General features: G+C 67.2%; 52 protein-coding genes, 3 tRNA genes and 1 pseudogene (2 of these 56 only partly in view). 22 read left to right on the top strand and 34 right to left on the bottom strand.

Features of this window, described 5'->3' with window-relative positions; translation table 11 throughout:
* From urtC to ppk2, 4 genes are all read left to right on the top strand, one after another.
* On the top strand, positions 1 to 1018 hold the 3' portion of the coding sequence (urtC, locus tag SJY11_RS16660; protein ID WP_376987876.1) for an urea ABC transporter permease subunit UrtC. Its footprint begins 122 nt before the window's first position; the window shows 1018 of its 1140 coding nt (coding positions 123-1140); its start codon lies beyond the left edge, outside the window; it ends in the stop codon at positions 1016 to 1018.
* 5 nt (positions 1019 to 1023) lie between these two features.
* Positions 1024 to 1788 (top strand): urea ABC transporter ATP-binding protein UrtD, encoded by a 765-nt coding sequence (urtD, locus tag SJY11_RS16655; RefSeq protein ID WP_376987874.1) that lies wholly within the window; start codon positions 1024 to 1026, stop codon positions 1786 to 1788.
* 127 nt (positions 1789 to 1915) lie between these two features.
* A complete protein-coding gene (urtE, locus tag SJY11_RS16650; protein ID WP_376987872.1) occupies positions 1916 to 2611 on the top strand; it encodes an urea ABC transporter ATP-binding subunit UrtE in 696 nt (231 codons plus the stop codon).
* Positions 2612 to 2694: 83 nt separating this feature from the next.
* Complete coding sequence (ppk2, locus tag SJY11_RS16645) at positions 2695 to 3825, top strand: polyphosphate kinase 2 (RefSeq protein ID WP_465247440.1); 1131 nt, start codon at positions 2695 to 2697, stop codon at positions 3823 to 3825.
* Positions 3826 to 3870: 45 nt separating this feature from the next.
* On the opposite strand, the gene SJY11_RS16640 is transcribed toward ppk2, so the two are convergent.
* A complete protein-coding gene (locus SJY11_RS16640; protein WP_376987868.1) occupies positions 3871 to 4335 on the bottom strand; it encodes an Lrp/AsnC family transcriptional regulator in 465 nt (154 codons plus the stop codon).
* A gap of 158 nt (positions 4336 to 4493) precedes the next feature.
* Between SJY11_RS16640 and SJY11_RS16635 the strand changes: the two genes are divergently transcribed.
* From SJY11_RS16635 to SJY11_RS16615, 5 genes are all read left to right on the top strand, one after another.
* Entirely contained in the window at positions 4494 to 5504 is a 1011-nt protein-coding gene (locus SJY11_RS16635) for a 1-aminocyclopropane-1-carboxylate deaminase (RefSeq protein ID WP_376987866.1), read from the top strand.
* 5 nt (positions 5505 to 5509) lie between these two features.
* The gene (locus SJY11_RS16630; RefSeq protein ID WP_376987864.1) at positions 5510 to 5812 is read left to right on the top strand and encodes a hypothetical protein; all 303 of its coding nucleotides are present in this window, start codon (positions 5510 to 5512) and stop codon (positions 5810 to 5812) included.
* 86 nt (positions 5813 to 5898) lie between these two features.
* Entirely contained in the window at positions 5899 to 6453 is a 555-nt protein-coding gene (locus SJY11_RS16625; RefSeq protein ID WP_376987862.1) for a hypothetical protein, read from the top strand.
* Positions 6454 to 6545: 92 nt separating this feature from the next.
* The gene (gnd, locus tag SJY11_RS16620; protein ID WP_376987860.1) at positions 6546 to 7532 is read left to right on the top strand and encodes a phosphogluconate dehydrogenase (NAD(+)-dependent, decarboxylating); all 987 of its coding nucleotides are present in this window, start codon (positions 6546 to 6548) and stop codon (positions 7530 to 7532) included.
* 6 nt (positions 7533 to 7538) lie between these two features.
* Positions 7539 to 8066 carry a gluconokinase gene (locus tag SJY11_RS16615; protein WP_376987858.1) on the top strand — a complete coding sequence of 176 codons (528 nt, stop codon included), beginning with the start codon at positions 7539 to 7541 and terminating at the stop codon, positions 8064 to 8066.
* Between the two features lie 95 nt (positions 8067 to 8161).
* Here the strand turns inward: SJY11_RS16615 and SJY11_RS16610 are convergent, their stop codons facing one another.
* Both SJY11_RS16610 and SJY11_RS16605 read right to left on the bottom strand, forming a co-directional pair.
* Positions 8162 to 8563, bottom strand: a complete 402-nt coding sequence (locus SJY11_RS16610) for a DoxX family protein (RefSeq protein WP_376987856.1) — start codon at positions 8561 to 8563, stop codon at positions 8162 to 8164.
* On the bottom strand, positions 8563 to 9987 hold the full coding sequence (locus SJY11_RS16605) for a multicopper oxidase family protein (RefSeq protein WP_376987854.1): 1425 nt from the start codon (positions 9985 to 9987) through the stop codon (positions 8563 to 8565). The genes SJY11_RS16610 and SJY11_RS16605 overlap by 1 nt, the downstream gene beginning before the upstream one ends.
* A 190-nt stretch (positions 9988 to 10177) precedes the next feature.
* Here SJY11_RS16605 and SJY11_RS16600 point away from each other — a divergent pair.
* The 6 genes from SJY11_RS16600 to SJY11_RS16575 all read left to right on the top strand — a co-directional run bounded on the left by SJY11_RS16600 (position 10178) and on the right by SJY11_RS16575 (position 18918).
* Positions 10178 to 10262: transfer RNA gene (locus SJY11_RS16600), tRNA-Leu, on the top strand.
* Positions 10263 to 10348: 86 nt separating this feature from the next.
* Positions 10349 to 11791 carry a trigger factor gene (gene tig / locus SJY11_RS16595; protein ID WP_376987852.1) on the top strand — a complete coding sequence of 481 codons (1443 nt, stop codon included), beginning with the start codon at positions 10349 to 10351 and terminating at the stop codon, positions 11789 to 11791.
* Between the two features lie 172 nt (positions 11792 to 11963).
* On the top strand, positions 11964 to 12587 hold the full coding sequence (locus SJY11_RS16590; RefSeq protein WP_371126650.1) for an ATP-dependent Clp protease proteolytic subunit: 624 nt from the start codon (positions 11964 to 11966) through the stop codon (positions 12585 to 12587).
* 286 nt (positions 12588 to 12873) lie between these two features.
* The gene (clpX, locus tag SJY11_RS16585) at positions 12874 to 14142 is read left to right on the top strand and encodes an ATP-dependent Clp protease ATP-binding subunit ClpX (RefSeq protein WP_326911949.1); all 1269 of its coding nucleotides are present in this window, start codon (positions 12874 to 12876) and stop codon (positions 14140 to 14142) included.
* 432 nt (positions 14143 to 14574) lie between these two features.
* Positions 14575 to 16998 carry an endopeptidase La gene (gene lon / locus SJY11_RS16580; protein ID WP_326911950.1) on the top strand — a complete coding sequence of 808 codons (2424 nt, stop codon included), beginning with the start codon at positions 14575 to 14577 and terminating at the stop codon, positions 16996 to 16998.
* A gap of 114 nt (positions 16999 to 17112) precedes the next feature.
* The gene (locus SJY11_RS16575; RefSeq protein ID WP_376987849.1) at positions 17113 to 18918 is read left to right on the top strand and encodes a methyl-accepting chemotaxis protein; all 1806 of its coding nucleotides are present in this window, start codon (positions 17113 to 17115) and stop codon (positions 18916 to 18918) included.
* Positions 18919 to 18928: 10 nt separating this feature from the next.
* Here SJY11_RS16575 and SJY11_RS16570 read toward each other — a convergent pair.
* Positions 18929 to 19004: transfer RNA gene (locus SJY11_RS16570), tRNA-Val, on the bottom strand.
* A 190-nt stretch (positions 19005 to 19194) separates the two neighbouring features.
* On the opposite strand from SJY11_RS16570, the gene SJY11_RS16565 reads away from it, so the two are divergent.
* Positions 19195 to 19271, top strand: a tRNA-Asp gene (locus tag SJY11_RS16565).
* Positions 19272 to 20079: 808 nt separating this feature from the next.
* Here SJY11_RS16565 and SJY11_RS16560 read toward each other — a convergent pair.
* The 11 genes from SJY11_RS16560 to SJY11_RS16510 all read right to left on the bottom strand — a co-directional run bounded on the left by SJY11_RS16560 (position 20080) and on the right by SJY11_RS16510 (position 31106).
* On the bottom strand, positions 20080 to 20883 hold the full coding sequence (locus SJY11_RS16560; RefSeq protein ID WP_376989354.1) for an ABC transporter permease: 804 nt from the start codon (positions 20881 to 20883) through the stop codon (positions 20080 to 20082).
* Positions 20884 to 20951: 68 nt separating this feature from the next.
* On the bottom strand, positions 20952 to 21884 hold the full coding sequence (locus SJY11_RS16555) for an ABC transporter permease (protein ID WP_267522750.1): 933 nt from the start codon (positions 21882 to 21884) through the stop codon (positions 20952 to 20954).
* Positions 21884 to 22885, bottom strand: a complete 1002-nt coding sequence (locus SJY11_RS16550; protein ID WP_376987846.1) for an ABC transporter ATP-binding protein — start codon at positions 22883 to 22885, stop codon at positions 21884 to 21886. The genes SJY11_RS16555 and SJY11_RS16550 overlap by 1 nt, the downstream gene beginning before the upstream one ends.
* Entirely contained in the window at positions 22882 to 23874 is a 993-nt protein-coding gene (locus SJY11_RS16545) for an ABC transporter ATP-binding protein (protein WP_376987844.1), read from the bottom strand. The genes SJY11_RS16550 and SJY11_RS16545 overlap by 4 nt, the downstream gene beginning before the upstream one ends.
* Positions 23875 to 23887: 13 nt before the next feature.
* The gene (locus SJY11_RS16540) at positions 23888 to 25522 is read right to left on the bottom strand and encodes an ABC transporter substrate-binding protein (protein ID WP_376987842.1); all 1635 of its coding nucleotides are present in this window, start codon (positions 25520 to 25522) and stop codon (positions 23888 to 23890) included.
* 138 nt (positions 25523 to 25660) lie between these two features.
* The gene (locus SJY11_RS16535; RefSeq protein ID WP_376987840.1) at positions 25661 to 26488 is read right to left on the bottom strand and encodes a sugar phosphate isomerase/epimerase family protein; all 828 of its coding nucleotides are present in this window, start codon (positions 26486 to 26488) and stop codon (positions 25661 to 25663) included.
* A 247-nt stretch (positions 26489 to 26735) separates the two neighbouring features.
* A complete protein-coding gene (locus tag SJY11_RS16530) occupies positions 26736 to 27374 on the bottom strand; it encodes a metallophosphoesterase family protein (RefSeq protein ID WP_376989353.1) in 639 nt (212 codons plus the stop codon).
* Positions 27265 to 27633, bottom strand: a complete 369-nt coding sequence (locus SJY11_RS16525) for a metallophosphoesterase family protein (protein ID WP_376987838.1) — start codon at positions 27631 to 27633, stop codon at positions 27265 to 27267. The genes SJY11_RS16530 and SJY11_RS16525 overlap by 110 nt, the downstream gene beginning before the upstream one ends.
* A 1-nt stretch (position 27634) precedes the next feature.
* A complete protein-coding gene (locus SJY11_RS16520; RefSeq protein WP_376987836.1) occupies positions 27635 to 29194 on the bottom strand; it encodes an ABC transporter substrate-binding protein in 1560 nt (519 codons plus the stop codon).
* Positions 29195 to 29277: 83 nt separating this feature from the next.
* Positions 29278 to 30102, bottom strand: coding sequence for an ABC transporter permease (locus SJY11_RS16515; protein ID WP_376989351.1), 825 nt, complete (start codon positions 30100 to 30102; stop codon positions 29278 to 29280).
* Positions 30103 to 30167: 65 nt separating this feature from the next.
* Positions 30168 to 31106, bottom strand: a complete 939-nt coding sequence (locus SJY11_RS16510) for an ABC transporter permease (protein WP_376987834.1) — start codon at positions 31104 to 31106, stop codon at positions 30168 to 30170.
* A gap of 208 nt (positions 31107 to 31314) precedes the next feature.
* Between SJY11_RS16510 and SJY11_RS16505 the strand changes: the two genes are divergently transcribed.
* From SJY11_RS16505 to SJY11_RS16485, 5 genes are all read left to right on the top strand, one after another.
* The gene (locus SJY11_RS16505; RefSeq protein ID WP_376987833.1) at positions 31315 to 31569 is read left to right on the top strand and encodes a LysR substrate-binding domain-containing protein; all 255 of its coding nucleotides are present in this window, start codon (positions 31315 to 31317) and stop codon (positions 31567 to 31569) included.
* Positions 31570 to 31785: 216 nt separating this feature from the next.
* Positions 31786 to 32991, top strand: coding sequence for an ABC transporter substrate-binding protein (locus SJY11_RS16500; RefSeq protein WP_376987831.1), 1206 nt, complete (start codon positions 31786 to 31788; stop codon positions 32989 to 32991).
* 43 nt (positions 32992 to 33034) lie between these two features.
* Positions 33035 to 33925 (top strand): carbohydrate ABC transporter permease, encoded by an 891-nt coding sequence (locus SJY11_RS16495; protein ID WP_376987829.1) that lies wholly within the window; start codon positions 33035 to 33037, stop codon positions 33923 to 33925.
* Positions 33922 to 34782, top strand: coding sequence for a carbohydrate ABC transporter permease (locus SJY11_RS16490; protein ID WP_376987827.1), 861 nt, complete (start codon positions 33922 to 33924; stop codon positions 34780 to 34782). The genes SJY11_RS16495 and SJY11_RS16490 overlap by 4 nt, the downstream gene beginning before the upstream one ends.
* An 18-nt stretch (positions 34783 to 34800) precedes the next feature.
* Positions 34801 to 35634 carry a metallophosphoesterase gene (locus tag SJY11_RS16485; RefSeq protein ID WP_376987826.1) on the top strand — a complete coding sequence of 278 codons (834 nt, stop codon included), beginning with the start codon at positions 34801 to 34803 and terminating at the stop codon, positions 35632 to 35634.
* 120 nt (positions 35635 to 35754) lie between these two features.
* Here SJY11_RS16485 and SJY11_RS16480 read toward each other — a convergent pair whose 3' ends face one another.
* The 3 genes from SJY11_RS16480 to SJY11_RS16470 all read right to left on the bottom strand — a co-directional run bounded on the left by SJY11_RS16480 (position 35755) and on the right by SJY11_RS16470 (position 38579).
* On the bottom strand, positions 35755 to 36021 hold the full coding sequence (locus SJY11_RS16480; protein WP_376987825.1) for a hypothetical protein: 267 nt from the start codon (positions 36019 to 36021) through the stop codon (positions 35755 to 35757).
* 206 nt (positions 36022 to 36227) lie between these two features.
* Entirely contained in the window at positions 36228 to 37088 is an 861-nt protein-coding gene (locus SJY11_RS16475) for an isocitrate/isopropylmalate family dehydrogenase (RefSeq protein WP_376987823.1), read from the bottom strand.
* A gap of 139 nt (positions 37089 to 37227) precedes the next feature.
* A protein-coding gene (locus SJY11_RS16470) for an IS3-like element ISMex37 family transposase (RefSeq protein ID WP_376984341.1) occupies positions 37228 to 38579 on the bottom strand; the annotation gives its coding sequence in 2 pieces (ribosomal slippage) (positions 37228 to 38243 and positions 38243 to 38579; 1353 coding nt in all).
* Positions 38580 to 38666: 87 nt separating this feature from the next.
* Here SJY11_RS16470 and SJY11_RS16465 point away from each other — a divergent pair.
* A pseudogene (locus SJY11_RS16465) lies at positions 38667 to 40277 on the top strand (AMP-binding protein); the annotation flags it as partial.
* Between the two features lie 88 nt (positions 40278 to 40365).
* Here the strand turns inward: SJY11_RS16465 and SJY11_RS16460 are convergent.
* The 16 genes from SJY11_RS16460 to SJY11_RS16385 all read right to left on the bottom strand — a co-directional run.
* Entirely contained in the window at positions 40366 to 40911 is a 546-nt protein-coding gene (locus SJY11_RS16460) for a lipocalin family protein (protein WP_376987822.1), read from the bottom strand.
* A gap of 186 nt (positions 40912 to 41097) precedes the next feature.
* Complete coding sequence (gene yghU / locus SJY11_RS16455; protein ID WP_376987821.1) at positions 41098 to 41973, bottom strand: glutathione-dependent disulfide-bond oxidoreductase; 876 nt, start codon at positions 41971 to 41973, stop codon at positions 41098 to 41100.
* Between the two features lie 22 nt (positions 41974 to 41995).
* Positions 41996 to 42700 carry a glutathione S-transferase family protein gene (locus SJY11_RS16450; protein ID WP_376987820.1) on the bottom strand — a complete coding sequence of 235 codons (705 nt, stop codon included), beginning with the start codon at positions 42698 to 42700 and terminating at the stop codon, positions 41996 to 41998.
* A 336-nt stretch (positions 42701 to 43036) separates the two neighbouring features.
* The gene (locus SJY11_RS16445) at positions 43037 to 43900 is read right to left on the bottom strand and encodes an isochorismatase family protein (RefSeq protein WP_376987819.1); all 864 of its coding nucleotides are present in this window, start codon (positions 43898 to 43900) and stop codon (positions 43037 to 43039) included.
* Positions 43897 to 45291: an amidase gene (locus SJY11_RS16440; protein ID WP_376987818.1), complete on the bottom strand. Its 1395-nt coding sequence runs from the start codon at positions 45289 to 45291 to the stop codon at positions 43897 to 43899. The genes SJY11_RS16445 and SJY11_RS16440 overlap by 4 nt, the downstream gene beginning before the upstream one ends.
* A complete protein-coding gene (locus SJY11_RS16435; protein ID WP_069054948.1) occupies positions 45284 to 45958 on the bottom strand; it encodes an isochorismatase family protein in 675 nt (224 codons plus the stop codon). The genes SJY11_RS16440 and SJY11_RS16435 overlap by 8 nt, the downstream gene beginning before the upstream one ends.
* Before the next feature lie 27 nt (positions 45959 to 45985).
* Entirely contained in the window at positions 45986 to 47296 is a 1311-nt protein-coding gene (locus tag SJY11_RS16430) for an amidase (RefSeq protein WP_376987817.1), read from the bottom strand.
* A gap of 15 nt (positions 47297 to 47311) precedes the next feature.
* A complete protein-coding gene (locus SJY11_RS16425; protein WP_376987816.1) occupies positions 47312 to 48640 on the bottom strand; it encodes an amidase in 1329 nt (442 codons plus the stop codon).
* On the bottom strand, positions 48637 to 48846 hold the full coding sequence (locus SJY11_RS16420; RefSeq protein ID WP_376987815.1) for a hypothetical protein: 210 nt from the start codon (positions 48844 to 48846) through the stop codon (positions 48637 to 48639). Before SJY11_RS16420 ends, SJY11_RS16425 begins: the two co-directional genes overlap by 4 nt.
* Before the next feature lie 17 nt (positions 48847 to 48863).
* On the bottom strand, positions 48864 to 50303 hold the full coding sequence (locus tag SJY11_RS16415) for an amidase (protein ID WP_376987814.1): 1440 nt from the start codon (positions 50301 to 50303) through the stop codon (positions 48864 to 48866).
* An 11-nt stretch (positions 50304 to 50314) separates the two neighbouring features.
* Entirely contained in the window at positions 50315 to 51400 is a 1086-nt protein-coding gene (locus SJY11_RS16410) for an AbrB family transcriptional regulator (protein WP_376987813.1), read from the bottom strand.
* Between the two features lie 11 nt (positions 51401 to 51411).
* Positions 51412 to 52479, bottom strand: coding sequence for an ABC transporter ATP-binding protein (locus SJY11_RS16405; RefSeq protein WP_376987812.1), 1068 nt, complete (start codon positions 52477 to 52479; stop codon positions 51412 to 51414).
* Positions 52476 to 53540: an ABC transporter ATP-binding protein gene (locus SJY11_RS16400; RefSeq protein WP_376989350.1), complete on the bottom strand. Its 1065-nt coding sequence runs from the start codon at positions 53538 to 53540 to the stop codon at positions 52476 to 52478. Before SJY11_RS16400 ends, SJY11_RS16405 begins: the two co-directional genes overlap by 4 nt.
* A 46-nt stretch (positions 53541 to 53586) precedes the next feature.
* Entirely contained in the window at positions 53587 to 54486 is a 900-nt protein-coding gene (locus tag SJY11_RS16395) for an ABC transporter permease (protein WP_376987811.1), read from the bottom strand.
* A 10-nt stretch (positions 54487 to 54496) separates the two neighbouring features.
* On the bottom strand, positions 54497 to 55450 hold the full coding sequence (locus tag SJY11_RS16390) for an ABC transporter permease (protein ID WP_376987810.1): 954 nt from the start codon (positions 55448 to 55450) through the stop codon (positions 54497 to 54499).
* Between the two features lie 61 nt (positions 55451 to 55511).
* Positions 55512 to 56355: the 3' portion of an ABC transporter substrate-binding protein gene (locus SJY11_RS16385; RefSeq protein ID WP_376987809.1), read on the bottom strand. It continues 782 nt past the right edge of the window; only the last 844 of its 1626 coding nucleotides appear in the window; the start codon falls outside the window, past its right edge — the gene reads right to left on this strand; the stop codon is at positions 55512 to 55514.

Here is a 56355-nt window from a genome sequence, read left to right as displayed (position 1 = left end):
CCATGTCCCGACCTCGACCATGTCGCTCTGGGGCAAATATCTCTGCTACGCGCTGCTGGCGATCTCGCTCGACCTCGTCTGGGGCTATTGCGGCATCCTCTCGCTCGGCCACGGCGCCTTCTTCGCGCTCGGCGGCTATGCGATGGGCATGTATCTGATGCGCCAGATCGGCTCGCGCGGCACCTATGGCAACCCGATCCTGCCGGACTTCATGGTCTTCCTGAACTGGAAGGAGCTGCCCTGGTACTGGTACGGCTTCGACTCCTTCCCCTTCGCCATGCTGATGGTGCTGCTCGCGCCCGGGCTGCTCGCCTTCGTCTTCGGCTGGTTCGCCTTCCGCAGCAGAGTCACCGGCGTCTATCTCTCGATCATCACCCAGGCGCTGACCTACGCCCTGCTGCTCGCCTTTTTTCGCAACGACATGGGCTTCGGCGGCAACAACGGCCTGACCGATTTCAAGGACATCCTCGGCTTTAACGTCCAGGCGCAAGCGACTCGCGCGGCTCTGTTTTCCATGACCTGCGTCATGCTGATCGCGGGCTTCCTGATCGCGCGCGGCATCGTCGTCTCGAAGCTCGGCAAGGTCGTCATCGCGATCCGCGACGCGGAGTCGCGCACGCGCTTCCTCGGTTACCGGGTCGACCGCTTCAAGCTCTTCGTCTTCACGGTCTCGGCCTGCATGGCGGGCGTCGCGGGGGCGCTCTACGTGCCCCAGGTCGGCATCATCAACCCCAGCGAATTCGCCCCCGCCAACTCGATCGAGACCGTGATCTGGGTCGCCGTCGGCGGGCGCGGCACGCTGGTCGGCGCGGCGCTGGGCGGCGGCGTCGTCAACTACGCCAAGACGATCTTCACCTCCGGCTTCATGGCGCCCTACTGGCTGTTTGCGCTCGGTGCGCTCTTCGTCTTCGTCACCCTCTTCATGCCCAAGGGCATCCTCGGCACGGCGCAGGACTGGTGGGAGAAAAGGCGCCGGCCGCCTCCCGCGACAGCGCCCGAACCGGCCCCGGCGGAGTGACGCGCATGAACGCATCCAACCCCGGCGCCCTGACCTCCTCGCTGCTCTATCTCGACGGCGTCAGCGTCTCCTTCGACGGCTTCAAGGCGATCCGCGGCCTCTCGCTGACGATCGAGCCCGGCGAGATGCGCGCCATCATCGGCCCCAACGGCGCCGGCAAGACGACGATGATGGACATCATCACCGGCAAGACCAAGCCCGATGTCGGCACGGTGATGTTCGGCGGGTCGATCGACCTGACACGGCTCGACGAGGCGGCGATCGCCAATCTCGGCATCGGCCGCAAGTTCCAGAAACCGACGGTCTTCGACTTCCACACCATCGAGGACAACATCCTTCTGGCGCTGAAGGCGCCGCGCACGGTGGCGCGGACCCTGTTCTGGAAGACGGCCGCAGCGCAGCAGAAGCGGATCGACGACATCCTCGGCATCATCAAGCTCGCAGACGTCCGCGACCGGCTCGCCGGCTCGCTCTCGCATGGCCAGAAGCAGTGGCTCGAGATCGGCATGCTGCTGGCGCAGGACCCAAAGCTCCTGCTCGTCGACGAGCCCGCCGCCGGCATGACCGACGGCGAGACCGCCGAGACGGCTGTCCTGCTCAAGGAGATCGCTAGGGACCATTCGGTCATCGTCGTCGAGCACGACATGGGCTTCATCCGCGAACTCGGCGTGAAGGTCACCGTGCTGCACGAGGGCTCGGTGCTGGCCGAGGGCCCGCTCGACCAGGTCAGCGCCAACGAGCGCGTCGTCGAAGTCTATCTGGGACGATGAGCATGATCCGCCGCATCCTCACCGTCATTGCGAGCGAAGCGAAGCAATCCAGGAGGGCTCGCTCGACGGCCTCTGGATTGCTTCGTCGCTTTGCTCCTCGCAATGACGCAAAGCTCAAGGCCGCATCATGCTGACCGTCGACGCCATCGACCTGCATTACGGCGCCGCCCAGGCGCTGCGGCGGGTCTCGATCACCGCTGAAGCCGGCAAGGTCACCTGCGTGATGGGCCGCAACGGCGTCGGCAAGACCACGCTGATGCGCGCCATCGTCGGCCAGCAGGCGATCAGCGCGGGCAAGATCTCCTTCGGCGGCGAGGACATCTCAACCTTGCGCACCGAGGACCGGGCGCGGGCCGGCATCGGCTTCGTGCCGCAGGGCCGCGAGGTCTTTCCGCTGCTCAGCGTCAAGGAAAACCTCGAGACGGGCTTCGCGCCGCTGCCGCGCCGGGAACGCTATGTCCCCGACGAACTCTTCGACCTGTTCCCCGTGCTCAAATCCATGCTGAGCCGACGCGGCGGAGACCTCTCGGGAGGCCAGCAGCAGCAACTCGCCATCGCGCGGGCGCTGGTGACCCGACCCAAACTGCTGGTGCTGGACGAGCCGACCGAGGGCATCCAGCCCTCGATCATCAAGGATATCGGCCGCGCGATCGACTATCTGCGCTCCAGGGGCGACATGGCGATCGTGCTGGTCGAGCAGTATTTCGACTTCGCCCGCGACCTCGCCGACACGATGTTCGTGATGGACCGCGGCGAGGTCGTGCTCTCGGGCGCGATGAAGGACCTCGACGCCAATCAGGTCCAGCGGTTGATCCAAGTCTGAGCGCCGGCCGCGGCGGATTGATCCAGATCATGGCGACGCTGCGTCAATTGCAGGGACACTCCTCGAAATCGGGCCGGCGGCCCATGCGAGGGAGATTGATCGTGGCGACCCGTCGACAGCCCTCAACCGGTGCAGCGTCTCGGCAGCCCCGCCCGGTCCCCACTCAAGTCGAGCCCGCCGTGAACGCCGAGGGCATCGAGGCCGGCTTGGCGGCGGAACGGACGGAAGCGGTTCAGGAAGCGCAGATCGCCGCCCTCTCGTCGGTGGCTGGCGAGGCCGATGCGGCGGGGGGTGTCGAGGCGATCCTCGCAGGCGCCTCGCCCGACGACGCCCGCCGGATGCGCAGCGCGCTCGGCCTGCCGAAGGCGCCCGGAAAACCGCGCGAAACCAGCGACGAATTATCGGGCGACTGGCGCCAGGGCGCCTATCCCTATCGTTACAAGATGCTGCGCAAGGACTATGAGCGCGACAAGTTCAGGCTGCAGTCCGAGCTCCTCAAGCTGCAGACCTGGGTGAAGGAGTCGCGTCAGCGCGTCGTCATCCTGTTCGAGGGCCGCGACGCGGCCGGCAAGGGCGGCGCCATCAAGCGCTTCATGGAGCATCTCAATCCGCGCGGCGCCCGGGTGGTGGCGCTGGAGAAGCCCAGCGAGGTCGAGCGCGGCCAGTGGTATTTCCAGCGCTATGTCCAGCATCTCCCGACGACCGGAGAGATCGTCCTGTTCGACCGTTCCTGGTACAACCGGGCCGGCGTCGAGCGCGTCATGGGCTTCTGCTCCGACACCGAATACCGGGAGTTCCTGCGCCAGGCGCCGGAGTTCGAGCGCAATCTGGTGCGCAGCGGCATCCATCTGATCAAGTTCTGGTTCTCGGTCAGCCGCGACGAGCAGCATCGCCGCTTCAGGGAGCGCGAGGCGCATCCCTTGAAGCAGTGGAAGCTCTCGCCCGTCGATCTCGCCAGCCTCGACAAATGGGACGACTACACGGCGGCCAAGGAGGCGATGTTCTTCGCCACCGACACGGCCGATTCGCCCTGGACGGTGGTGAAGTCCGACGACAAGAAGCGGGCGCGCCTCAATGCGTTTCGCTATGTGCTGCGTTCGCTGCCCTATGCCGGCAAGGACGTCGACCGCATCGGCGCCGTCGATACGCTGCTCGTCGGCCGCGCCAATTTCGTCTACGAGCGCGACGAGCAGGTGCCGGGTCAGCCGGTCTGACGACACCGCTCGCCCCGCCGCCTCGGGCGGCGGCGGATGCGGCGCTCAGAACGCCAGCGGCGCGTTGTCGACGACCTCCTTCATCACGAAGAAGGTGCGGGTCTGGCGTACGCCGGGCAGCGCGATCAGCTTGTCCCCGTGGAGCTTGTTGAAATCCGCCATGTCGCGGACGCGGATCTTCAGGATGTAGTCGAAATCACCCGCGACGATGTGGCAGTCGAGCACGACTGGCATCGCGCGAATCGCCGCCTCGAAATCGCCGAAGCTCTCGGGCGTCGAGCGGTCCAGCACCACACCGACGAAGGCGAGCGTGCCCATCTCAACCATTTGCGGCGAGACCTGCGCCCGCACACCCGTGACGTAACCCTCCGCGAACAGGCGCTGGATCCGCCTGTGGCAGGTGGCGGCGCTGGTGTTCACGCGCTTGGCGATCTCGGCATTGCCCATCCGCCCGTCGCTCTGCAGCAGCCGCAGAATCTTGAGGTCGGTCCGATCGAGTTTGGGCTCCATGAAAGGATCTTCCGAAAAAGGGGATCAATCTGAGAGGCGCAACAGAGGATGGGATCGATCGCGACGTCAAGACGCCAATCCATGCCTCAACTTCGAAAGCACCTTTCAGATGATTTTCGCTAGCTTTTCCGGAGTTCAATCCGGAGCAGGCAAGAACCATGCTGTCGAAATTCGAGCGTTACCCGCTGACCTTCGGCCCCACGCCGATCGAGCCGCTGCCGCGTCTGTCCGCCCATCTCGGCGGCCAGGTCGAGCTCTTCGCCAAGCGCGAGGACTGCAATTCCGGCCTCGCCTTCGGCGGCAACAAGCTGCGCAAGCTCGAATATATCGTGCCGGATGCGATCGCGTCGGGTGCCGACACGCTGGTCTCGATCGGCGGCGTCCAGTCGAACCACACCCGCATGGTCGCCGCGACCGCCGCCAAGATCGGTATGAAGTGCCGTCTCGTGCAGGAGAGCTGGGTGCCGCATGAGGATGCCGTCTACGACCGCGTCGGCAACATCCTGATGTCGCGGGTGATGGGCGCCGACGTCCAGCTCGTCGACGAGGGCTTCGACATCGGCATCCGCCAGAGCTGGGAGAATGCGCTGGCGGATGTGAAGGCCAAGGGCGGCAAGCCCTATCCGATCCCCGCCGGCGCCTCCGTCCACAAGTTCGGCGGCCTCGGCTATGTCGGCTTTGCCGAGGAGGTGAGGGCGCAGGAGGCGCAGCTCGGCCTCCGGTTCGACTACATCGTCGTCTGCACCGTGACGGGCTCGACCCATGCCGGCATGGTCGTCGGTTTCGCGAAGGATGGCCGCCAGCGCAACGTCATCGGCATCGACGCCTCCTTCACCCCGGCCCAGACCAGGGCGCAGGTGCTCGACATCGCGCAGAAGACTTCGGCCCTGATCGGCGGCAAGGACATCGTCGAAGACGACATCGTCCTGAACGAGGACTACGCCTACCCGGTCTACGGCGTCCCCTCGCAGGAGACCATCGAAGCGATCCGCCTCTCCGCCCGGCTCGAGGGCATGATGACCGACCCCGTCTATGAGGGGAAATCCATGCAGGGCATGATCGACCTGGTGAAGAAGGGCTTCTTCCCGGCCGGATCGAAGGTGCTCTACGCCCATCTCGGCGGCGTGCCGGCGATCAACGGCTACAGCTACACCTTCCGCAACGGCTGACGGCGATGGAGGTCGTCCTCCTCATCGAGTTCGAGGCCGCCGCGCCCGGCCGCGCCGCCCTGCTGGAGCGGGTCGGCGCGCTCGCTCTCTCGGGGCGGGGCCGGCTCAGCTTCCTCGGCACTGCTCCCGGCGAGGCGGGCGGGCCGGGCCACGAGGTCCTGGCGGTCGGGCTGGCGCGGGCGGCCGAGGCGACGGCCCTCGTCGCGCGCTGGCGCGAGGAGGGGGCCCTGCCGGCCGGCGCCTGCGTGCGCCATCTCGCCGTCCAGCCACTCTGGTCGATGGAGCCGCTGGCGCTGATGTTCCCCTGACGCCACCGAACCTCCCCGGTACGGCAACGCTTGTGGACGCTCAGCGGTCGCGGTTTACTAGCACTCCGGTGACAAGGAGCGCGTGCGTGGCGATTGTCAGGAAGGGCGACATCGCGACGATCTCGCGAACCTTTCCGGACCTGCTGGGAGGCTACCGGGACAGGGCGAAGAAGGCCCTCGACAGCGTCCTGACCTTCGGGATTGGCCAGGCACTCAAGCGCATGGGCGAGATGGACCCGCTGCGCCGGCGCGAAAACAGCGCCTATCTCGCCTTTGCCATCAAACATCAGTTCCAGCAGTGGGCCCCCGAGCTCCATGAGGCCGGCGAAGACCTGATCGAACGCGCGGCGGATCGCTTCGCCGAGTCGACCGCGGAGTCGCGCGACCTGTTCGCCTTCTGCCACGCCTTCGGTCTCCACCCGGTTGGCTCGGGCGCTCGGCTGATCGATCCCAAGATCACCTATGCGCATGCTGCGCTGTATTACACCTTCAAGGGTGGGCTCTATGAGTGCTATCAGGGCAACCTGTTCACGGAGTTGAATAAACGACGCGAATTCGTCGTCTACCTCCCTCATCCGCCGACGAAGAATCCGGATTCGGTTTACTCCTTCACCATCCGCCAGCACGAGCGCCGCGGCTGACGGTTCCCGCATCGGGGAACGGCTTGTCGCGGCGGCGGCCCGGTGCCAGAAGCTCCCTGGCGGGACGATGCCCGCTGCCGAGGAGGGACTTCATGCAGCTTGGAATGGTCGGCCTCGGCCGGATGGGTGGCAACATCGTGCGCCGGCTGATGCGCGCCGGCCATGACTGCGTCGTCTATGACCGCGATCCCAAGCCCGGCGCGGCTCTGGCGACCGATGGCGCGGTCGTCGCGGCCGATCTCGCCGACATGGTCGCCAGGCTCCAGGCGCCGCGCGCGATCTGGGTGATGCTGCCGGCCGGCAAGATCACCGAGGCGACGCTGGCCGAACTCGCCGGCCTGCTCTCGCCGGGCGACACGCTGATCGACGGCGGCAACGCCTTCTGGAAGGACGACGTGCGCCGCGGGCGCGAGCTGGCGGCCAGGGGCCTGCACTACATGGACGTCGGCACGTCGGGCGGCGTGCATGGCCTCGACCGCGGCTACTGCCTGATGATCGGCGGCGACAAGGCGGCCTTCGAGCGGCTGGAGCCGATCTTCGCGACGCTCGCGCCCGGCAAGGGCGAGATCGAGCCGACGAAGCACCGCGAGGGCCGCAACCCGACGAGCGAGGAGGGCTATCTCCATTGCGGCCCGGTCGGCGCCGGCCATTTCGTCAAGATGGTCCATAACGGCATCGAATACGGCATGATGCAGGCCTTCGCCGAGGGCTTCGACCTGCTGCGCAATGCGTCGGCCAAGGAAGACCTGCCGCCTGAATACGGCTTTGCCTTCGACACCGCCGAGATCGCCGAGGTCTGGCGCCGCGGCTCGGTCGTGACCTCCTGGCTGCTCAACCTGACGGCCGAAGCGCTGGCCGCCGACGAGGACCTCTCCGCCTATTCCGGCAATGTCTCGGATTCGGGCGAGGGGCGCTGGACCGTCGATGCCGCGGTCGAGACCGCGACGCCGGCGGAGGTGCTGACCTCGGCGCTGTTCGCGCGCTTCCGCTCGCGTGTCGACCACACCTTCGGCGAGAAGGTGCTCTCGGCGATGCGCGCTGGCTTCGGCGGCCATGTCGAACCCAAAAAGCAGGGCTGACTCCGGATGGTTGCCTCGCACAGGACGGTCAAGCCTGCCGTCATCGTCGTCATGGGCGTCGCCAGCTCGGGCAAGACCTCGCTCGGCGAGCGCCTCGCCGCCCAACTCGGCTGGCCCTTCCGCGACGCCGACTCGTTCCACCCGCCGGAGAACGTCGCCAAGATGGCCGGCGGAACACCGCTGACCGACGAGGACCGCAAGCCCTGGCTCGCCGCCATCGCCGCCTGGATCGATGATCTGCGGGCCTCGGGCCGGAACGGCATCGTCACCTGCTCGGCGCTGAAGCGGGCCTATCGCCGCGTCATCGTCGGCGATCGGGCGGATGTCGCGCTGGTCTATCTCAGGGGCTCGCGCGAACTGATCGGGCAACGCATGGCGCAGAGGCAGCATCACTTCATGCCGACGGCGCTGCTCGACAGCCAGTTCGCCACGCTCGAGGAGCCGGGCGAGGACGAGCGACCGCTCGTCGTTTCGGTCGAATCCTCGAAGGACGCGATCGTCGCCGACGTGCTGACGCGGCTCGGACTGGCGTGAAGGGCTGACGTCATTGCGAGCGTAGCGAAGCAATCCAAACTCTTAGAGCGCGCGGCCCTGGATTGCTTCGCTACGCTCGCAATGACGTTAAGCAGTCATCGGCGGGGCCATGGCCAGCGGATCACGCCGCCGGCCTGGAGCGCCCACCAGACCAGCACGGGCTGCAGCGCCAGCCGCGGTGCATGATACCACCAGCTCGACGGAAGGCCTGTGACCGCAATGCCTTCCAGCGCATGCTTGATGTTGGCCGGGAAGACGCAGGCCGCGTAGAGCGCGAGCCCGATTCCTGCGGCCGGGCGCAGGCGCGGGATCATCAGGCCGACGGCGCCGGCGATCTCCGCAACGCCGGTGGCGATCACGACCGCCAGAGGCGCCGGAACCCAGTCCGGCACGATCGGCAGGAAGCCCTCCGGGCGGGAGAGATGCAGCAGGCCGGCCGCGAGATAGAACGCCGCCAGCAGCCAACGCATCGAGCGCCGCAGGCGGCTCTCGGCCATCAGGTCACCTCGAACCAGGTCCACAGGCCGCGGTCGAAGCGCTCCAGCACCGTCGAGGAGATCAGCCAGCGTCCCGGATTTTCGGCGATGAAGGCGATATGCAGGCGCTTGCCGTCGGGAATCTGCACCGTGTCGAGGAAATAGGGCTCCCAGCCATCATCGAGCGGGTGGAGCAGGCGGAAGCAGTGGCCGTGGACATGCAGCGGCTGGAGGAAGGCGGTCCGGTTGTCGATGGCGAGCACGATCGGCGTGCCGCGCTTGACGCTGAACAGGGGCTTGCCTGCTGCGTCTCCCGTCCCGCCATTGAGGCGCCAGGGGCGGGCGGGATCCAGCCCCGCCATGTCGAGCTTCAAATCCGCGCCGAGTTTCGCGCCGCCCTCGATCACGATCTGCGGCCGCACCGCATCCTGCAGGCGAACCGCCGCCGGCAGCGTCGGGTTGGCCTTGAGCGCCATCGGCGCGGTCGAGGCCGGCCGGGCGGCGCCCTCGGTGACGAGCCGGACCAGCGGCACGCCCGAGCCGACCAGCGCCGTGACGATCGCGGTCGCACCCGCCTCTGTGGGCATGTCGACCAGGAGGTCGTAGCGGGTTCCCGGCGCGAAGGGCAGTTGCGAGCGCACCGGCTCGAAGGATTCGGTGGGTTGCCCATCGACCGCGATGACCACCGCCGTGATGCCGTCGAAGCGCAGCCGCATGATCCGGGCATTGCAGGCATTGGCGAGCCGCAGGCGCACCCGCGCGCCCGGCGCGACCGGCACGCGCTGCGGCGGCGCAACACCGTTGACGGTGATCCAGCTTCCCAGCCGGCCCGCGGCGGCGGCTGCGGGGCTGTCTGCAGGGAAGGGCTGAAGCGCATTGTCGTCGCCCAGCAGCCAGTCGGTGACCAGCACGGGCAGGTCGAGATCCACCGGCGGCGGGTCCTTTTCCTCCACCACCAGAAGCCCGCTCAGGCCACGGCCGGCGGGCTCGGCCGCGCCGCCCAGGACCAGCGGCCGATACAGGATCGTTCCCGAATCGGGCGGCGTCAGCCGGTACTCGAAGCTCTCGCCCGGCGCGATCGGCTCCTGGCTGAACCCGCCGACGCCATCCATCGCCGCCTCGCCGCGCAGGCCGTGCCAGTGCAGCGCCAGCGGCGCGGTGGTCTTGTTGGCGAGGCGCAGATGCAGCGTCCGGCCCTGCTGGATTCGCAGCGCCGGTCCCGGGGTCGCGCCGTCGAAGGCCCAGAGCTCGGTGTCCACGGCCGGCGCCGGGCGCAGCCTCTGCCGCGCCGGCCCGGCCGACAGGGTCCGGGTGACGGGGGCGGCGCCGGAGGTCGTCTGCGCCCCGGCCCGCATGGAAAGGCCGGGCAGGGCGGCGAGGGCTCCCAGCGACGCGAGCGCGGTGCGGCGGGTCGGCGGGGCGGGACTGTCTGTCGCGTCGGTCATGATCACCGGCATAATCGGCGGCGGGACCGAAGGCGAGAGGCCGCATCCTTGCGATCGCGTGAGGACGGCCGCCCGGCGTCTTTTGCAGAACCGTCATTTTTTTGCTGCATGGGCCGCCTGAAATGCGTATAGCACCGGCGCCCAATGATGGCCGCGCTGCGCTTTCCCGCGTGCTGGCGCCATCGGGCCGGCGGGCGTGGCGGAACTGGTAGACGCACTGGTTTTAGGTACCAGCGGCGAAAGTCGTGGGGGTTCGAGTCCCTCCGCCCGCACCATCGGATGGTTTTCGTGAGCGCGGCGGCGGTCTCCCGGCGTCGCGCTTTGGACATTGAAATAACGAGCTGTTGGCGGATCGAAAACGATGAACGTGACCGAAACCCTCTCGCAGGGCCTCAAGCGCGAATTTCAGGTGGTGCTGAACGCCGCCGACCTCAAGACGCGGCTCGATGACGGCCTCCAGGGTCTGCAGGGCAAGGCCAAGATCAACGGCTTCCGTCCCGGCAAGGTTCCGGTCGGCCATCTGCGCCGGCTGTATGGCCGCTCGGTCATGGCCGATGTCGTGCAGAACGCGGTCAACGAGGCCAACCAGAAGATCGTCGCCGATCACGGCCTGAAGCTCGCCTTCGAGCCGCAGATCAAGTTCCCCGAGAACAAGGACGAGATCGAGGCCGCGATGGAGGCCAAGGGCGATCTCGCCTTCACCGTCGCCCTCGAGGTCCTGCCGAAGATCGAGCTCGCCGACCTGTCGGACGTTGCGCTCACCAAGCCGGTCGCCGAGGTTCCCGACGCCGATGTCGACGCCGCCCTGGAGCGGATGGCCGGCTCGAACCGCAGCTTCTCCAACAAGGGCGAGGGTGCCGTGGCCGCCAGCGGCGACCGCCTGATGATCTCCTTCGTCGGCACGCTCGAGGGCAAGCCCTTCGACGGCGGCACGGGCGAGGGCATTCCGCTCGATCTCGGCGCCGGCCAGTTCATCCCCGGCTTCGAGGAGCAGCTCGAAGGCGCCAAGGCCGGCGAGACCCGCACGGTCAAGGTCACCTTCCCCGAGAACTACACCGCCGAGCATCTCGCCGGTAAGCCGGCCGAGTTCGAGGTCACCGTGACCGAGGTGCAGGCGCCCGAGCCGATCATGATCGACGACGAGCTGGCGAAGGCCTTCGGGCTTGAGTCGCTCGATGCGCTCAAGACGGCGATCCGCGAGCAGATCGGTCGCGACTTCGCCACCCAGTCGCGCCGCAAGCTCAAGAAGAGCCTGCTCGACGCCCTCGACGGCAAGTACACCTTCGAACTGCCGCCGACCCTGGTCGAGCAGGAGTTCGCCAGCGTCTGGAGCCAGGTCGAGGCGGACATGAAGGACGCCAAGAAGTCCTTCGAGGACGAGGGCACGACCGAGGACGCCGCCCGGGGCGACTACCGCAAGATCGCCGAGCGCCGTGTGCGCCTCGGCCTCGTGCTTGCCGAGATCGGCGAGCAGGCCAAGGTCCAGATCTCCGATGACGAGGTCACCCAGGCGCTCGTCGAGCGCGCCCGCCAGTTCCCCGGCCAGGAGAAGCAGGTCTGGGAGTTTTATCGCAAGAACCCGCAGGCCCTCGCCGAGATCCGCGCCCCGATCTTCGAGGAGAAGGTCGTCGACCACCTGCTCGGCCAGATCAAGGTCGAGGATCAGACCGTCTCCCGCGAGGCGCTCTACGCCGACGAGGACGCCGAGGGATCGGCGGAGGCCAAGCCCAAGAAGGCCGCGGCCAAGAAGGCGAAGAAGGCCGACAAGGCCGAGGATGCCGCGGGCGAAGACGCGTCCGCCTGAACACGCCGGAAACCTTAACCAGAGACAGTGGCGCCGCTCGGCTCATGCCGGGCGGCGCTTCTCTTTTCAGCCGCGTTTGCCGTGCTTATGTGGATAGCCTCTCAGGACATCCGATTCGAACGACCGCCGGTTTCCGGCTCCCGCCCCCGGCTCTGCACCCAAGGACAGTTTCATGCTGCGCGATCCGATCGAGACCTACAACAATCTCGTCCCGATGGTGGTCGAGCAATCGAGCCGCGGCGAGCGCGCCTTCGACATCTATTCGCGCCTGCTGCGTGAACGCATCATCTTCCTGACCGGTCCGGTCGAGGATTATTCGGCCTCGCTGATCGTGGCGCAGCTGCTGTTCCTCGAGGCCGAGAACCCCAAGAAGGAGATCTCCTTCTACATCAACTCGCCCGGCGGCGTGGTGACCTCGGGCCTGTCGATCTACGACACGATGCAGTTCATCCGCTGCCCGGTGACGACGCTCTGCGTCGGCCAGGCCGCCTCGATGGGCTCGCTGCTGCTGACCGCCGGCGCCAAGGACATGCGCTTCGCCCTGCCGAACGCCCGCATCATGGTGCACCAGCCCTCCGGCGGCTATCAGGGCCAGGTCACGGATATCCTGATCCATGCCCGCGAGGTCGAGAGCCTGAAGCGCCGGCTGAACGAGATCTACGTCACCCACACCGGTCGCAGCTATGCCGAGATCGAGGCGGCGCTGGAGCGCGACAACTTCATGACCGCTGAGGCCGCCCGCGAGTTCGGGCTGATCGACAAGGTCATCGACAAGCGGCCCGAGGACGCGGCCTGAGGCGGCTGCGACGAGCGGGCGCGCCGCCTGTGGGTTGGCTCGCCCGCCATCCGGCCCCATATTGCAAGGTGGCCGGCCCCGTGTTTGCATGGGGAATCGAACGGACGCGGGATGATCCCGCAGGTGTTTCAGCCTGATCCGCTTGTGGATCAGCCGCGAATTCAGGCGTTTCGGAACGAGCCGTTAACCTGATGATCGTGAACTGAACGCCTATGATGACGAAGAGACGACGGTTGCATCCGCTTTGGGCTGATGTGGTCTCCGGCTCCGAGAATGGAGATGGACGATGAGTAAGGTCAGCGGCGGCGATTCCAAGAGCACGCTCTACTGCTCCTTCTGCGGCAAGAGCCAGCACGAGGTTCGCAAGCTCATTGCGGGACCGACCGTGTTCATCTGCGACGAATGCGTCGAACTCTGCATGGACATCATCCGCGAGGAATCGAAATCCGCGCTGGTCAAGTCCAAGGACGGGGTGCCGACGCCCAAGGAGATTCGCAAGGTCCTGGACGACTACGTCATCGGCCAGGAGCATGCCAAGAAGGTGCTCTCGGTCGCAGTCCACAACCATTACAAGCGGCTCTCGCACGCGACGAAGCACAACGACGTCGAGCTCGCGAAGTCCAACATCCTGCTGATCGGGCCGACGGGCTCGGGCAAGACGCTGCTCGCGCAGACGCTGGCCCGCATCCTCGACGTGCCCTTCACCATGGCCGACGCGACGACGCTGACCGAAGCCGGCTATGTCGGCGAGGACGTCGAAAACATTATCCTGAAGCTACTCCAGGCCTCCGACTACAATGTCGAGCGGGCGCAGCGCGGCATCGTCTACATCGACGAGATCGACAAGATCAGCCGCAAGTCCGACAACCCGTCGATCACCCGTGACGTCTCGGGCGAGGGCGTGCAGCAGGCCCTGCTCAAGATCATGGAAGGCACCGTCGCCTCCGTGCCGCCGCAGGGCGGGCGCAAGCATCCGCAGCAGGAGTTCCTGCAGGTCGACACCACCAACATCCTCTTCATTTGCGGTGGCGCCTTCGCCGGTCTCGACAAGATCATTGCCGGGCGCGGCAAGGGCACCTCGATCGGCTTCGGCGCGTCGGTGAAGGGCCCCGACGAGCGCCGCACCGGCGCGATCTTCCGCGAGGTCGAGCCCGAGGATCTGCTGAAGTTCGGCCTCATCCCGGAATTCGTCGGCCGTCTGCCGGTCCTGGCGACGCTGGAGGATCTCGACGAGGCGGCGCTGAAGACCATCCTGACCGAGCCGAAGAACGCGCTGGTCAAGCAGTATCAGCGCCTGTTCGAGATGGAGGACACCGAGCTGACCTTCACCGACGAGGCGGTCAGCCTGATCGCCCGCAAGGCGATCGAGCGCAAGACCGGCGCGCGCGGCCTGCGCTCGATCATGGAGGGCATTCTGCTCGAGACTATGTACGAACTGCCGGGCCTGGAAGGTGTCGAGCAGGTCGTGATCGGCCCGGAGGCGGTGGAATCCAAGTCACGGCCGCTGTTCATCTACTCGGAGCGCGAGGACGAGGCGAAGTCCGCCTCTGCCTGACGTGGCGGCGGATGGCCGCGGGCAGGTATTGCCCCGGCCGCCGACGAAGCTTCGAACGCGCTTCGCTAGCTGTGCTGACGTGGAACGCGTGCCGTGTGGCGCGCGTTTTGCGTATCGGAGCAGGGATCTGCTTTCGCCGTCCGAGCGTATGCTTGGTGCTGCGCCGGCGACGGCCCGGCTCGGGCCTGCGAAAACAGGTCTGCGTCTGGTCGCCGGCCCATTGACGCAGTGCAAACTTCTGGGGCCAACTGTCGCCGGATCGCTTGAAAGCTGGCGCGGAAGTCTCCACTTTAATCCCACTCGCGAGAGTCGCATGCCTGTCGAGGGTGCGATGCGCGGGGGCGGACGCGGTGAATGGTCGCCACGCCCGCTTACGTCCGGCGCCTACGCCCATTGCGGGGGGACGTCGGGCGCAACCACAAAGGAAAAGTCATGACTGGCTCGGCGCCCCGCGCTCCTTTCGTGCCCGGCGAGACCGGCACCTATCCGGTTCTTCCCCTGCGCGACATCGTCGTGTTCCCCCATATGATCGTGCCGCTCTTCGTCGGCCGCGAGAAGTCGATCCGTGCGCTCGAGGAGGTCGTCAAGACCGACGGGCTGATCCTGCTCGCCACCCAGAAGAACGCCGGCGACGATGATCCGGAGACCAAGGACATCTACGAGATCGGCACGCTCGCCCGCGTGCTGCAGCTGCTCAAGCTGCCCGACTCCACCGTCAAGGTGCTGGTCGAGGGCGTCGGCCGCGCCAAAGCGACGGCCTATGTCGCCGACGAGGCCTTCTACCAGGCCGAGGCCGTCAGCCTCGCCGAGGAGGAGGGCAAGAAGGTCGAGGTCGAGGCGCTGGGCCGTTCGGTCATCAGCGAGTTCGAGAGCTATGTGAAGCTCAACAAGAAGATCTCGCCCGAGATCGTCGCGGCCGTCTCCCAGATCGAGGAGCCCTCGAAGCTCGCCGATACCGTGGCCTCGCATCTGGCGGTGAAGATCGCCGACCGTCAGGCCGTGCTGGAAATCACCCAGGTCGCGCACCGGCTCGAGAAGGTGCTCTCGCTGATGGAAAGCGAGATGTCGGTTCTCCAAGTCGAGAAGCGCATCCGCTCGCGCGTCAAGCGCCAGATGGAGAAGACCCAGCGCGAGTACTATCTCAACGAGCAGATGAAGGCGATCCAGAAGGAGCTCGGCGACGGCGAGGAAGGCCGCGACGAGCTGGCCGAGCTGGAGGAGCGCATCGCGCGCACCAAGCTCTCCAAGGAGGCCCGCGACAAGGCCATCGCGGAGATGAAGAAGCTGCGCCAGATGTCGCCGATGTCGGCCGAGGCGACGGTGGTGCGCAACTATCTCGACTGGATGCTCGGCATCCCCTGGGGCAAGAAGTCGAAGATCAAGAAAGACCTTCCGGCCGCCCAGGCGGTGCTGGACGACGATCACTTCGGGCTCGACAAGGTCAAGGACCGCATCGTCGAATATCTCGCCGTGCAGCAGCGCGCCAACCGGCTCGCCGGCCCGATCCTGTGCTTGGTCGGCCCTCCGGGCGTCGGCAAGACCTCGCTCGGCAAGTCGATCGCCAAGGCGACGGGGCGCGAATTCGTGCGCATGTCGCTCGGCGGCGTGCGTGACGAGGCCGAGATCCGCGGCCACCGGCGCACCTATATCGGGTCGATGCCCGGCAAGATCATCCAGTCGATGAAGAAGGCCAAGACGGCCAACCCGCTGATCCTGCTCGACGAAATCGACAAGATGGGCCAGGACTTCCGCGGCGATCCGTCGGCGGCCCTGCTCGAAGTGCTCGATCCCGAGCAGAACGGCACCTTCAACGACCACTATCTCGAGGTCGACTACGATCTCTCGAACGTCATGTTCGTGACGACGGCGAACACGCTGAACATCCCGCCGGCCCTTCTGGACCGCATGGAGGTGATCCGTATCGCCGGTTACACCGAGGACGAGAAGACCGAGATCGCCCGTCGTCACCTGATCCCCAATGCGATCAAGAAGCATGGGCTGGAATCGAAGGAGTGGTCGATCGAGGACGACGCGCTGCAGACCCTGGTGCGCCGCTATACGCGCGAAGCCGGCGTCCGCAATCTCGAGCGCGAGCTCTCCAACACCGTCCGCAAAGCGGTGAAGGACATCGTGCTGACCAAGAAGAAGAAGGTCACCGTCACCGGCGAACTGCTTGAGGAGTATCTCGGCCCGCCGCGCTACCGCTACGGGATGGCCGAGACGGAGGATCAGGTCGGCGTCGTCACCGGTCTGGCCTGGACCGAGGTCGGCGGCGAGTTGCTGACGATCGAAGGCGTCATGATGCCCGGCAAGGGCAAGATGACCGTCACCGGCAACCTCAAGGAGGTGATGAAGGAATCGATTTCGGCGGCGGCATCTTATGTCCGCTCGCGCGCGGTCGATTTCGGCATCGAGCCGCCGCTCTTCGACCGTCGCGACATCCACGTCCACGTTCCCGAGGGCGCGACCCCCAAGGACGGTCCCTCGGCCGGTATCGCGATGGCGACCTCGATCGTCTCGATCCTGACCGGCATCCCGACCAATCGCGACGTCGCCATGACCGGCGAGGTCACGCTGCGGGGCAGGGTGCTGCCGATCGGCGGGCTGAAGGAGAAGCTCCTGGCGGCGCTGCGGGGCGGCATCAAGAAGGTGCTGATCCCCGAGGACAACGCCAAGGATCTGGTCGATCTGCCGAAGTCCGTGAAGGAGGGGATGGAGATCGTCCCCGTCTCGCGGATGGAGCAGGTCCTCCAGCACGCCCTGACGCGGCAGCCCGTGCCGATCGTCTGGGAGGAGGACCTGAAGGCGATCCCGAAGGTCACGGACGACGACGCCGCCGGCGTGGTTGCTCACTGAGCCCGACCATCGAACAGTGACATGAGGCCGCCGGGAAACCGGCGGTCTGCCCTACGGTAAAGCCTTAACGAGCTGCGTGCATGCTCCACCTGTTGCAGGTGGTCATGACCGTTCATGCTTGATTCGACTTTGAGGCCGGGCGAGCCCATCGCCAATGGCGCTCCACGCTCCGGCCTGTTCGGACGCCGGTCCCTGATCTGGTCACTCGTCCTGCCGGGCGTGGCCACCATCGTTCTGCTGATGGCTGCGCTGGCCGTCTACCTGCCCGGATCCATCGTCGGGATTGAAGTCCGCGCTGCCCGCGAGCGGGCCGTCGCCGGCGCCATGCGGCTGGTCGCTCTCAGGGCCTTTTACTCGGAAGTCGTGGTCTCGCGTTTGTCGAGCGGCGGCGATGTGACCGCCAAGGCGAGCTATGCCTCCGATCCGCACGCAATCCCGGTCCCCACGACTTTTATCCTCGACTACGCGGCGCGGCTGACGGCCGGCGGTGACCAGATCAAGCTGGTCAGCCCTTATCCCTGGCCGCAGCGGACGAGGAGCGAGAACCTCGATGCCTTTCAGGCGGCTGCCTGGAAAACGCTGACCGAAGAAAAAACGCCCTCCTTCAGCGCTGTCGAGGGCAGCGGGCCGGACGCCGTGCTGCGTGTCGCGGTCGCCGACCGCATGGCGCAGAGCTGTGTCGACTGCCACAACAGCCACCCGGATTCACCGCTCCGCAGCTGGAAGGTCGGCGATGTGCGCGGGCTCATCGAGATCCGGCAGTCTCTCGCCAGCATCACCAAGGAGGCCCGCGAGATCGGCTGGCGGCTGACACAGGGCGGGCTGATCGCGGCTGCGATCCTCCTGCTGACCTTCATCCTCGTGGCGCTGCGCGTCGTCCGCCCCTTGAGGGACCTGACCGCGACCATCGGTCAACTCGCCCATGACCGTTGCGATGTCCCGGTCCCCTATATCGAGCGGCGCGACGAGCTGGGCGTCGTCGCGCGTGCCCTGCAGATGCTGAAGCGGGAACGGCAGGGGGCTCTCGCCGCGCAGGAGGCCGCGGATGACGAGGCCCGTCAACGGCTCGAACGCGCCGGCCGGCTGCACCGCTTCAGTGCCGGGCTGGGGCAGGACCTGCACCGCCTGAGGGCTGAGGCAACGGCATCCTCCGAGGCAATCCGGGGCGCGGTGGGCGAGGTCGCGACGCTGTCGGCCGTCAGCTCCGAGCTGGTGCGTCAGGCACAGACCCATGCCACGCGCCTGGACGAGGCGGGGCAGTCCGTGATTGCGCTGAGCGAGGCCATCGGCACGGCCGTTCACGCCGTGGAGGCGCATCTCGATCTCGTCGGACATCATGCCGAGCAGACCGTTCGGCGTTCGCGCGATGCGGAAGAGAGGACGCGTCGTCTCGCCACGGAAGCTACCCGCGTGGGGGATGTGATCGGCGTCATCCGCGACATCGCGGAACAGGTCAACCTGCTCGCCCTCAACGCCACGATCGAGGCCGCCCGCGCCGGCCCCGCCGGTCGCGGCTTCGCCGTCGTCGCCGCCGAGGTCAAGGCGCTGGCGGAGCGTACGGCCGTGGCGACCCAGGACATCGCCGACCGGATTTGCCAGATCCAGCTGGCTTCTGGCGAGGTCGCGGCTCAGATCACCGACATGACCGGCGGGCTCGTCGGCGACGGGGCCACCGCGCGAGACCTTGCCCAGCGGCTGCGCGACGACGTTGCCGTCTCGACCGATATCGAGCGCCATATGCGCACGGTGTTCGATGAAGCTCGCGCGATGGTCGCAGCCCTGGACCTGATCCGCAGCGAAACCGCCGAGGCCGGCGGTAGTGTCCAGGCGCTCGATGCCGCTTCGTCGCGGGTGGCGGCTGCAGTCCAGCAACTCGACCAGCACGCCGATTCGCTGTCGCGCGAGATCGCTGCCGCTTGAGGAGGCTGCATGGTGGGCGGTGACGGGCTCGAACCGCCGACCCTCTCGGTGTAAACGAGATGCTCTACCGACTGAGCTAACCGCCCGCGTCGCCGGATGTAAGCCCTGCCGCCCTCGCCATCAAGCGCTCAGTGCCTGTGTCATGCGGTTCGGGAGCAGGCCATTCCGCCATGCGTCCGGGACATCTTCATTTTGCCGGGCACCTGCGCTTGACACTTCGGGCCCATCGCCATAATCCACACCTCGTCGACGGCCTCAGCGCCTCGGCCGCCCTGCGCGGGCGTAGCTCAGTTGGTTAGAGTGCCGGCCTGTCACGCCGGAGGTCGCGGGTTCGAGCCCCGTCGCCCGCGCCATATATCTTAAGGGCTTAGCCCGAATGCCCCGCTGGCCATTACACTTTTGCGGGCACCCTCATTACACTTTCCGGCCCGGTTTGTTCTTTCGCAGCTTGGCGCGGCCCTCGCGTCGGCTGGCATCGACGTCTCGGACGGTGGCGATGTTGACGGGGTTATAGGTCTGCTGAAGCCTGGTCGAAGCCGCCCGCGTATTGGCCATCTTCGATGGCCTCGGCACTCGAACCCCCTGCCGTCGCCTCTACCGTTCCGGACCTGCGCATGTCGGCGAGCTGCCACGATTCGCCCGGTCCAAACTCCGCGGTACGAACGACACGGAAATCGAACCCGAGCTTGTTCCTTGAATACGGCGACGGCTGGTGCGGTTTGCCGCCCTTTGCCGTCGTTCCGCTTCCCCGCGTGCGGAAGATCGGCGCGTTGGGTAGCCGCTCGAAGCCCAACGCCCCGATGTAAGCATCCAGACCCCGCGTTGCTCGTCTACCAAGTGATCCGGCAGCAGGCCGGTTGGTTTTGGCGCGAGCGAGAGCGAAAATGGCACCGTGGAGGTCGTCCGCCTGCTGCCCTGTCGTCAGCGACGGGAGATCGACCGGGGGACAGCTGACTATCCCATGATGCGGCCATCAGCGTGGCTAGGCCGAAGTAGCCCATTCGCAACGCACGCTTGACCAAGCGAACGCCCTCGCCCTCAAGCCAGAATGCCTGACGGGGCGGAGCTGCCGAGTTGTCACCAACGTTCTCGAATAGGGAGCCGATGCGAACGCGGTGCGCCGTGAGTTCGCGGACAGCGACCTCCTGTTCGCGGAGAAACTCATCTTAAGGTTGGATCGAGCTTGTCGCGCAGCCAGTCTCCGAGCATCGAGACGGCTAGCGTGGTGAAGACGATGGTCAGCGCCGGCGCGAGCATGATCCACGGCGCGCGCGTGATGTATTCGCGGCCATAGCCGACCATGTTGCCGAGGCTCGTCATCGGCGGCTGCACGCCGAGCCCGAGGAAGGACAGGCCGCTTTCCAGCAGGATGACTTCGGGGAAGACCAGCGTCATCGAGACGATCAGGGTCGAGGCGATATTGGGCAGGATGTGGCGCAGATAGACCCGGAGCGGCGAGGCGCCGAGCTGCCGGCAGGCCGAGGCATAGCCCTGCGCACTGGCGGAAATGGCCAGCCCGCGAGAGATGCGGGCATAGCGCTCCCAGCCGAACAGACCCATCAGGCCGATCAGCAGCGCCAGCGAATTGCCGAAGAAGGCCAGCACCGACAGGGCCAGGATCAGGAAGGGCATCGAGGCCTGGAAATCGGCCAGCATCAGCACGATTTGCTCGACGAGGCCCCGGAAATACGCCGCGAGGAAGCCCAGCGTCGTCCCCAGCACCGCGGAGATGATCGAGGCGCCGAAGGCGATCAGCAGCGAGATGCGGATCGAGATCAGCAGCCGCGAGAGCACGTCCCGGCCGAGTTCGTCGGTGCCCAGGATATGGGGCAGCGTCCCCGGCGGCACGAGCCGGTTGCGCAGGTTCGGCGCGGTGTAGACGAAGGGGCTGATCAGCGGCGCGACGATGGCGATGACGATCATCGCGACCAGCCAGACGAGCGCGATCTTGGCCGCGAGCGGCATGTCCTGGCCCGGCCAGCGCCGGCCGCGCGCCGGCAAGCCCGCAGCCGCGGGAGAGAGCGCCTGGTCACTCATGCCGCTTGTCCCACTGTCTGCCGCAGGCGCGGATCGAGGAAGCCGTAGAGAAAATCGACGATGAGGTTGGACGTCACCATCGTGGCCGCGACCAGCAAGAGGATGCACTGCACCACCGCCAGATCGCGGTTCGCTACCGCCACGACCAGCAGCCGGCCCACACCCGGCCAGGAGAACACGCTCTCCACCACCACCGCCCCGGCGATCAGCGTGCCGATCATGAAGCCGATGATGGTCACGGTCGGGATCGCCGCGTTGGGCAGGGCATGGCCGATGATGACGTCGCGCCACGGCACGCCCTTGGCGCTGGCCGTGCGGATGAAGGGCTGGCCGAGCACTTCGAGCATGGCGCTGCGGGTGAAGCGCGCGAGCACCGCGCCCCCACCGATGCCGAGCGTAAGCACGGGCAGGATCGCATGGCGCCAGCTGTCCTGCCCGCCCGAGGGCAGCCAGCCGAGCTTGACCGCGAAGACCAGAACCAGCGTCAGGCCGAGCACGAAACTGGGGATGGTGAAGCCCGCCACCGAGAGCATCATGACCACGCGGTCGGCCAGGCTGCCGCGATGCAGCGCGGCATAGATGCCGGCGGGAACCCCGACGCACAGCTTGATGGCGAGCGCCGGCAGCGTCAGCGCGAGCGTGACCGGAATGCGCTCCACCACCAGTTCGATCGCGGAGCGCCCGTCGCGCATCGAGCGGCCGAGCTCGCCTTGGGCGATCGCCCCGAAATAGTGGAAATACTGCAGCCAGAGCGGGTCATCGAGCCCCCAGGCCGCCCGGAAGGCCGCGATCGCCTCCGGCGGCGCCTCGGGCCCGAGGATGATCTGCGCGGGATCGCCCGACAGGCGCAGCACGATGAAGGCGAAGGTCACCACCAGCGCGATGGTGATGGCCGCGCGCCCGAGCCGGATGGCGAAATAGCGCAGCATCACGCGGCCTTGCCGATTGCCGTGCTGGACGGCTCGACCAGATGGCAGGCGACACGGCGGCCAGCGCCCTGTTCGACGGATCGCAGCACGGGGGCTTCCCGCTTGCAGCGGTCGATGGCCAGCGGACAGCGGGGATGGAAGCTGCAGCCGCCGGGTCGGTCGGCGGGGTTCGGCGGCTCGCCGGTCAGCACGATCCGCGCCTGCCCGCCGGCGCGCCGGGTGACCGGTGCCGCCGAAACCAGGGCGCGCGTATAGGGGTGCAGCGGCGCGGCGAAGAGGTCGTCGGCATCGCCCTCCTCGACGAAATCGCCGAGATACATCACCGCCACGCGGTTGGAGACCTGCCGCACCACGCGCAGATCATGGCTGATGAACAGCATGGCCAGGCCGAACTCGGCCTGCAGATCGGTGAGAAGATTGACCACCTGCGCCTGGATTGACACGTCGAGCGCCGAGACGGGCTCATCGCAGACCAGAAAATCCGGCCTGGTCATCAGGGCGCGCGCCAGGACGACGCGCTGGCGCTGGCCGCCGGACAACTCATGCGGATAGCGGGTCATCTGTTCGGCCGACAGACCGACGCGGGCGAGCATCTCCTGCGCCAGCGGAAGGCGCCGGGTCGGCTCGCCGATCCGGTGGATGTCCAGCGGCTCCTGCACCTGCACGATGACCGGCAGGCGACGGTCGAGCGCGCCGAGCGGGTCCTGATAGATCATCTGCATGCGCGCGCGCTGCGCCCGCCATTCGGGCGAGCCCGAAGCCGGCATTGGCTGGCCGGCGAAGCGCACCTCCCCTTCGTCCGGGGCCTCGAGGCCGAGCGCCATGCGGCCCATGGTGGACTTGCCGGAGCCGGACTCGCCGACGATGCCGAGCGTCTCGCCGGCAGCGAGGCTGAAGCTGACGCGGTTGACCGCGCGAACCTGGGTGATCGCGCCGAACAGGCCCCGCCGCGAACCATAGGTCCGCGACAGATCCGTGGCGGTGAGAAGGGCTTCGCTCATGCCAGCTCGAGCTCGCGCCCGGCGACGGGAGCGCGAACCTCCGGCTCGAAGACGCAGGCCACGCGCCTGCCGGTCGCCGCGTTGCGCAGCGCGGGCACCACCTCGCGGCAGATCTCGGCCGCCTGCGTGCAACGCGGTGCGAAGGCGCAGCCCTTGGGCAGCGCACGGGGATCGGGCACCACGCCCGGGATCGAGACGAGCTTGCGGCGCGGCCCTCCGAGCGGCGGCAGGGAATTCAGCAGGCCCTGGGCGTAGGGATGCCGGGGCGCGTCGAACAGCTCGGCGGCCGGCGCTTCCTCGACGATGCGGCCGGCATACATCACCGCGACCCGGTCACAGGTCTCGGCGATGACGCCGAGGTCGTGGCTGATCAGCACCAGCGCCATGCCCATCTCGCGCCGCACCGTGTTGATCAGGTCGAGGATCTGCGCCTGGATGGTCACGTCGAGCGCCGTGGTCGGCTCGTCGGCGACCAGGATGTCGGGCTCGCCGGCCAGCGCCATGGCGATCATGACGCGCTGGTTCTGCCCGCCGGAGAACTCGTGCGGATAGGCCGAGAGGCGCCGTTCCGCGTCGGGAATCCCGACGAGATCGAACAGCCTCTTGGCCTCGGCCCTGATCGCCCGGCCGGACAGCCCGCGATGCAGTGACAAGGCCTCGCCGATCTGCGTGCCGACCTTGAGCACCGGGTTGAGCGCACTGGTCGGGTCCTGGAAGATCATCGCGACGCGGCCGCCGCGCACCTTGTCGAGCGCAGCGGGGCTGGCGCCCACCAGTTCGAGATCATCGAGCCTGGCGCTGCCGGAGACCCGCGCCTTGCCGGGCAACAGGCCCAGTGCCGCGAGCCAGGTCACTGACTTGCCCGATCCCGACTCGCCGACGAGGCCGAGCGCCTCGCCCTTGCCGATCGACAGATCGATGCCGTGCAGGACGGTCACGCCATCGAAGCGGACCGTCAGGTTCGACAGGGTGAGACGCGAGGAGGCCATCTGCCGGCCCGCCTCAGACATAATTGCCGGGCCGGAAGTCCATGGCGAAGGCCGGCGACGCCTTCCACTGCAGGGCCCTGGGCTTGGCGGTGAAGGTCGCGTTCTGGTGCAGCACCGTATAGGCGGGGTCCTCGCGCTCGCAGATCTCGAGCATGCGGCGGAAGGCGGTGCGGCGGCGGGCCCCGTCGGTCGAGGTTTCCAGCACTTCGCAGAGCTGGTTCATTTCCGTGTTGGTCCACTCGCCGATCTGCTGCTGCTGGCCGTTGGGCCCATGCTGGTTGACGATCGACGACACCGGGTCGCTGAACGGGGCCGAGTTTGACCAGTCGCGCACCGCACGGCTGTCGTTGCGCTGCATGATCTGCGACCAGTTTTCGACTGAGTTGATCTGCACGTTGAGGCCGACCGAGCGCCACATCTCGACGAGGATCTGCGCTGTGGCATTCTGGTTGGTGTAGTAGTTGTTCAGCAGCCGATAGGGGATCGGATCGCCCTTGTAGCCGGCTTGCTTGAGCAGGTCGGCCGCCAGCTTCGGGTTGTACTCGGGCACCGTCCAGTCGGCGTGGAACATGTCGCCATAGTATTCCCACTGTAGCCCGGCCGGCACCTTGGTCCGGCCCGCCCAGAGCGAGTCGACGATGGCCTGCCGGTCGATGGCGTGGGTGAAGGCGCGCCGCACCAGCGGGTTCTGCAACTGGGCGTGATTCTTGTCGAACACCGTCAGTCGATGGTTGAGAACGGTGCCGCCCTGCACCTCGAAGCCGGCATTCTTTTCGATGTCGCTGATCTGGTCCGGCGGGATGTCGCAGGCGAACTGGTACTGGCCGGAGAGCAGGCCGGCGATGCGGCTCGGCACCTCGGGAACCTCGACGAAGCGGATCCGCTTCAGCGGCGGGCGGCCGCCCCAATATTCGTCATGGGCCTCGAGCGTGAGCGAATTGTCCGGCCGGAACTCGACCACCTTGTAGGGCCCGGTCGTGATCGGCTTGCGGGCCCAGTCGAGATAGCTGGCGGCGTCTTCCCAGCCCTTGCGGCTCATGATGTCCGAGCCGTAGCGCGCCAGGCGGCCTTCCAGCGTCACGTCGGGCGTCGCGTTGTAGAAGCGGACGGTGTACTTATCGATGGCGTCGACGCGCAGCAGATCGGGCCAGGCCCGACGCGCCACGGCTGGGACTTCGGCCGGCAGTTCCTTGCCGGGACGCGGCGTCGGAATCGTCTCGAAGGCCTTGATGGTCGAGCGGTTCTTGGCCTCGGTGTTGCCGAACATGCGCTCGCGGGAAAACGAGAAGACCACATCCTCGGCCGTCAGTTCGGCGCCGTTGTGGAACTTCACGCCCTGCCGCAGCTTCAGCTCGATCGTCTGATCGTCGATCCGCTTCCACTCGGTGGCGAGGCCCGGGCGCGGCATCAGATTGCCGAGCCAGTCCTTGCCGATCAGCGGCTCCCAGAGCGAAGTGAAGAAGACGCGCTCGCCGACATTGGACTGCTCGCGCAGCACGTCGAGTGTGTTGGAATTGACGATCTTCTGCACCGCGATGGTGATCGAGGGGCGGTTGTCCGCCTGGCCGATGGCGAATTGCGGCAGCGCGGATGCACCGAGCGTCGCCGCACCGAACTGAAGGGCCTTGCGTCGCGTGAAAGCGGCCATGACTGTCTCTCCATTGCTTGAATCGGCGGTGGGAGGCCCTAACCGGGACGCACCCGGATCAAGGGCCGAACAGGGGACGCCATGGGCTGCGGTCTACCCGGTCAGAACGACACCGGGATGACCGCCGCCCTCTGGCCGCTACTGGGCGAGGCCCAGCGCGATCAGGTGATCGGCCCCGGCCCTGACGGTGTCCTTGTTGCGGACTTCGAGGATCAGCCGCGGGTTGCTGCTCAGCCCCCGCAGCGCGCGGAACACGGAGGCCCACCGGATGTTGCCTTCGCCCGGGTTCCAGTGGCGGTCGGCATAGCCGTCGGTATCCTGAAGATGGACGTGATGGAGCATGTCGCCCGCGGCATGGACGAAATAGTCGACCGGCGGGCCGCCGGTCGAGCCGTGGGCATAATTGGCGTGGCCGGTGTCGATCGAGACGCGGACGAATTCGCTGTCGAAGGAGCGGGCGAGATCGACGCGGATATGGGCGTCCTTGTCCTCGATGTTCTCGATGACCAGCACGACGCCCATGTCGGCGGCACGGCGGACGGCGTCGCCGATGGCGGCATGGGTCAGTTCGATCGTCAGCTGGCGCGCATTCTGATGATCGTCGAGATTGTTGTAGTCCCAGGTCGTGTAGGGCGAGTGGATGACCATCTGCGTCGCGCCGAGATGGGCGCAGACATCCAGCCCCTGATGCATGCGCTTGCCGACGATGGCGCGCACATCGGGGTCCTTCGAGGCGATGTTGAAGCCCCAGAACGGGCCGTGGATCCCCAGCCGCCCGGTATGGCCGTCGAGCGCCGTCAGGACATCGTCGGCCAGCTGCTTCCAGTCGCCGTTCAGGACGTCGGCGAGGAAAAAATCCTGCACCTCGACATCGCGCTGCTTCTCGAGGATCCAGTCCCGGTGAAGGCGGAGACCGGTGAGCGGGAGCGCGGCGCCGAGGATGGGCAGGGCTTGATGCAAAGACATGAGGGGAGTCCGGACAGGCGGGAAATCGGATGGGGGCGTGAGCGACAGCCCTTCGGGCCGGTGTCGCTGCCTCGATGAGAACTAAGCCATCCAGCGGTGACGCGCGGATGACGGCCTCATGCGAAAATCGAGGGAGGGCTGCGCACTTTGATGATTTTAATTTGCCGGCTTCAATTCTGTTTGAACTGAACACGTGGTACGGCAAAATCCCGGCCTTCGGCCCGATCGCCGTGGCGGCGTCAGCCGATCACGCCGGCTGCGCGATATGTCTGCGCAGGGGCCGCGGCGGCATGTTGGTGGTGGTGCCGCCGACATCGGTCCAGCGCGAGGTGTCCTGCGCGATCATCATGCGGGGCTCGACGAGGTCATGGCGGATCGTGCCGCCATCGAGAGTCCAGACCAGATAGCCCGGCCGCGACCAGCGCCGCCATTTGCGCCATTGGCGTTCGAAATGGACCATCGCCGTCGGCGGCGCCCAGACGATGCCCATGCCCTGATAGCGGATCCGGCGGTAGACGTGCAGATGCCCGCAGGCGATCACCTTGACGCCGGCGTCGCGACAGGTTTCGAGCAGCGCCCGCCGCGCCGGATGGGGCACGCAGGAGGTGGTCGGTCTCTCGTCCTTCGCGTCCGTCTCGAAGGGCGGCATGTGCATGAAGACCATGGCCTGGCGCGGCCCGCGCGAGGCGAGCTGATCGCGCAGGAACGCAAGCTGGGCCTCCTCCTCCGCCAGTCCGGACGCCATCAGGGCGCTGTCGAGCCCAATGAGCCGCCAGTCACCGAGATCGTGGCTCCACCACATCGGGCCGACCGTCGTCGTCCAGGCTTCCATGCGCGCCGCATCGATCGGCTGGTTGAGCCGCGAGAAGGGCGGGGCCTCGCCGATGTCGTGGTTCCCCGCCAGCGTCACCACGGGCGCCGGCAGCCGGTTCGAGCTGCGCCTTGGCGAAGGCGAGATCGGCCGGCCGCAACGGGCCGTTGAACGAGATGTCGCCGGTGTGGACGATCAGATCCGGCTTCAGCGCCTGCATCTCATCGACGAAGACATCGTAATTGTCGATGAAATAGGCGTGGGTTTCCGACAGATGCGTGTCCGAAACCTGGACGACGCGCAGCGGCCGGTCGGCGCCTTGGGCCGTGGTCATCTCAGGCGAAGCTCAGATTGTCGGCGCGCAGGTCCATGAAGAAGAAGCTGTAGGGCGTCCAGTTGACCTTCTTCTTCACGCCATAGGTCTCGAGCGGCTGATACAGGATCGTGCCGGGGCAGGCGTCTTCATAGGCGTCGAGCATCTGGGCAAACAGCGCCTTGCGCTTGGCGGGGTCGGTTTCGCCGAGCAGGGCACGACCGGCGGTGTTGAAGGGCGCGGCATCCGCCTCGGCGAAGGCCTTGGTCGTCTGGAAGGCCGAGGCCGGCCCCCAGCTCGGCCAGATCGCGCCGAGCGGATCGGGAAAGCGGGTCGAGTTCGAGGTGTTGCCGACTTGCTGGCCGGGGCCCTGCATCTGCGCGAAGTTCTCGACCACCTGGAGGCGCGCATCGATGCCGACCGCCTTCCACATCTCGATGATGATCTGCGCGGCGTCGAGCGCGCCGGTATAGTAGTTCGGCATGGTGCGGTAGGTGATCGGCTCGCCCTTGTAGCCGGCTTCGCGCAGCAGCGCGCGGGCCCGCTCGGGATTGAAGGCCAGGCCACGCCCTTGGAGGAACATGTCGCCATATTCGGGATAGTTGTGCGAGGGCGGGATCACCGCCCTGCCCAGCCACAGCGCGTCGACCAGCTTCTGCCGGTCGATGGCGACCGCCAGGGCCTGCCGAATGCGCTTGTCCGAGGTGCCGGGGCTGCGCGCATCGAAGGTCAGCAGATGGCTGTTGGCCAGCACGACCGAGCGCGCCTCGACATCCTTGTAGCTCGACATGACCTGGATCTGGTCCGGCGGCACATTGGTGATGAGGTCGAAATCACCGGAGACGAGGCCGGCGATGCGGGCCGACAGCTCCGGGACTTCGCGGAAGGTGACGCGCCGCGCATTCGGCCGGCCCATCCAGTAGCCGTCGAAGGCCTCGAACTCCATGAACTCGTTGGCGCGCATCCGCGAGAAGCGGAAGGGGCCGGTCCCGACCGGGTTCTTGCCGAAGCCCTCGAGGCCGACCTGCTCGTAATGGCGCTTGTTGACGATCCAGGAACACCAGGAGGCCAGCCGCTGCTCCATCAGCACATCCGGCGCGACCGTCTTGAAACGGACGGTGTGCCGGTCGATCGCCTCGACCGCCTCGAGCGTGCCAAAGAACGGGCGACCGCCCGGGATTGCAGGCTTATCGCCCCAGAGGCGCCCGTTCCGGAAGGTATAGGCGACGTCATCAGCGGTCATCTCGTCGCCATTGTGGAATTTCACGTCGGGACGGAACTTCACGATCAGCGACCGCGGAGTTTCCCGTTCCCAGGACAAGGCGAGATGCGGCACCAGCTTGGAACCGCCGCCCCCCGGCTGGCTCTTGAAGTCGCGCCGGATCACTGTGTCGAAGACGGAATAGGTGACGCGCGTGCCGACATTGTTCAGCTCCATCGCCGGCTCGAGAACCTTGGGCAGCTCGGCGACGGCGACCGTCAGGGCCGGGCGCCGGTCGGTCTGCGCGAAGGCGTGCGGGGTGGTGACGACGAACGGCGCGGCAACGGCGCCCTGAACGAAACGACGGCGATTGAGCGACATGGCGAAGGTTCCCGGAGAGCGGTGGCGGAGGGCTATGCGATGCAGGCGACAGGCCCGTGACAGGCCGGCACCATCGGATCAGGTCAGGCGGCCCCGTCGAGCGTCGGGTCGAGCCGGTCGCGCAGCCAGTCCCCGAACAGGCTGACCGACAGGGTCGTCAGAAAGATCACGAGGCCGGGGCAGACCGCGATCCACCAGGCCTGCAGCAGATAGTTGCGGCCCGCGCCCAGCATCTGTCCGAGAGACGTGCCGGGCGGCTGCACGCCGAGCCCCAGGAAGGACAGCGTGGTCTCCAGCAGGATCACCCAGGGAAAGGTGATCGTCATCTGCACCACCAGCGAGGCGGCGATGTTCGGAAGGACATGTTTGAGGTTGACGCGGTTGGCCGTCGCCCCCAGCGCCTTGACCGCCCGCACATAGAGGGCTGCCTGCTCCGAGATGACGAGGCCGCGCACGAGACGGGTGTAGCGCTCCCAGCCCTCGAGGCTGACCAGCACGACGAAGATGAGCAGGTTCGATCCGACGAGGGCGATGAAGGCGATGGCGATGAAGAAGGCCGGCAGGGCCGCCTGGACGTCCACCATCATCATGATCACATCGTCGAGCCAGCCTCTGCGGCGGGCAGCGACATAGCCGAGCACCGTTCCGATTAAAGCCCCGATCAGCGTTCCCGCCAGCGCGATCGCGATCGAGGTCCGGATGCCGTAGATCAGGCGGCTGAGGATATCGCGCCCGAGATGGTCGGTGCCGAGCACATAGGCCCAGTCTCCGCCCCAGAACACCGGTGGGCGGAGGCGGCGCGCGAGATTCTGCGTGGCGAAATCATAAGGCGCGATCACCGGCGCGAGCAGCGACACCACGACCATCAGCAGCAGGAACCCCAGCGCAAGCCGGATGCTGAGCGGCATGCCGCCGGAGAACCGAGAACGCGCACCGCCCGCCGCGACGGCGCCGGCCAGGGGCTCGACGGCACTCACGACGTGCGCCCCTCTGCGCCGAGCATATCGACCCGTGGGTCGATCAAAGCGTGGATGATGTCGACGGCCAGGTTCGAGACGATGATGACGGCAGCGACGAACAGGATCGCGGTCTGGATCACGGCGAGATCGCGCACGCCGGCCGACGACACCAGCAGGCGGCCGACGCCCGGCCAGGCGAAGATCGTCTCGGTGACGGCAGCGCCTGCGAACAGAAGGCCCGTCTCGATCCCCAGAAACATCAGCAGCGGCACCGCCGCATTGGGAAAGACATGGCGCAGCAGCACCGGCAGCCGGGGAACGCCCTTGGCGCGCGCCGTCCGCACGAAGCTCTGGCCGAGCGCCTCGAGCATCGCGGTGCGGGTGAAGCGCGCGATCTTGCCGAGCAGGCCCGCCGCGAGCGTCAGCGTCGGCATCACCAGATGCCACCAGGTGTCCGTGCCCGAGGACGGCAGCCAGCGCAGCGTCAGGGCAAACAGCAGGATGAGCAGGATGCCGAAGAAGAAGGTCGGAATTGAAAAGCCCAGCACGGCGATGGACATGACGATCCGGTCCAGCGCCGAGTTGTGTTTCAGCGCGGCCAGCATCCCCAGCGGAATGCCGATGATCAGCGCCAGGCACAGCGCCGCGGCGGCCAGGAGCAGCGTGTTGGGAATGGCCTCGGCCACGACGACGACCGCCGGGCGACCATCGGCGAACGACACCCCGAGATCGCCGCGCGTCACGGCCAGCAGGAAGCGGGCGTACTGCTCGGCGATCGGCCGGTCGATGCCCCAGCGCTCGCGATAGTCCGCCTTGACCTCGGGCGGCGTGTCGTCAGGCAGTAGCATGTCGGTCGGATCGCCGGCCAGCCGCAGGACGACGAACACGGCGGTGACGCAGATCGCGAGCGTCAGAAGCGCCCGAATCATCCGCCGAGCGATGAAATTCAGCATGCGAATCCCGTTTTGGCAGGACCACCACTCCGCTATGGGGTGGCCTCTTGGCGCTGCTGCATGGCAGGCTGCGTGGTCGCCCTACGGCGATCAGGTGTCAGCGGCGTGACGGCCCATGTGCCCCTGCCGGACGGAGAGGGACTCCATCTCCGCCAGTGCCGGCCGGCATAGGCACCGCGATGATCACTCTGGCGATCAACGCGCTGTAATGCCCTGCCGCGGCGTTGAAATCACGCCGACGCTCGTGCTCGGCAGCCGCGAGACGGTGAAGGAGGCGGTCGCCGCGGGTCTCGGCCTCGGGATCGTGCTCAGCCGCGAAAGGGGCAGCGATCCGCGCCTGCGCGGCGTGCCGGTCGACGATGCCGCGATGACGCCGGGCGAGCATCTCGTCGCACGGCCAGATTGGCGCGCAAGGGGCGCTGTGGCGGCTTTCACCGATGTGGCGCGGCAGGCCTTTGCCTGATCCCCGTCGCTCAGGGGCATCTGGAACACATCGTCCACCGCGCGGTCGCGCGAAACCGGTCGTGCGGCTTTTGAGACGATCCGGTACGAGCTCGGCATCGCTTCTTGCCCCAACGTCATATAAGCGTTGCCGAGCTGCTGTTCATGAGCGCCATTGGCGATCTTCGGACGAGAGGCGGCTATGAAAATCCTGCGGATTATTGCTACGGCATGTCTGATGCTGGCCGCCGCTCCAGCCGGCGCTCAGGGCATCACCCTCGAGTTCCCCACTTACCAACTCCAGGAGAGCTTTGGACCCTGGTGGCGGGCGGTCACAGCGGAGTTCGAGAAGCAGAATCCCGGCGTGAAGATCAATCTGACGAACGCGCCATCGAACGATCACCACCGGATGCTGACCACGCGCTTCGCCGCGGGCAACCCGCCCGATATCGTCCACATGACGGCCCGCTTCGTCTGGGGCTATGGCGCAGAGGGCGTGCTCGAGCCTCTCGATCGCTGGGTGGACAAGACCGACATCCGGACATCCTGGGTTCCGAACCAGGCGGCGATGACGGTGGACGGCAAGACGCTGGGCCTCGTGATGCTGAACTACGGCTTCGGCCTCCTCTACAACGAACCGATGCTCAAGGCCGCCGGTGTCTCCGTCCCGACGACGGAAGCCGAGTTGATCGCCGCGGCCAAAAGCCTGACCAAGGTCAGGGACGGCCGCACCGAGCAGTATGGTTTTGCGATGAACACCTCCACCTCGTCGTGGGGATACATGTACTTCATGCATTTCCATGCCGGGCGCGACCGCGAGCTGGTCAAGGACGGCAAGCTCGACAGCCAGGACGAGATTGCGCGGACGCTCGAGACCATCGACGGCCTGATCAAGGCCGGCGTCTCGCCGAAAGGTCTCGACAACACCCCGATGCGCCGGCTGTTCTGGGGCGGTCAGGCCGCCATGTATATCGACGGAAGCTGGGCTCCAGGCTACGCCGACAACATGGCGAATGCGGCTGTCAAGGACGGCTGGCGGGTCGCCAAGCTACCCTTCTCCAATATGGCCGGCGGCCCCTCCAATGCGCTCGCCATGCCCAAAGAGATCACGCCTGAGCGCAAGGAGCTGGTCTGGAAATTCATCCAGCTCGCCGCCAGCCCCGAATGGCAGCAGAAATACGCGGAGGTCACCGGAAATCCGCCCGGCCGCGTAGGCATGGTCTCGGACACAGCCAAGGCGAAGTGGCCGACATTGGCCATGTTCGACGCCGCCGCATCTGCGCCGTCGCGCTCGCATCTCCCGATTGGCTACGAGAGCGAGTTCACCAAGATCTCGGACATCGTCGCCAATGAAATGTCGGCCATGGTGACCGGCAAATACGGCTCGGCCGAAGCGGCGAAGCGGATCGTCGAAGTGATCAACCGTGACGTCATCCGCAAGTAGCGCGGCCTTTGGCGACAGCAGGGCGGCGACCAGACGCCGCCCTGTGCTTGATCTCGAGCGGCAGGCCCTCGTCTTTCATCTCTGTCTGCTCGTGCCGGCCATCCTGGTGACAACCGCTTTCGTCGCCTGGCCGATCATCAAGCTGATCCAGATATCGCTGCACGAGTTGCGGCTGAACGAGTTGATGCGGCCGATCGTCAAGCCGATGACGCTCGCCAATTACGAGCGCGCCCTGCTTCATCCGGACATGCCCCGCGTCGCCTTCGCCACGGCGGTCTTCACCATTGCAAGCACGGCGATCGCCTTCGTTCTCGGGATGGCCACCGCGCTGGCCCTTGGCTCGCTCAGGCGCGGCCGCGCCGCGATGCAGACCGCGCTCATCAGCCCCTGGGCCGTCGCGCCCGTCATCGCCAGCGTGGTCTGGATGCTGCTGCTCGACGAGCGCTTTGGCCTGATCAATGCGGCGATACTCGGAACAGGGCTTGCGTCCTCGCCGGTTCCGTTCCTGAGCGCGCCGGACTGGGCGCTCGCATCCGTCACGCTGGTGGCGATCTGGAAGGAATATCCCTTCTTCACGGTGATGATGGCGGCGGCCTTGCAGTCCGTGCCACGGGAACTCTACGAGGCGGCTCGGCTTGACGGCGCCGGATCCGTGGCTCTGTTTCGCTATGTCACCTGGCCGCTGGTAAAACCGGTTGCTGTCGTGGCGATCTTTCTCGCGACCATGTCGGCTTTTCGCAATGTCGAGACGATCATGGTGATGACGGGTGGAGGTCCTGCTCGCGCCACCGAGACCCTCGCCCTGCGGGTCTACACCGAGACCTTCCGTTTCCTTTCGCCCGGAACGGGTGCGGCGCTCGGCGTCGTGACGCTTTTGGTCGGGCTCGTGCTTGCTGCCCTGTTCTGGCCCGCCATGACGCGGAAAGCGCGATGACGCAGCCGATCGAAACGGACGGCATGCATGTTGCCGAACGCAATGTCTGGACGATCGCGGGCTGGCTCACCCTGGCCGCGATGGCGGTCTTGTCCCTCCTGCCGATCTACTGGATGGCGCTGTCCTCGGTTCGTTCCGACGAAGCGCTGAGCCGGTGGCCGCCGGCCCTGTCGCCCTTCGCCGAAGACCTGACGCTCGGCGCCTGGGCGCTGGTGCTCGGCAACGAGCAGACGATGGCGTGGCTCGCCAATTCGATTGTGATCGCGCTCGGATCGGTTGCGACGACGCTGCTGATCGCGACGCCGGCGGCCTATGCGCTGTCGCGCGGCACGGGAGCGTTGATCGGCACCGGTGCGGGGCTTCTCTTCGTCTCGAAGCTGCTGCCGGCGACGGTCCTGATCACGCCGCTCTACGTCATGATGCGCGGCTTCGGCCTCCTGGGCTCGCCGGTGTCGGTACTGCTGGGCAACCTGTCCTTCGCCGTGCCGCTCGCGACCTTCGTCCTCAAGGGCTATATCGACACTGTCCCCCGATCGATCGACGAGGCGGCGGCGATCGACGGCGCCTCGCGCTTGCGCACGCTGGCGACCATCATCACGCCCAATCTGGCGCCGGCCCTGTCGGCCGTCGCGATCTATGTGTTCGTCGTCTCCTGGAACGACTTCATTTTCGCCCGCACCTTCCTCGCAGGCGGCAAGGCGACGACGATCACCGTCGGGGCCACGCAGTTCATGGGCGAATACCAGACGCGCTGGAACCAGTTGATGGCGGTGAGCTGCCTGGCAACCCTGCCATGCCTGACCTTCTTCCTTCTACTCCAGCGGCATCTGGTCCGCGGGTTGCGGCAGGGCCTCTGAAACCTGGCGGGTGAGACAATGGCACGATGCGATGACTTTGCGGTTCTGGCCGATCTCCACTTCATGCCGGAGGGGAGCCTGCTCTATGGGATCGATCCGCGGGTCAGGCTCGACGCCGCGCTGGCGCTGCTGGCGCGCGACCATGCCGGCGTCGGGTGTCTCGTGCTCCTGGGCGACCTCGCCCATCGCGGCGAGGTGGAATCCTATCAGGCGCTCGCACAGGCGCTCGCCGGGGCAGCCGTGCCTATCATTCCGATGATGGGCAATCACGATCGGCGGAGCGTCTTCCTCGGCGAATATCCGCAATCTGCGCCTCGGCAGGACGGCTTCGTTCAGTCGGTCGTCGAGCTCGCGCGCTGCACGCTCATCACGCTCGATACGCTGGACGAGGGACGCGGCGATGCCGGCGGGCGGCTTTGCCCGGAGCGGCTGCTGTTTCTGCGCGACGCCTTGCGCGATGCGAGGACCGACAAGCCGGTCTACTGCTTCATGCATCATCCGCCCTTCGCGACCGGCTCGCCCGCCTATGACGCGATCGCGCTCGATGAGCCGGAGGCGCTTCTACGCATCTTCGACGCGGCCGGACGCCGGCCCGATCACATCCTGTGCGGCCATGTGCACCAGACCATCAACGGATCGTGGCATGGAATTCCGATCTCCACCCAGCGCTCGCTCGTCCACCAGCTCGGTCAGGAGGGAGAAGCCGACGCGATCGAGGGAACGCTCGAGCAACCCACCGTCGCGATCGGCACCGTAGCGCCGGACGGGTTGCGGCTGCGCCATCGCAACCTGCTCTATGAAGGCCCCGTCTTCCTGCCGAAGGGCACCAGCGAGATCATCCTGCGTCCCTGACGACTGCCGGCTGTACGACATCTCGGATCTGGTCAGGGCACTTGATCAGAAGTCCTGGAACAGGGCTCGCCGCTGAGGATCCACGAGCGGCCTTGCAGCGCTCGGGATTGTAGGTCGCCGTCACGGTCGCACCGTTGGCCACAATGGCGGGGAAGAGGGCGGCCAGACGCCCTGCTCGATCAGGTCGCCCAGCACGCGCGGCGGGCCGACGATGCAGCCCTGTCCCGCCACCGCCGCTTGCACTATCATGAAGAAATGCGGTGCCGTGCGGACCTGCGCGGGGCGGGCCATGCCGGCCGCTTCGAGCCAGCGCTCCCGTTCGCCGCAGCGCGTCTGCGCGACAAGGATCGTTTCCGCCTTGGGACCGGAGGGGCCGCTCTGCCGCATGAGCCAGCAGCGTCAGCCGTTCCACGCCGGTTGGGCGCACCAGCCACCCGGTCGGCCTCCATTCGTTGCGCATGAGGGCGATGTCACGACACTTCTCGCGAGTAGCCGCCCCGGTCTGATCCCCTGCAAAAAAATGGGGAGCACGTTGGGACACTCGCCACGGCTGCTCGCTGTGCCGAGTTGCTGACGGCGTGATCCGTTCGTGTTCAGGCTGCCTGTTGCCGGATCGCCGAGACCACGAAATCGGTCGCAGCCTCCAGGAGATCTTGCCCGCCAGGATGGGGGAACCTGGCGGCAAGATCGCCACTCAGTGACTCGATCGCCCGCATCACCAAAGCCGCGGCGTCACGCTCGCCGAGATGGTTGAGCAACATCGCACAGGCCCAAAAGGCTCCGACGGGGCAGCGAGCGGCTCCGATACCTGTTCCCCGAGCGGAGCTATCAAGGGGTTCGAACAAGGCTGGAGTCCGGCCCTTCAGATTGAGACTGGCCGCGGCGAAGACCCCCGGGGGGCCGGCCAAGGCGGCGGCCCAGGCGGACAGAACATGGCTATAGAGACTGGGTGTCGCGATTGTATCGATCGTTTGCGGATGGTGTGTCATTCGCCCACCCAATGCAGCGATTGGCGCATAATCGACGACGACATCGGGATAGCCCTGCGCGACACGCTCTGCGGTCTCCCTCCACATCGCCAAGCCATGATTGAGCGGATAGGTCCCGGTGACCACCGTCAGACGTTTGCGCGGGCGCGATCGCGCCGTTTGGAAGGCGTGACGCAGCAGGCCCTCGACGTCGGGCTGCCTCGATATCCAGCTGTCGCGCACCATCGCCAGGTCAGAATCGTTCGGCGCAAGATCGCCGTCACCCGGACGCGATGCGCCGTCGACGCCTCCGACGACCAACCAGTCGAGCTGGGGCGGCGAGACGCCAAGGAGCGGGCTGCGAAGCTCGTTAAGGGTTCGAATTGGACAAATGGTCACCGCAAGGTCGAGGCAGGCGACGATCGTCTGCCGAAAGGCCGCGAACGGCCGATCATCGATCGTGCCGTGCGCGCCCGTGACCAGCAAGACCGCGTCTGAAGAGCAGACAGATGCCAGAAGATCGGTTGGGACGGTCGAGCCGTGTCTGCCGACTGTCCGTCGTCAGATGATTTGAGACTGTTGCGGCGTCTCAGGAACGGAGGTTCTGGCTCATCTGGGTTTGAGGTTATGCGGCCTGCAGCTGATGCTGCAAGCGTCTGCGCTGGATTGTCTGGCGCTTGATCCTTTCGCGTTCGGTGAGGATGGCCTGCCCGCGGCCGAAGTAGACGTCGGCCGGGGTGAGGTTGCCGAGGCTCTCGTGGTAGCGGGCATGGTTGTAATGCTCGACGAAGGCGGCAACCTGCCGTTCGAGATCGCCGGGCAGATAGTAGTTTTCCAGCAGGATGCGGTTCTTCAGGGTCTGGTGCCAGCGCTCGATCTTGCCCTGTGTCTGAGGGTGATAGGGCGCGCCGCGAACGTGTTTCATGCCCTTGCCGTCGAGCCAGGTGGCGAGGTCGGCCGAGATGTAGGAACTGCCGTTGTCGCTCAACAGCCTGGGTCGATGAGCGACCGTGATCTGGTCGAGCCCCGATGCCGCCAGAGCCAGATCGAGCGTGGCGGTGACGTCGTCAGCCCGCATCGTGGCGCAGAGCTTCCAGGCGACGATGAAGCGGGAGAAGTCGTCGAGCACGGTTGAGAGATAATACCAGCCCCAGCCCGTGATCTTCAGGTAGGTGAAGTCGGTCTGCCAGAGCTGGTTGGGCGCCGTCGTCTTGTCCTTGAACTCGGACGCCGCCTTGATGACGATGTAAGCCGGGCTGGTGATCAGATCATGCGCCTTCAGCAGCCGGTACACCGATGCTTCCGAGACAAAGTAGTGTTTTTCGTCGGTGAAGCGCACCGCCAGCTCGCGTGGGCTCAGCTCCGTTTCGCGCAGCGCCAGGTCGATGATCTCGGCCCGGATCGGGTCGGGAATCCGGTTCCAGACACGATCCGACCGCGAGCGATGATCGGCAAGCGCCTCGATCCCGCCGGTGAGATAGCGATCGTACCAGCGATAGAACGTGGCGCGCGGGATGCCGAGCTTGTCCAAGGTGCGACGCGCCGGCAGGTGCGATCCCTCGACCAGGCGGATGATCTCGGCCTTCTCGGAGGCGGGATACCTCATATGTCGTCCTCCCCATCCGCGAGCATGCTTTTTTTAAGCAGGCGGTTTTCCAGGGTCAGATCGGCCACAGCCTCCTTCAGGGCCTGCGCCTCGCGACGCAGTTCCTTCACCTCGTCTGACGTCGCGGCGCGGGCCGTGTCACCGGCGAGACGGCGCTTGCCGGCGTCGAGGAACTCCTTCGACCAGCCGTAATACATCGACGAGGCGATCCCCTCGCGCCGGCACAGCTCCGCGATGCTCTCCTCGCCGCGCACGCCCTCCAGCACGATGCGGATCTTCTCTTCGGCCGAGAACTGCCGCCGCGTCGCTCGGCGAATATCCTTCACGACTTGCTCTGCCGGTGCTTTCTCCGGCCCCGATTTCTGTCTCATCTGCGCTCCTGAATGGCTGCGATGATCCAGAAATCCTCCCTTCCCGAAAACCCCTAAACTGTCTCAAGAGCGCTGAAGGCGGACAATCCTCTCGGCGAGATCGCGATCAGCGAGCATTTGCGCGAATGGGCCAAGCGCCAGCCGGACAAGCCAGCCTGCATCTTCTACGGCCGGGAGATCACGTATGCCGAGCTGGACGAGCTCAGCGACCGCTTCGCTGCTCTGTTGCACGAGTCCGGCGTGCGCCCTGGCGATCGGGTCGCGGTCTTCCTGCCGAACTGCCCGCAGTTCATGCTCGCCTTCTTCGCCATCCTGAAGCTCGGGGCGGTGCATGTGCCCGTGAATCCGCTATTCCGGGAAGCCGAACTCGCCTACGAGTTGAACGACACCGGCGCGCGGACCATCATCTGTCTGGACAGTCTCATGCCGCTGCTGCGGCAGGTCCGGGATCAGACAACGGTTGCGACTGTCTTCGTCACGAGCTTCGCCGAGATGCTGCCTGAGGTGCCGAGTGTGCCCTTGCCGAAGGCGCTGCTGCAGACCAAGGTCACATGCGACGATGCCATCGACCTGCTGCCGGCGCTGGCGAAGGTGACGGCGCGCGCGCCCGCCATAGCGCCCGATCTCGATGCGGTCGCCGCTCTGAACTACACGGGTGGCACGACCGGCATGCCGAAGGGCTGCATCCACACCCAGCGCGACATGCTCTACACGGCCGGCACCAGCCTGGCGGCAAGCTTCCAGCTGACGCCCGACGATGTCGTCGTCAATTTCGTGCCGATCTTCTGGATCGCCGGCGAGGACACCGGGTTGCTCTTCCCGATCGTGGCGGGTGCCACCGTGGTGTTGATGGCACGCTGGGATGCGGTGGGCTTCATGACGGCGGTCGCACGCTACAAGGCGAGCTTTGCCTATCTGCTCGTCGACAATGCCGTCGAGATCCTCGAGCATCCACAGACGGCGTCGTTCGATCTGACCACACTGCAGAAGGTCCGCGCCTCGTCCTTCGTGAAGAAGCTGAACCCGGATTTCCGGGCCCGCTGGCGGGCTCTGACCGGCGCGGACATGATCGAGGCGGCCTGGGGCATGACCGAAACCCACACGATGGACAGCTTCACCATCGGCATGCAGCAGGAGGATTTCGACCTGTTGTCCCAGCCGGTCTTCGTCGGCCTGCCGGTTCCGGGCACTGACTTCAAGATCTGTGATTTCGACAGTGGAGCTTTGCTGCCGCTTGGCGAAACCGGCGAGATCTGCATCCGCTCGCCATCGCTGTTCAAGGGCTACTGGAACAAGCCCGATGCGACGGCAGAGGCAATTCGCGCGGGCTTTCTCCATACCGGCGACATCGGCGTGATCGACGAGCAGGGCTATCTGCACTTCCTCGGACGCCGCAAGGAGATGCTCAAGGTCAAGGGAATGAGCGTCTTCCCGGCCGAGATCGAGGCGATGCTCGGCCAGCATCCCGCTATCGCTGGATCGGGGGTCATCGGTCGCGACGATGCCGAGCGCGGGCAGGTTCCGGTGGCGTTCATCGCGCTCGCCGAAGACGCAGCGGGGCTGCACGAGGCTGCGCTCGCCGCCTGGTGCCGTGAGCGTATGGCAGCCTACAAGGTGCCCGAGATCAGGCTCGTGCAGGCGCTTCCCATGACCGCGACGGGGAAGGTCAGGAAGGAAGAGCTCAGGGCTTTGCTTTGAGGCGGGCCGATCAGCCCCTGTCTGCATGATGAGGAGACGAGGCTGTCCCCGGCGATCGACGGATGCGAGGCTTCAACGACGCAACAGACTACTGCTGCGTCCGGCGCAGCAGATCGGTGTCGTAGCCAAGCGCGCGGGCGCGGCTGACCAGGGCCGCGTAGTGGCGGCGGCTGATCGTCTCGTCGCGCGTCAGGATCCAGAGATACTTGCCAGAGGGCTCGCCGACGATCGACCAGGAGTAGTCACTGGCACGGTCCAGGATCCAGTAATCACCTTGGAAGGGCCAGAAGAACGTGACCTTCAGCTTGGCCCCGCCCGACCCATCGACCACGCGTGCTGTTGCCTCTGCGGTCCTGAGCGGGCCGGCCGGGTCGCTCTGCCGACATGAGTTGACGACCGCGATCGAGCCATCGGGCTTTGCGGCATAATCGGCCGTGACCTTTTCACAGCCCTTCTGGAAGCTGGCCTCATAGCGGCCTTGCTCATACCATTTGCCGAGATAGCGGTTCAGTTCGACCGGCTTGCGTGGCTGAGGGACGCTCACATTGCCGACGGGCTGCTTCTCCAGCGGGTTGCAAGCTGCGAGTGCCAGGCCTGACAACATGATCAGCGCGATCGGAGCGATCTTCTTCATGGCGCGTCCTCTTGAAAGCCGCTTCTCAACGCTCCCGATGAGGCTGGGTTCCGCACCAGCCGGCACCGGCAGACGACGTCGGCGGCATGGGAGCCGTTGATACCGGCTGCCCCGGGGGATAAGCGGACAGGCTGGAGCCAGTGTGCGGTACGAGTCTCACTGAACTCCTTGCCTTGTCCGGACCTCTCAGGCCTGGGCGACCAGCTTGTCTTGAGTCCTGCTTTCGAAATCGCCAGCATCGTGACGTTCGTGCAGTTGCCCGGACAGATCGCCTGACGTGCGATTGACCTTCCGGCCGCGGGCTACAGCGGGTCGCGCGAAAATCTGGTCGGCCCATCGCTGGACGTTGGTGTACTCCTGAACGGACAGGAACTCAGCCGCACCGTACTGCCAGCCCTTCACGAGCCCGCCATACCAGGGCCAGATCGCCATGTCGGCGATCGTGTAGTCGCTGCCAGAAATGAACTCGTTGTCGGCAAGTCGCCGGTCGAGCACGTCGAGCTGGCGTTTCACTTCCATGGCGTATCGGTTGATCGGGTATTCGAACTTGGCCGGAGCATAAGCGTAGAAGTGACCGAAGCCGCCGCCGAGGAACGGCGCCGAGCCCATCTGCCAGAACAGCCAGGAAAGCGTTTCGGCCCGCGCCGCCGGCTCCGTCGGCAGGAACGCGCCGAACTTCTCGGCCAGATGCATCATGATGGCGCCGGATTCGAAGATACGGATTGGCGTCGGCCCGCTGCGATCCATCAGGGCGGGGATCTTGGAGTTGGGATTGACCTCGACGAAGCCAGAGCCGAACTGGTCGCCATCGCCGATCTTGATCAGCCAGGCGTCGTATTCGGCACCGGCATGGCCGAGCGCCAGCAACTCCTCCAGCATGATCGTGACCTTCTGGCCGTTCGGGGTACCCAGCGAATAGAGCTGCATCGGATGCTTCCCGACAGGCAACGCCTTCTCATGCGTCGCGCCGGCGATCGGACGGTTGATGTTGGCGAAGGTGCCGCCGCTGGCCTTGTCCCAGGTCCAGACCTTGGGCGGGACGTATTCGGTGCTGTCGGTCATGTCGCGTACTCCGGATTTGGGCTCAGGTCGCAGGCGGGAAATTGGACGGGAACAGCGCGCGCTGGGCCTCCTCGTCACGTGTCTGCTTGAAAGGGTGGTCTTTGCCAACCGCGCGTGCGCGAGCGCCAGCCGGTCGGGCCTCGATGGTTTCAAACAAGCGCTTGAGATTCCGGAACGGTCCGAGCGGGTCGTCGGCGCCCTTGCGGACCCGAGACGCCCGGTCGAGCCAGCCCCATGCCGACATGTCGGCGATCGTGTAGCTCTCGCCGACGATATAGGTCCTGCCCTCGAGGTGGTCATTCAGCACCTGATAGTGGCGCTCGGCCTCGCGGCGATATCGGTTCACCGCATAGTCCAGACCTTCGGGAGCGGCGAACTGGAAGTGCACGGCCTGTCCCGAGAAAGGACCAAGCCCCGACGCGATGAACAGCAGCCATGAGAGCAACTCGGGCTTGTCCTCGGGCCTGCCCAGAAACTGGCCTGTCTTCTCAGCGAGATAAAGCAGGATGGCGGTCGAATCGAAGACCCGCGTTTCGCTGCCGCCCGGGCCGTCGGTATCGACGATCGCCGGAACCTTGCCATTGGGGTTGATCGCCCTGAACGATGCGGTGTGCTGCTCGCCCTTGCTGGTATCGACGGGGATGGCCTCATAGCGCAGCCCGGTCTCCTCCAGGAACAGCGCGATCTTCGCCGGGTTGGGTGTCGGGTGAAAATAGAAGCGGATCATGCTGTTCTTCCTTGTGTCTGGCTCTGTGCCGTCCGGCGTGCCGCCAGCAGGACGCCGGCCACGATGATGGGCCGGAGCACACCCTGCCCAGAGGAATCGTGCAGTCCGCGCTCGCTTTCCCGAAGAGGCAGCAGAAGCCGTCGAGTTGGCAAGGACAGGCGGTGGACGGTTGGTTGCCATGGCCCCGCACGCATCACGGGTGCCACCCACCCCAGGCGCGAGCAGGTCGGGCGTCGCGAGGACCAGGGCGGCGCGCAGCGCTCGCGATTGAGCAGCCCGCGCCGCCGAGGTCGGCCGCCGCGGCGACGGGGCAGGCGGCGCGTCAGGCCGTGAACATCAGCGGTTCCCGGGCGAACCGCTGGGGGCGGTGTCCTCCCTCTCGGTTGGTGTCAGAAAGGCCAGGATCGTCGCCAGATCCTCGACGTCGCCATATTTCGCGTCGATGTCGAACAATGCGGCGTCATGGGGCCCGGGATGGCGGTCCCCGACGCATTCGCGCGCGACGATCGGGCGGAAGCCATATTGCAGCGCGTCGACCGCGGTGGCCCGCACGCAGCCCGAGGTCGAGCAGCCGACGAGAATGACCGTGTCGATGCCCTGCGCCGTCAGCGTCGGTGCCAGTGCCGTGCCGAAGAAGCTGCTGGGATAGGCCTTCTCGAAGACGATCTCCTCGGCGAGCGGCGCGACAGCAGGGTCGAACTCCGCCAGCGGCTCGCCGCGCACCATCGCGCGCAGCGCCGGCACCTTCTGCACGAACAGCCCGCCGTCGCGCCCCGAAGGATGGTAGATCGGCCGCGTATGCAGGATCGGCACGCTAAGCCTGCGCGCCTGGGCGAACAGGACTTCTGTCTGCGCGACCGCCCGCACCACGCCCTCGGCATAAAGGAGCGCGCCGGGCGTCGTGTAGGAGCGGACGAAGTCGATCGCGATCACGGCCGGGCGCCGGCCGAAGCCGAGGCGGTTGTTGAAGACGCCGCGATAATTCTCCGCCGCGCTCTCCGGCGGCGAGACCGCTGAGGGGGCGAAGGCCTGCGGGCCATAGGCCGGCTCGTCCTGCTTGCGCTCCACCGCCGTGCGCAGCGGCAGGGTCGAGGGCTGGCGCTGAGCCAGGGCGAGCCAGCGGTCGAGATGCTCCGGTTCGAGCTTGTCGAAGCCACGGCTGGCGGCCATCGCCGCGATGCTCTCGCGCGTCCAATTCATCGTGCCGTCTCCGTCATCGCGCGCTGCGCCCGCCAGGGCGTGCGGTCCTCATAGGCCGCGGCGAGCGCGAGGATGTCGCTCTCGCCATGGCGCCGGCCGACGATCTGCCAGCACAGCGGCAGCCCGGCCGCCGTGAAGCCGATGCATTGCATCAGGGCCGGGTGGTCGGAGAGGTTGAACGGGGTCAGCAGCGTCTGCGTGGTGAAATCGGTCATCTCCGGCTCGACGCCGAGCCGCGGTGCGACATGCAGCGGGCCATAGGTCACGAGCGCGTCGTAGCGTTGGATCAGCGCATCGATCTCCGCCGCGATCTGGCCGCGCCGGCGCTGGGCGGCAATGTAGTCGACGGCCGAGGCCAGCGACCCCGCCATCAGCTTGTCGCGTAGCGCGAAGCCGAGCTCGCCCGGCCGCTCGCGCAGCTCCTTCTCGTGGATCGCCGCCGATTCCGGCGGGCCGATCAGCCGGGTCACGGCGTAGCAATCGGCCGCGCTGACGGGCAGGGCGACGGTCTCGAGGATCGCGCCCTCGGCCTCCAGCAGGGCGACCGCGTCGGCGAAGGCAGCGGCGAGCGGTGCGTCCGGCGGGGGCATCCCGGGGCCGGGATCGGACACGATCGCGATCCGCAGTCCGTCGAGGCGCGGGCCGCCCGGCGCCATCGGCGCCTTGCCGGTGAGTTCACTGAGGACCAGCGCCGCATCGCGCGCGGTCCAGGCGAAGATCCCCGGTTTGTCCAGCGTGTAGCAGTTGGGCAGGATGCCCGAGCGGTCGAGCACGTCGGAGGTGGCGATCAGGCCGAGCGTGCCCGTCGCGGCCGCCGGCAGGCGCACCGAGCCGGTGGTGTCGGAGCCGAGCGCAAACAGCGTGGTCCCGGCCGCGACGCTCGTGCCGGCGCCGGTGCTGGAGCCGCCGGCGAAGCGTTCCGTGTCCCAGGGGTTGCGGGCGGTCGGGAAGGGCAGGTCGAAATACTCGCCGCCATTGCCGGTGCCGAACTCCCAGGTGTTGAGCTTGCCGAGCAGGATCGCGCCGGCCGCGCGCAGCCTGGCGACGAGCGCCGCATCCTGCGTCGGCACATGGTCGAGCCGGACGCGCGAGCCCGCGGTCGCGGGCAGCCCGGCGGCGTCGTAATTGTCCTTCACCGCATAGGGGATGCCGTGCAGCGGCCCGCGCCGCCGGCCGGCCCTGATCTCCGCTTCCGCCTCCCGGGCGGCGGCACGGGCCTGCTCGGCCGCGACATGGATGAAGCTGTGGATCGCCCCGTCCACCGCTGCGATGCGCCCGAGGCAGGCCTCGACGAGATCGACCGGCGAGAGGGTGCCGGCGGCGATGCGCTCCGACGCCTCGCAGACGCTCAGCTGCCAGAGTGGACGATCGATGATGACGCCGTCAGACATCGTTGCGCGCCAGATGGGCGAGCACGGCGTCGAGAGGCTCGACATCGCCGAACTTCGCGTCGATGTCGAACAGGTTCCAGGCGACGGCGCCGGCGATCCGGTCGCCCACCGCCTCGCGCACCACGATCGGCCGGAAGCCCTCGGCGATCGCGTCCTCGGTCGAGTGCCGGACGCAGGCCGAGGCCGTGACGCCGGTCAGGATCACCGTGTCGACGCCCATGCCCTTGAGCAGGCTCGACAGGTTGGTGCCGTGGAAGGCGCTCGCCCGCTTCTTCAGGATGACGAACTCGCCCTCGCGCGGGGCGAGTTCGGCGTCGATCTCCGCCTCCCAGCTCCCGGTCTTCATCGCCTCGATCGGCACCTTGCGCGACCACAGACCCATGTCGCTGTGCGGGCCGGCGGTCACGTCATAGGCGGTGGTGGTAAAGATGATCGGCAGGCCTTTGGCGCGGCAGGCGTCGAGCAGCGCCCGGTTGGCGGGAATGACGCTGTCCATGCCGCCGCAGGTGAAGGGGCTGCCCGGCCGTGTCCAGCCATTGGCCATGTCGATGACGACGAGCGCCGGTGCCTGGCCCCAGCCGACGCGGCGCTCGAAGCCGCGCTGCGCATAGAAGGCGGAATTCTCCGCGAAGATCGATCGCAGGCTCTGGTCCAGCACGTCGCTCATGGCGGCTCTCCTCTCGCGCTCGGGGCATCAGGCTTCGGGGCGGTATTGCGGCGTTTCGAGATCGATCACCGGCGCCAGGACCTCGCCCATGGCGAGCAGCCGGGCATCGTCGAAGCGCGGCGACACGATCTGCACGCCGACGGGCAGGCCGATCGGCCCGGTCGTGCAGGGAATGCCGAGGCAGGGGACGTGCAGCAGCGTCCACATCGCGTTGAAGACATGGTCGCCGGTGTTGTAGCTGCCCTCCGGCGCCTCGCCGGGTGCGGCCGGCGTCAGCACCACGTCGAAATCGGCATAGAGCGCTTCAAAAGCGCGCCGGCATTCCGCTGCGAGGTCATAGGCGGCGATCAGCTGGGCCGGCGTGATGCCGAGCTTGTTCTCGGCACGGTCGCGGAAATCCTGGTGCAGCCGGTCGCCGAATTCGAGCGCCGCATCGAGGAAGGAGGCGCGGCCCTCGCCCATCATGATCGTGTGCTGGGCATCGAACAGTCCGCCGAAGGGCTCGGGCAGCGTCAGCTCGGTCACCGTCACTCCGGCCTGCCGGAGCCGGTCGCAGGCGAGGTCGAAGGCCTTTTCGCCCGCGGGCTCGATCTTGCCCCAATAGGGCGTGCGGCAGGCCGCCACCTTGAGCGTGGTGAGGTCGGGCGTCGTGAGTGCACCGACATCGTGCAGGCGGAAGGCGGAGGCGACGAGCGAGAGATCCGCGACGCTGCGGCCATACCAGCCGATCGTGTCGAGCATGTTGGAATACTGCTTGGCGCCCTCGCGGCTGACCGAGCCCCAGGTCGGTTTCAGCCCGTAGATGCCGTTGAAGGAGGCGGGGCGGATATGCGAGCCGCCGGTCTGGGTGCCGAAGGCGAGCGGCACCTGCCGGTCGCCGACGGCTGCGCCCGAGCCGGAGGAGGAGCCGCCGGGCGTATGGGCGAGGTTCTTCGGGTTGCGCGTCGCCGCCCGCCGGCCGCCGGCCGCGAACTCCACCGTGTCGGTCTTGCCGAGGATGACCGCGCCCGACAGCCGCGCCACCCCGACGCAGGCTGCGTCCCGTGCCGGCCTGTGGCCCTGGAACACCGGCGAGTTGTAGGTCGTCGGCATGTCGGCGGTGTCGATCATGTCCTTCACGCCGAAGGGCAGCCCGTGCAGCGGGCCCTTCACGGGATGCTTGTCGACCTCGCGGGCGGCCGCAATCGCCTTGGCCTTGTCGAGATGGAGCCAGGCCTTGACCTGCGGGTCGCGCGCCTCGATCCGGGCGATGCAGGAGCGGATCAGGGTCTCGCTGGTCAGCCTGCCGTCGCGAATCTGCGCGGCGGCCTCGGCGGCGGTCAGAAAACAGGGTTCCATGTGCGTCTTGCTTTCTCAGGCGGCGGAGAGGAGGCGGCTGCGCTCTTCGGCACCCGTGTCGATGACGGATTGGAGCGCCTGCGCGATCCCGAGCAGCCGCGCATCGGACAGGCGCGGGCCGACGAGCTGGACGCCGACCGGCAGGCCGAGCCCGCCCAGGATGGCGGGGATGGCGACGCAAGGCGTGTGCAGCAGCGTCCAGAGGCCGTTGAAGATCCAGTTGCCGACGTTGTGGAGGCCCTTCGGCGCCTCGCCGGTCGAGGCCGGCGCCAGCACCGCGTCATAGCCCGCGGCGATGGCGTCGAACTCTTTCCGGCAGATGTCGGAGAGGTCGAACGCCTCGACGAGCCGTTTCGGCGTCACGCCGCGCCCGTTCTCGACCGTCAGCCGCAGTTCCGGATGGAGCTTGTCGCCATGGCGCAGATATTCGTCATGCAGCGCGACGCGGCCCTCGCCATACATGATCATCGTATGGGCCTCGGCGAGATCGCCGAAATGGGCGGGAAGCCGGATCTCCTCCACGACCGCGCCGGCCTTGCGCAGCCGCTCGACGCTGGCGGCCATCGCCTGTTTCGCGCCGTCCTCGGCTTGGGCCCAGAACGGGGTTTCGCAAGAGCCGATGCGCAGGCCCTTCACGTCGGGGACGGCGATGGCCCCGGTTCCCTCGAGCCTGAATGCCTGCGCGGCCAGCACCAGATCCTCGACGCTGCGGCCATACCAGCCGACCGTGTCGAGGATCGCCGAGATCATATGGACGCCCTCGCGGCTGACCGTGCCCCAGCTGGGTTTCAGCGCATAGATGCCGTTGAACGAGGCGGGCCGGATATGCGAGCCGGCGGTCTGGGTGCCGAAGGCGAAGGGCACCTGGAAATCCCCGACCGCCGCGCCCGAGCCCGAGGAGGAGCCGCCCGGCGTGTGGGCCGCGTTGTAGGGGTTGGTGCTGGCGGCCCGGCGCGAGTTGAAGGCGAACTCGACGGTGTCGGTCTTGCCGAGGATGACCGCACCCGCCTGGCGCACGATGCCGACGCAGGCGGCGTCCCGCGTCGGGCGGTGGCCCTGCCAGGCCGGCGAGTTGTAGGTCGTCGGCAGGTCCGCCGTATCCATGATGTCCTTCACGCCGAAGGGCAGGCCGTGCAGCGGCCCCATGGACGGGCGCTTGTCGATCTCGCGCGCCTGGGCGATGGCGTGGGCGCGATCGACATGGAGCCAGGCCTTGACCACCGGGTCGCGCGCCTCGATCCGCTCCAGGCAGGAGCGGATCAGCGCTTCGCTGGTGAGCCGGCCCGTCTTGATCGCCGCGGCGGCCTCGGCCGCCGTCAGGAAGCAGGGTTCGGCCCCCGTCACGGCGCGGCCCGCCGCGGCGTCACGGTGAAGAGATGGGCGGGTTCATTTTCCTCGGACGGCATGCGCCGGATTCCGAGCCCGGCCTCGCGCACGGTCTTCGCCAGCTCGGCGAGGCGCGCGAATTGCGCTTCTGGCAGACCGTTGAGCCCATGCCGCTCGGCATAGAGCAAGATCTCGTCGAGGCTGGTGGTCTGGATGTCGGACATCGTCGTTCCTCGATGGGTCAGAGCGCGGGGCGGCGCGCGCGCCAGGGCGTCGCGGATTCATAGGCCTGGGCGACCTGCAGCACGGTCGCCTCGTCGAAGAAGCGGCCGACGATCTGGGCGTTGAGCGGCACGCCGCAGGCGTCGTAGCCGGTGCAGAGCGACAGCGCCGGGTGGCCGGTGACGTTGAACACCGAGGTCGCGGTGTCGGTGGTGAAGGGGGTGATCGTCTCCGGCTCGTCGAAGCGCGGCGCGACATGGAAGGCGCCCGCGATCAAAAGCGCGTCGCAGGAGGCCATCAGCGCATCCGTCGCCGCCGTCAGCGTGCGCCGCAGCCGCGTCGCAGCGAGATAGTCGGCGGCGCGGACGGTGAAGCCCGCCATCATCTTCTCGCGCAGGGCCTGACCCATCAGGGCGCTGCGCTCGAGGAAGTCCTTCTCGTGGATCGAGTAGGACTCGGCCCAGTTGATGACCTTGGTCACGCTGCGGTACTCGGCCAGCGGCGCCGGCAGCCTGACCTCGCGGATGATCGCGCCCTGCGCCTCCAGCAGCGCGGCCGCCTCGTCCATCGCCTGCGCATTGGCGGCGTCGAGCGCCTCGCCGCCCGGTCCGAGATCGCGGACATAGCCGATGACCAGCCCCTTCACGCCGGCATGCAGCGCCTTGCGGTAGTCGGGGACGGGAATGTCGGCGCTGGAGGGGTCCTCCGCGTCGTACCCCGCGATCGCCTGCATCACGATGGCGTTGTCCTCGATCGTCCAGGTCAGCGGGCCGGTATGGTTGAGCGTCCAGCAATTGGGCAGGCAATGCGCCCGGCTGACCCGGCCGAAGGTCGCCTTGAGGCCCTGCAGCCCGCAGGCGGCCGCCGGCAGGCGGATCGAGCCGCCGGTGTCGGAGCCGAGCGAGAACATCGCCAGCCCCGCGGGCACCGAGGCTCCCGCACCGGTCGAGGAACCGCCGGTAAATCGTTCCAGATCCCAGGGATTGCGCGCCACCTCGAAGGGCAGGTCGTGATAGACGCCACCATTGCCGGTGCCGTATTCCCAGGTGTTGAGCTTGCCGAGCAGGATCGCGCCGGCGGCCTCCAGCCGGGCCACCGCCGTCGAGGTCGTCTTCGAGACATGGTTGAGCATCAGCCGCGAGCCGCCCGTCGTCGGCAGGCCGGCGACGTAGTAATTGTCCTTCACCGCGAAGGGGATGCCGTGCAGCGCGCCCTTCCAGCGCCCGGCCGCGATCTCGGCCTCGGCTGTGCGGGCGGCGGCGAGCGCGAGCTCGGCCGTAACGGTGATGTAGCAGTGCAGCGTGCCATCGAGCGCGGCGATGCGGGCGAGGAAAGCCTCGACCAGCGTGACCGGTGAGAGCTGGCCGCTGCCGATCAGGCGCGAGGCCTCGGTGACGGTGAGATAATGCAGCGGAGTGCTGGCGGTCGCGAAGCTGGCGGCGGGGCTCGGCTTGTTCATGGCGGCACCTCTCATTCGGCCGGGACGCGGCTTGCATCCGCGACAGGCATGGCAGGGACGATCCCGACCGCGCGCAGCAGCTGGAACACGTAGGGCGAGGACAGGATCACCAGGAAAATCCGCAGCAGGTGGAAGGCGACGATGATCGGCACGTCGAGATGCAGCACCTTGGCGGTGATGCACATTTCGGTGACGCCGCCGGGCGATGTCGCGAGGATCATGTTGGCCGGCGAGATCCCGGTCAGATGCGCCACCAGCAGGCCCACAGTGGCGCAGCCGGCCATCAGCACCGCCAGATTGAGCAGCGCGGCGGGGATGAAGCGGCGCATGCTGGCGAGCAGCGCGCGCTGGAATTGCGAGCCGATCTGCGCCCCGACGAGGACCTGCCCCGCAGCCGAGAGCCAGGGCGGGATCGAGGACAGGTTCGCCTCGAACAGGCCGAGCAGGCAGCCCGCCGCCATCGGCCCCAGCAACCAGGCATTGCGGAAGCGGAACTTGGCCAGAACCGCCGAGAAACCGAGCGAGAAGGCCAGCGTCGCCAGCAGGCCGGGGGCGGAGGCCGGCAGCACGCCATGGACATTGGTGCTGCTGCCGCCGGCGCCCAGCAGCGTCAGCGCGCTCGGGATCACGATCGTCACGCTGACGACGCGCAGCAGCTGCGTCACCGCGATCGGCAGCGGTTGCCCGCCGAAACGCTCGCCGATCAGGCTCATCTCGGCCACGCCGCCGGGCACGCTGCAGAAGAAGGCAGTGGCGTGGTCGATCCGCGCGGTGCGGGCGAGCAGGAAGGAGGCGGCGGCGCCGACGACGAGCGTCGTCGCGCTGGCGGCGATGATCACCGGCAGGTGCGACAGCACCATGCCGGCCGCCTCCGGCGTGAAATAGAGACCGAGCGCCGTGCCCAGCACCAGCATGCCGGCGATGCGGCCGACCGGCGTGCCCGCGACCGGCAGGCCGCAGAAGGTCGCCAGCCCGCTGAACACGATCGGCCCGATCATCCAGGGCAGGGGGGTGCCGAGCGCGTTGAAGACGGCGCCGCCGAAGGCGCCGATCGCGAGGCCGAGCGCGATGCGCCCGAGATGGCCGGGTGTGATCATCGTCGCGTCGCTCAGCTCGCCTTCAGGAGGGGCGCCTGCAGCAGCGGGGCCTGGGCGAAGCCCGGGCCGGGGCCGTATTGCAGGCAGCGTGCCCTCTGGCCGCCCTCGAGCGCGATCAGTTCCGGCTGGAGGGAGAGGCAGGGCTCGCGGGCGGCCGAGCAGCGCGGCGCGAAGGGGCAGCCGGCGGGGAGGTCAGTGAGATCGGGCGGCGAGCCGGGGATCGGGTCGAGCGTCGCGCCGCGCATGTCGGCATGGATCGTCGAGTTCATCAGGCCCTGGGTGTAGGGATGGCGCGGTGCGTCCATCACCTGCTCGACCGTGCCGGTCTCGACGAATTTGCCCGCATACATCACCGCGATGCTGTCGGCGACCTCGCAGGCGACGCCGAGGTCATGGGTGACGAAGATCGTCGCCATGCCGAGCTCGCGCTGCAGTTCGCGCAGCAGCAGCAGGATCTGGATCTGCACGGTGGCGTCGAGCGCCGTCGTCGGCTCGTCGGCGAGCAGAAGCTTGGGCTTGCAGGCGAGCGCGAGCGCGATCATGCCGCGCTGGCGCAAGCCGCCTGACAATTCATGCGGATAGGCGGCCAGCCGGCGCCTCGCCGAGGGCACCTGGACGAGTTCGAGCAGTTCGAGCGCCCGTTTCTCGGCGTCGCGGAACGAGATGCCCTCGTGATAGACCAGCGTCTCGGCGATCTGCTGGCCGATGGTGAAGACCGGATCGAGCGCCGTCATCGGCTCCTGGAAGATCATCGAGATCAGGCCGCCGCGGATGCGGCGCAGCTGATGCTCGCCGAGCGCGAGCACGTCGGTGCCATCGACGGTGATGCGCCCGCCGATCCGCGCCGTCGGCGGAAACAGCCGCATCAGCGCCCGCAGCGTCACGCTCTTGCCCGAGCCGGATTCGCCGAGCACGCACATCGACGAGCCGCGATCGAGCGTGAAGGAGACCCCGTTGACGACGGCGATGTCGAGATCGCGCCCGGTGAACCGGACGGTGAGATCCTCGACCTCGACCAGAGGGGGGCGGGTGGCGACAGCAGCGGGCGCCGCCGTGGCAAGAGGTGAGGTCTGGGTCAATGCACCGCTCCCTCGCCGGGCGCCGCGCTGTGGCCGGAGCCCGGGCGGTGCGCGTGACAGGCGACCGGATGCGCCTCACCACCCTCGAGGCTGCCCAGCAGCGGCACCGTCTCGGAACAGACCGCCTCGGCGATCGGGCAGCGGGTCCGGAAGCGGCAGCCGCTCGGCGGGTTGATCGGGTTGGGCGGGTCGCCCGACAGGGGCGGCTTGCTCATCCGCCGGCGCGGATCCATCGACGGACGCGAGGAGAGCAGCGCGCGGGTATAGGGATGCTTGGGCGCGCGATAGATCTCGTCGACCGGGCCGACCTCGACCGCCTTGCCGAGATACATCACCAGCACGCGGTCGCTCATGTACTGGATCACGTTGAGGTCGTGCGAGATGAAGATGTAGGTGAGCTCGAGATTGCGCTTGAGCTCCTGCAGCAGGTTGAGCACCTGCGCCTCGACCGATTTGTCGAGCGCCGAGACGGCCTCGTCGAGGATCAGCAGCCGCGGCCCCATGGTGAGCGCGCGGGCGATGTTGACGCGCTGGCGCTGGCCGCCGGAGAGCTCGTGCGGATAGCGCTGCGCGAACATGTCCGGCGTCAGCCCGACCATGCGCAGCATGCTGGCGGCGCGGGTCTTGGCGTCCTTGACCGCGGTGCCCTGCGCGATCAGGCCGAAGGCGATCGAATCCTCGATCGTCATGCGCGGGTTCAGCGAGGAATAGGAATCCTGGAAGACCATCTGCATCTGCCGGCGCAGGTCGCGCACCGACAGGCCGCGCAGCGCCCCGACCGCCTCGCCGTCGAAGATGATCTGGCCGGCATCGGGAACCATCAGATGCATCAGCAGCCGCGCCGTCGTCGATTTGCCGCAGCCGGATTCGCCGACGATGCCGAGCGTCTCGCCCTTGTCGACGACGAGATCGACGCCGTCGACCGCCTGTACCCAGGCCTGCGGCCTACCGAGCAGGCCGCCGCGGATGGGAAAGTGCTTCTTCAGCCCCTCGACGATGAGGAGCGGCTGGGCGGGCCCGCCGCGGTCGCGCGGGTCGGGATCGCTGGGAACCGCGGTCATCGCGGCCCCACGCGGGGAGGTAGGAACGGCGCTCATCGCGGGGACCTCACTGCTTGACGTCCATGGCGCTGCGCAGGCCATCGCTCATCAGGTTGAAACACATCGAGGTGATGAAGATCATCGCGCCGGGGATGATCGCGTTGAGCGGGGCGACGTAGATCGCCTGGCGCAGCGTGTTCAGCATCAGCCCCCATTCCGGCTCGGGCGGCGTGATGCCGAGGCCGAGGAAGGACAGCCCCGAGGCGAGCACGATCGAGACGCTGATCAGACTGGAGGCGTAGCTCAGGATCGGCCCCGTGACGTTGGGCACGACATGGGCGGTGACGATGCGCCAGTTGGCGGCACCGGTCGCGCGCGCCGCCTCGACGAAGTCCTGAGCCCGCATCTGCGTCGCAACGCTTTCGGCGACGCGGGCGATGGGCGGAATGAAGACCAGCGTCAGCGATAGGATGGTGTTGCCGATGCCCGCGCCCAGCACGCCGGAGATCGCGACCGCCAGCAGCACGGACGGGAAGGCGTAAAAGACGTCGATCACCCGCATGATCAGCATGTTGACGGCGCCGCCGACATAGCCGGCGATCACCCCCAGCGCCCCGCCGATCAGCGTCGCCAGCAGGACGGGCGTGAAGCCGATGAAGAGCGAGAGCCGGCCGCCATAGATCAGCCGCGAGAGCAGGTCGCGCCCGAGTTCGTCGGTGCCGAGCCAGTGGCGCGCATCGCCGGGCGCGATCAGCCGCCGCGCCATGCTGGTGCGGTAGGGGTCGTGCGGGGCGATCAGCGGCGCGAAGATCGCCGCCAGGATGATCAGCATCAACACGCCAAAGCAGATCATCGTGAAGCGGTCCTGCAGCAGCCGGCGCAGCACGTTGCGCCAGAAGCTGCGGGTGGCCGGACGCTTGCCCTTGAGCGGGGCGGACCCGGCGACGGCGATGGCGGGCTGCGACATGGCTTGTCCCTCAGGCGCGCTTGATGCGCGGGTCGACCGCGGTCTGCAGGATGTCGACGAGCAGGTTGATCAGGACGAAGAACATCGCCAGCACGAGGATCGTGCCCTGCAGCATCGGCAGGTCGCGGGTGAAGATGGCGTTGTTCAGAAGGAAGCCGGTGCCCGGCCAGGAGAACACCGTCTCGACCAGGATCGAGCCGCCCAGCAGCTGCGCGAGCTGCAGCCCCATCACCGCCAGAACGGCCGGCAGCGCGTTCTTGACGACATGGATGAAGACGCGCCGCCCGGGCAGGCCCTTGGCGTAGAGCGTCTGCATGTAGTCCTGCTTGCGCACCTCGGCGACGGTGCCGCGGACCGAGCGGGCGATGATGCCGGCGGGAATGACCGAGAGCGTCAGGGCGGGCAGGATCAGGTATTGCAGGCTGTCCCAGCCGAAGCCGAAGGAACCCGAGCCGCCTTCGCCCATGCCGGTGGCGGGCAGCAGATTCAGATTGACCGCGAAGACCACGATCAGGACCATCCCGAGCCAGTAATGCGGGATCGACACGCCGGTGATCGACACCGCGGTGACGGCGCGGTCGGTCGGTGTCCCCGCGACATAGCCGGAGACGACACCGAAGGCGCAGCCGAGCAGGAAGCCGAAGGTCACCGCTGCCGCCGCCAGCGTCAGCGTGTTGGCGATCGCCGGCAGCACCTCGGAGAGCACCGGCCGCCGCGTCATGATCGAGGTGCCGAAATCCCCGGTGACGACATGGCCGAGCCATTTCAGATACTGCACCGGCAGCGGCCGGTCGAAGCCATAGGCGGTGCGGATCTGCGCGACCGTCTCCGGCGAGGCTCCCTCGGGAATGATCGAGCTCAGCGGATCGCCCGGCGCCAGATGGATCAGCGCGAAGCAGACCAGCGAGACGCCGATCGCGATCGGGACCGTGTAGAGAATGCGCCGCAGCACATAGATGAGCATGGCAGACCTCCGTTGCGGCCGGGATCGGGACGGCGGGGCCGCCGTCCCGAGAGGCGCGGCGCTAGTCGACCGAGACCGGCGTCAGGTCCTGGAACCAGCTCTGGGCCTGGACGAAGCCCTTGACGTTGGGCCGCATCGCACGCGGGTTGAGGTCGTGAACGACCCAGATCCACATCGCCTCGTCGACGAGGCGGGTGTGCAGTTCCGCGAGGATCTTGCTCTGCTCGGCCGCGTCGAAAGTCGCCTTCGCCTTGAGAGCGAGTTCGTCGGCCTTGGCGTCCTTGTAGTCGCCCCAGTTGAAGCCGACGGGGACGCGGGCGAACGAGCCGGCTGTCGCGATCAGGCTGATATCGGGGTCCCAATAGGCCCAGGAGTTGTTGATGCCGTGCCGGCCCTTGTTCTCGGGGGCGTCGGCTCCCAGCCGGCGGCGGGTGCGCAGCGCCTCCCAGTCCATCACTTCGAACTCCATGTCGATGCCGACATCCTTGAAGTTCTCCTTGATGAACTCGTTCATCGGCAGCGGCTGCATCTGCCCGGAGCCGGACGGCGAGATGATCACCTTGACCTTGACCGGCTTGTCGGGGCCGTAGCCGGCTTCCTTCAGCAGCGCCTTGGCCTGGGCGGGGTCGTATTTGATCTGGAAATTGGGCTTGCCGAACCAGGGATGCTTGTCGTCGACCATGCCCTTGGCCGGCACGGCCAGCCCGCCGAGCATCTTGGCGATCCCCTCGCGGTCGATGGCGAGATTGGCCGCCTTGCGGATGCGGATGTCCTTGAACGGGGAGTCGTCGAGGAAGGAGAGCTGGTAGGGCCAGATATGGGGATACAGATTGGTGACGATCTGCATCTTCTGCTGCTTGAGCCGGGGCACCGAGTCCGGCGGCGGCGCCTCGATCCAGTCGACC

It is taken from the genome of Allobosea sp. R86505 (assembly GCF_042466375.1).
In the GTDB taxonomy this organism is placed as follows: domain Bacteria; phylum Pseudomonadota; class Alphaproteobacteria; order Rhizobiales; family Beijerinckiaceae; genus Allobosea.
Note: the sequence above shows the minus strand (reverse complement) of the source record. Positions and strands in the feature narration are given on the sequence as shown.

What these genes read in the sequence shown, in the direction of transcription:
- urtD (WP_376987874.1), top strand. Translation starts at nt 1,024, where the DNA reads ATGAACGCATCCAACCCCGGCGCCCTGACCTCCTCGCTGCTCTATCTC.
- urtE (WP_376987872.1), top strand. Translation starts at nt 1,916, where the DNA reads ATGCTGACCGTCGACGCCATCGACCTGCATTACGGCGCCGCCCAGGCG.
- ppk2 (WP_465247440.1), top strand. Translation starts at nt 2,695, where the DNA reads ATGCGAGGGAGATTGATCGTGGCGACCCGTCGACAGCCCTCAACCGGT.
- SJY11_RS16640 (WP_376987868.1), bottom strand. Translation starts at nt 4,335, where the DNA reads ATGGAGCCCAAACTCGATCGGACCGACCTCAAGATTCTGCGGCTGCTG.
- SJY11_RS16635 (WP_376987866.1), top strand. Translation starts at nt 4,494, where the DNA reads ATGCTGTCGAAATTCGAGCGTTACCCGCTGACCTTCGGCCCCACGCCG.
- SJY11_RS16630 (WP_376987864.1), top strand. Translation starts at nt 5,510, where the DNA reads ATGGAGGTCGTCCTCCTCATCGAGTTCGAGGCCGCCGCGCCCGGCCGC.
- gnd (WP_376987860.1), top strand. Translation starts at nt 6,546, where the DNA reads ATGCAGCTTGGAATGGTCGGCCTCGGCCGGATGGGTGGCAACATCGTG.
- SJY11_RS16615 (WP_376987858.1), top strand. Translation starts at nt 7,539, where the DNA reads ATGGTTGCCTCGCACAGGACGGTCAAGCCTGCCGTCATCGTCGTCATG.
- SJY11_RS16610 (WP_376987856.1), bottom strand. Translation starts at nt 8,563, where the DNA reads ATGGCCGAGAGCCGCCTGCGGCGCTCGATGCGTTGGCTGCTGGCGGCG.
- SJY11_RS16605 (WP_376987854.1), bottom strand. Translation starts at nt 9,987, where the DNA reads ATGACCGACGCGACAGACAGTCCCGCCCCGCCGACCCGCCGCACCGCG.
- tig (WP_376987852.1), top strand. Translation starts at nt 10,349, where the DNA reads ATGAACGTGACCGAAACCCTCTCGCAGGGCCTCAAGCGCGAATTTCAG.
- SJY11_RS16590 (WP_371126650.1), top strand. Translation starts at nt 11,964, where the DNA reads ATGCTGCGCGATCCGATCGAGACCTACAACAATCTCGTCCCGATGGTG.
- clpX (WP_326911949.1), top strand. Translation starts at nt 12,874, where the DNA reads ATGAGTAAGGTCAGCGGCGGCGATTCCAAGAGCACGCTCTACTGCTCC.
- lon (WP_326911950.1), top strand. Translation starts at nt 14,575, where the DNA reads ATGACTGGCTCGGCGCCCCGCGCTCCTTTCGTGCCCGGCGAGACCGGC.
- SJY11_RS16575 (WP_376987849.1), top strand. Translation starts at nt 17,113, where the DNA reads ATGCTTGATTCGACTTTGAGGCCGGGCGAGCCCATCGCCAATGGCGCT.
- SJY11_RS16560 (WP_376989354.1), bottom strand. Translation starts at nt 20,883, where the DNA reads ATGCCGCTCGCGGCCAAGATCGCGCTCGTCTGGCTGGTCGCGATGATC.
- SJY11_RS16555 (WP_267522750.1), bottom strand. Translation starts at nt 21,884, where the DNA reads ATGCTGCGCTATTTCGCCATCCGGCTCGGGCGCGCGGCCATCACCATC.
- SJY11_RS16550 (WP_376987846.1), bottom strand. Translation starts at nt 22,885, where the DNA reads ATGAGCGAAGCCCTTCTCACCGCCACGGATCTGTCGCGGACCTATGGT.
- SJY11_RS16545 (WP_376987844.1), bottom strand. Translation starts at nt 23,874, where the DNA reads ATGGCCTCCTCGCGTCTCACCCTGTCGAACCTGACGGTCCGCTTCGAT.
- SJY11_RS16540 (WP_376987842.1), bottom strand. Translation starts at nt 25,522, where the DNA reads ATGGCCGCTTTCACGCGACGCAAGGCCCTTCAGTTCGGTGCGGCGACG.
- SJY11_RS16535 (WP_376987840.1), bottom strand. Translation starts at nt 26,488, where the DNA reads ATGTCTTTGCATCAAGCCCTGCCCATCCTCGGCGCCGCGCTCCCGCTC.
- SJY11_RS16525 (WP_376987838.1), bottom strand. Translation starts at nt 27,633, where the DNA reads ATGACCACGGCCCAAGGCGCCGACCGGCCGCTGCGCGTCGTCCAGGTT.
- SJY11_RS16520 (WP_376987836.1), bottom strand. Translation starts at nt 29,194, where the DNA reads ATGTCGCTCAATCGCCGTCGTTTCGTTCAGGGCGCCGTTGCCGCGCCG.
- SJY11_RS16515 (WP_376989351.1), bottom strand. Translation starts at nt 30,102, where the DNA reads ATGCCGCTCAGCATCCGGCTTGCGCTGGGGTTCCTGCTGCTGATGGTC.
- SJY11_RS16510 (WP_376987834.1), bottom strand. Translation starts at nt 31,106, where the DNA reads ATGCTGAATTTCATCGCTCGGCGGATGATTCGGGCGCTTCTGACGCTC.
- SJY11_RS16505 (WP_376987833.1), top strand. Translation starts at nt 31,315, where the DNA reads ATGCCCTGCCGCGGCGTTGAAATCACGCCGACGCTCGTGCTCGGCAGC.
- SJY11_RS16500 (WP_376987831.1), top strand. Translation starts at nt 31,786, where the DNA reads ATGCTGGCCGCCGCTCCAGCCGGCGCTCAGGGCATCACCCTCGAGTTC.
- SJY11_RS16490 (WP_376987827.1), top strand. Translation starts at nt 33,922, where the DNA reads ATGACGCAGCCGATCGAAACGGACGGCATGCATGTTGCCGAACGCAAT.
- SJY11_RS16485 (WP_376987826.1), top strand. Translation starts at nt 34,801, where the DNA reads ATGGCACGATGCGATGACTTTGCGGTTCTGGCCGATCTCCACTTCATG.
- SJY11_RS16480 (WP_376987825.1), bottom strand. Translation starts at nt 36,021, where the DNA reads ATGCGGCAGAGCGGCCCCTCCGGTCCCAAGGCGGAAACGATCCTTGTC.
- SJY11_RS16460 (WP_376987822.1), bottom strand. Translation starts at nt 40,911, where the DNA reads ATGAAGAAGATCGCTCCGATCGCGCTGATCATGTTGTCAGGCCTGGCA.
- yghU (WP_376987821.1), bottom strand. Translation starts at nt 41,973, where the DNA reads ATGACCGACAGCACCGAATACGTCCCGCCCAAGGTCTGGACCTGGGAC.
- SJY11_RS16450 (WP_376987820.1), bottom strand. Translation starts at nt 42,700, where the DNA reads ATGATCCGCTTCTATTTTCACCCGACACCCAACCCGGCGAAGATCGCG.
- SJY11_RS16445 (WP_376987819.1), bottom strand. Translation starts at nt 43,900, where the DNA reads ATGAATTGGACGCGCGAGAGCATCGCGGCGATGGCCGCCAGCCGTGGC.
- SJY11_RS16440 (WP_376987818.1), bottom strand. Translation starts at nt 45,291, where the DNA reads ATGTCTGACGGCGTCATCATCGATCGTCCACTCTGGCAGCTGAGCGTC.
- SJY11_RS16435 (WP_069054948.1), bottom strand. Translation starts at nt 45,958, where the DNA reads ATGAGCGACGTGCTGGACCAGAGCCTGCGATCGATCTTCGCGGAGAAT.
- SJY11_RS16430 (WP_376987817.1), bottom strand. Translation starts at nt 47,296, where the DNA reads ATGGAACCCTGTTTTCTGACCGCCGCCGAGGCCGCCGCGCAGATTCGC.
- SJY11_RS16420 (WP_376987815.1), bottom strand. Translation starts at nt 48,846, where the DNA reads ATGTCCGACATCCAGACCACCAGCCTCGACGAGATCTTGCTCTATGCC.
- SJY11_RS16415 (WP_376987814.1), bottom strand. Translation starts at nt 50,303, where the DNA reads ATGAACAAGCCGAGCCCCGCCGCCAGCTTCGCGACCGCCAGCACTCCG.
- SJY11_RS16410 (WP_376987813.1), bottom strand. Translation starts at nt 51,400, where the DNA reads ATGATCACACCCGGCCATCTCGGGCGCATCGCGCTCGGCCTCGCGATC.
- SJY11_RS16400 (WP_376989350.1), bottom strand. Translation starts at nt 53,540, where the DNA reads ATGACCGCGGTTCCCAGCGATCCCGACCCGCGCGACCGCGGCGGGCCC.
- SJY11_RS16395 (WP_376987811.1), bottom strand. Translation starts at nt 54,486, where the DNA reads ATGTCGCAGCCCGCCATCGCCGTCGCCGGGTCCGCCCCGCTCAAGGGC.
- SJY11_RS16390 (WP_376987810.1), bottom strand. Translation starts at nt 55,450, where the DNA reads ATGCTCATCTATGTGCTGCGGCGCATTCTCTACACGGTCCCGATCGCG.